Here is a 54,913-nt window from a genome sequence, read left to right as displayed (position 1 = left end):
AACACCTCCAGCCTCGACAAGGAGCGTCTTCCCCAACGACCCGTCGGACCGGCGTGGCCCGAGTGTACTGAAGTGCTCGGTGTTGCGGGTGTTACTTCACAGCGTGTTGTGTGTCTCTGCGATTACGGAATCGCTGAATTCCGGCCACGCCGCCCGCGCCCAGTCCCCGAAATTCTCGTCGGTCAGCGCGATCGTCGCCACCTGGATTTCGGGGTCGACCCAGAGGAAGGTGCCAGATTGGCCGAAGTGCCCGTAGGTGCGGGCGGAATTGGCGCTGCCGGTCCAATGCGGGGTTTTGCCGTCGCGGATCTCGAATCCCAATCCCCAGTCGTTGGGGCGCTGGGAACCGAATCCGGGCAGGATCCCATCACGACCGGGGAATTGCACCGAGGTCGCCTCGTCGAGGGTTTGCCGGGAGACCAACCGCGGCTCCAGCAACTCGGCGGCGAATCGAACCAGGTCGTCGACGGACGCGTGACAGGCGTGGCCCGCCGACCCGTCGAGCACGGCACCGCCCATCCCGAGCGGTTCGAACACGGCCTCGCGCAGGTAGACCGGGAATTCGATGCCGGTATGCGCGGTGAGGAAATCGGCGAGCAGTTCGAAGCCCGCGCTGGAGTAGATGCGGCGGGCGCCCGGCTTGGCGATCACCTCGGGGGTGGCGAAGGCCACACCGGAGGTGTGCGCGAGCAGATGCCGCACGGTCGATCCGGCAGGCCCGGCGGGCTGGTCGAGCTCGACGGCTCCCTCCTCGACCGCGACCAGCGCGGCGTAGGCGACCAGCGGCTTGGTGACCGAGGCCAGCCGGAACACCCGGCCGGTGTCGCCGGTGGCCGAGACGCCCTGCGGGGTGACGACCGCGGCGGCGGCGTTGGCCACCGGCCAGTGCTGTAGCTGTTCGAACGAGCGCATATCGGCAGCGTACGAGACGCGGCTACGATCGTGGTCACCATGAGTCCCGCACCATCGATCCACGGTGACGTGGCGGCCGGTTTCGGCCCCGTCGCCGACGCGTTCCGCCGCAATTTCACCCAGCACGGCGAGATCGGCGCCGCCGTCGCCGTCTACGCCGGCGACCAGCCGCTGGTCGATCTGTGGGCGGGGCATCGGGATCGGCGCCGGGAGGTCGCGTGGGAGCGCGACACGATCGTGCCGGTGTTCTCCTCGTCGAAGGGCATGTCGGCGTTCACGATCGCCACCGCGGTCTCGCGTGGTCTGCTCGACTACGAACAGCCGGTGGCCGGGTACTGGCCGGAATTCGCCGCGCACGGCAAGGACCGGATCACCGTGCGCCAGCTGATCGACCATCAAGCCGGGCTGTCCGGGCTCGACCGGATCGTGAAGCTGGGCGAACTGGCCGATCGCGACACTCTGGCCGCCCTGCTCGCCGCCCAGAAACCGGCATGGCGGCCCGGCACCCGGCACGGCTATCACGCGCTGACGCTCGGGCTGTATCAGAGTGAGCTGCTGCGCCGGGTCGATCCGGCGGGCCGCGGTCTCGGCCGGTTCTTCGCCGAGGAGATCGCGAAGCCGGTGGACGCCGACCTGTTCATCGGGCTGCCCGCGTCGGAGCCGATGGACCGGATCGCCGAGCTGTCGGCGACGAAGGGTCTCGACATCGCGCGCTACGAGCTCGCCGACATCCCGGTGCGGATCGGTGCCGAGGTGTACGCCAAGCGTGGCCTCTCCTATGCGGCCCTGACCAATCCGCGGCCCGGCGCACCGGCCCGCGCCACCCGTCGGGAGTTCCTCGAGGTGGAGTGGCCCGGTATGAACGGCGTCGGCAATGCCCGCGCGCTGGCCAGGGTGTACGGCGCGGCGGCGGGCCGCACAGGCGCGCTGCCGATCAGCGACGCGGTGCTCGACGCACTCGCCGCGGCCGAGACCGCCGACGACGTGCCCGCCGAGGACCTGGTGCTGCACACCAAGAGCCGCTACCACCTGGGATTCCGCAAGTCACGCGGCAGTTTCCGCTTCGGATCGGACAAACGCGCCTACGGCACTACAGGATTGGGCGGTTCCTTCGGTTTCGCGGATCCGGCGACCGGACTCGGTTTCGGCTACAGCATGAACCGCCTCGGCATGGCCATCCTCGACGATGTCCGCAGCCGGAAGCTGCGCGAGGCGGTGTTGCGCTGCGCGCGTTGACATGCGCCGGAGGCGGCACTTCTGCGCACGCACCCGTGCGGCACTCGACGCCCGCCCACACGTTGGGCCGTCGATCGGCGTTGCGCCAGTTTCGGTCGATGCGTCCGAGCATCATCGCGACGCACGACAGCGCGCACCGGAGGAGACTCCCGGTGCGCGCGGTCGATGATCGGCGAGCTCAGTGCCCGGCTACCCCGCTGATCTCGTTCGGCGCCGAAGCCAGGGTCGCGGTGGCCGTGACCTTCCCCTCGGTCAGATCGACCCGGTGCACCTGCTTGGCGCCGGGGTCGGTGACGTAGGCGAAACCGTCGCGGACGAACAGCGCGGGCCGCGGATCCTGCCAATCGAGCGGTTCCTCCCAGCTGTTCGCCAGCACGGGAATGGTCGAGGTGACGGCGCCCGCCACCGGATCGATCACATGGATCTTGCCGTCGGTGCCGAGCACCAGCGCCTCACCCGCGGGCCCGCGGCCCAGTGAACGGAAGGTGTAGCTGGTGCCGAGGTCGACGAAACGGAGGGTGCCGTCGGCGGTGTTCACCAGCGAGACGCGCTGCGGCCGTTCGAGTTCGGCATCCTTGTCGACCTTGTAGTCGCCGAGCACGATCGGCGAGGCCGCGCTGCCGGACATGTTGCCGATCCGGCCGTAGGCGTCAGGGCTTTGCACCTTGGTGAACGTGCCGTCGCGGTAGATCAGGGCGCCGGTCTGGCAGCCGATCACCACGGCCTCGTCCTGGGCGGTCGCCTCGCCGTGCACACCGGGGCAGTCCTCGTTGCGCGCGATCTCCGTGCGGTCGGCGTCGAGGGCGAGGGCGCCGACCCGCTTGTCCTCGGTGCCGAGGGTGACCACCAACTGGTCGTTCGCCAGCTCGATCGCCACCCCGTGGTGCGGCGCCGCCGCCTGGTAGGTCTCGGTCTTCGGCGCGCCGTCGGACAGGGCGTCGGACTCGAAGATGGTGACCTCACCGGTCCCGTCGGCGAACAGGATCGTCTTGCCCGCGTGCCGGACCACGTGGCCGGGCTTGTTCGCGGGGAAGTCGGTTCCGGTGAAGTCGCGGTCGAAGGCGTTGAAGACGCGGAAGCCGTCCGCGGTCGACACCATGACGTGATCGTCGTCGCCCGCCGGATTCAGCCGGTTGAAGCCGTCGAGCTTCACTTCGCCCTCCTGGGCGAGGGTCGCACCGTCGAGAACGTAGATCCCGCCGTCGTAGGTGAGGGCGATCGGGTCGATGCCCGGCCCGTGCTCGTGTCCGTGTTCGTCGGTGGCGGTGTCGGTGCCGCACGCGCTCAGCGCGACCACCGCCGCGACGGCCACCAGGGCGGCCTTGCGTGACCTCATCATGTCCTGCTCCGTTCTTCCTGCGTGTACTACGTTGTCGGCCAGGCCAACCCACCGACGATGGCCTCGGTGTTGGCGCGCGCCATCTCGAGATACGTCTCGGCTCCGCCACCGGGTGGCGACAGCGACTCGGTGTGGAGGTCGATCACCTGCACCTGCAGCCCGGTGTGCTCGGCGAGCACGCGCGCGAGCCGGTCCGGCTGCCCGGAATCGGCGAAGATCGCGCCGACCCCGGCGCTCCTGATCGCGGCGGCGAGCTGATCCAAGTCGGCGGCGCTGGGTGAGGCGAGGGTGGTGCCGCTGGGGATGACCGCGCCGATCACCCGGAACCCGAAACGCTGCGCGAGATAGCCGAACACGTGATGGTCGGTGACCAGCTGCCTGCGTTCCGGCGCGATCGCGGCGAACCGGTCGGTCATCCACCGGTCCAGTTGGTCGAGTTCGCCGAGGTAGCGGTCGGTGTTGGCGCGCACCGTCGCCGCGTCGACGCCGTCGACCCGCGCCAGCACCTCGGCGCTGATCACCTCGACCGCGCGCCGCACCCGTCGCGGGTCGGTCCAGAAATGCGGATCGGGCTGTCCGGCCGAGGCGTCGGCGGTGTAGACGATCGGGTCGACGTGTTCGCCGACCGCGAGTGCCGGAACACCCTGGGCCACCGCCGCGTCCACATTGCGGGCCACGCCTTCTTCGAGGCCGAGACCGTTGTGGACGAGCAGCGCGGCCTGTTCGATACCCGCCGCCTGCTTGGCGGAGATCGCGAAGGAGTGCGGATCGGTCCCCGCCTGCATGAGCACCGTCACGGGCACGGTGTCACCGACCACGGCCCTGGTCAGGTCGCCGAGGATATTGGTGGTCACCACGATCCCGGACCGATCGCTGCCCGCGGAGCACGCTGCCACCATCGGCACGAGGCAGGCGATCGCCAGCACGAGGGCGATCAGGGAGCGCTGCCGCGCTACGCGTATCGCAGGCCGGGCCGCGTCCCCGGTCGGCGCCGGGGCGGTGCCGGATGCCCGAGCGACGAGCGGGCCGCGCAGCGCCGCCGGCGCGCGCGATGTCAGCGGGCCATGTCGCCGGCGGTTCAGAGCGTCGAGTAGCGCGATGAGCGAGGCCGACGCGGGGAGTCCGGCCGCCGGATGCCGTCGGATCGTGTTCACCGGCCGGTCTCCACCAGGTGCGCCGGCGCGATGTCGACGGCGAACGTGCGTGCCGCGCGCAGGTTGTCGTTGTAGGCGATTTCGTGGATCATGCGTCCGCTCGTGTCGTTGACATAGGCGCGGGCGGGGTCGACCTGGATGGTCGCGGCACCGGCGGCATCGCGCGGGAGCAACTCCAGGCGTGCTTGCGCCGCACCGGTTTCCGGGCCGAGACCATGGAGCACCCCGTCGCCGGTGAGCACGAGCACCGCCGAACTCTCTCCCGCGGTATTGACCGCAACCGGATCGGCGATCGCGAGCCTGGACCAGGTCCGCTTCCTGATGTCGAGGGTCCAGACACCGTCGCGACCGGCGAGCGCGGTGAGTGTGGGGCTGCCCGGACGGTGGGTGAACGCGGTGGCCCGGTCGGCGCCGGGGGCCGGATAGGCGATCTTTTCGGCGGCGAATTCCCCGTCGCGCCGGGTCACCACGAGCGCGCCGTCGGCACAGCCGAAGACGAGACCGCGCCGGGTCACCGCCTGGCCGCGCGGCTGCGGACAGGGAGCCGGAAGCGGCTGTCCCGCGCTGTCGTCCCGCGGACGCACTTCCACCCGGCCCGCGTCGTCGGCGACGACGAGCCGCTCGCCGTAGGGCACGGCGATGCCGTCGACACGGCGCGCTCGCGGCACGCTGCCCTGGTCGAGGGCGGTGCGGTCGAAGACGAGGGTCTGCCCGGAGTCGAGCACGACCGCGGCGAGCGCGGGGTCGCTGTGGGCCGCGACCGCGTGCGCGTCGGCGTCGACGGTGCCGATCGTGCGGATCGGGGCGGCGTAGTAGTGCTTGTGGTCGCCGTGGTCGACGGTCCAGGCTCCGCTGTCGACGATCGTCAGCCTGCCACCGCCGCTCACATACCCGTACCGGCCGTCGCCTGCCAGGCGCACGCCGGCCATGTCCGAGGGCCGCGCGTGGTCCGCGCGCAGCCCGTCGACGGTGGTGACCTGTTCGCTGAGCAGATCCACCACCAGTACCGCGCCGTCGGCGTCGGCCACGACCAATCGGGTCTGCGCCTCCTGCTGCTCCTCGGCACCGGCCACGTAGCCGTGCGGCGTCTCCTCGGCCGCCGGCGTCGTCTCCCCGGAACCACATCCGACCAGCGGTACCGCCGCGAGCGCCGCCACCGACGCGGCGCCGAGCTTGCGCGCGCCGAACCGGTCACGCAGCGCGGCGGCCAGCGCCGAGAGGAAGAACGTGCCGACGGCGACGGCGGCGATGGTCGCGCCCGCCGCGGTGCCCGCGTGCCAGGAGATCAGCAGGCCGATCGCGGTCGACACGGCACCGAGCAGCGCCGCGAGCACCATCACCACCGGAATCCGGTCCGACCAGTACATCGCCGCGGCCGGCGGCGCGATGAGCAGCCCGAACACCAGCAGCGTCCCGACGACATGGAACGACGCCACGATCGCCAGGGTGACCAGGCCGACGAGTGCCACCTGGGCGAGAGTTGGTCGCAGCCCGAGGGTGTGCGCCTTGCGTGGGTCGAAGGTCGAGGCGACGAACGCGCGGTGCCCGAGCACGGTGACCAGCAGCGCGATCACCAGTGCCACACCGAGATACATCAGGTCGCGGCCACGGACCGCGAGCACGTCGCCGAACAGGAATCCGGTCAGGTCGACGGCGAAGGACTGCGAGCGCGACACGATGATCACCCCCGCCGCGAGCATGCCGACGAACAGCAGCCCGATGGCGGTGTCGGGCGCGAAACGTTTGCTGCGCCCCAGCATCGAGACGCCGAAGGCCATGGCCGCACAGCTCACCGCGGCGCCGATGATCAGATTGCCGCCGAGCAGCGCCGCCACCGCGACCCCCGGCAGCATTCCGTGTGCCATCGCGTCGCCGAGAAAAGCCATGCCGCGCACCACAACCCAGGTTCCGGCCAGTGCGCAGACGCACGAAACGAGCAGACCACCCCATAGCGCCCGTTGCACGAATGCCACCTCGAACGGGGTAACCAGCCAATCCATGTTACGGAACGATATACTGAAAATGGTTATCGTTTCAACTGAAAACGGGTATCATTTCCATTGGAGTGGGATGCGACACACAGACGACGCGGCGATCACGATCGAGCGACTGACCGCGGGATACGGCTCGACCCCGGTGCTGTCGGAGGTGTCGGCGACGATTCCGCGCGGACGGATCACCGCACTCGTCGGACCCAACGGCTCGGGGAAATCGACCCTGCTCGGCGTGCTTGCCGGAACATTGCGAGCCCAATCAGGGACCGTGCACAGGACCACCGCGGGCAGACCCGCGTTCGTCGTGCAGCACACCGCGATTCCGGTCACGCTGCCGATCACGGTCGGCGAGACAGTGGCGATGGGACGGTGGGCGCATCGCGGTCCGTGGCGGCGGCTGACCCGCGCCGACCGCGCGATCACCCACGACTGCCTGTGCCGCCTCGACCTTGCCGACCTGGCGACGCGACGGCTCGACACCCTCTCCGGCGGCCAACGCCAGCGCACCCTGCTGGCCCAGGCCCTCGCCCAGGAATCGGATCTGCTCCTGCTCGACGAGCCGGCGACCGGATTGGACGCGGCCTCACAGTCCGCCATCGCCACGGTGCTGTCCGAGGCGGCCGCCGCGGGAGTCACGGTCGTGCAGGCCACGCACGATCCGGTCGAGGCCGCGCGGGCCGACCAGCGGCTGCGACTCGGCGACGGGCGGCTCGTCGCCGCCGATCAGACCGACACGGTGGGCAGCGACATCGCGCCCCGCCGGAATACGGCGAGAAGATCAGCTACGGCATGCCCGCCGTCATGCTCGACGGCAGAGCGTTCCTGAACTTCGCGGGCTGGAAGGCGCACGTGAGCGTGTACCCCGTCCCAGAGGGGGACGAGGCGTTCGAACGTGCCGTCGCACCGTATGTCTCCGGTCGCGGCACCTGAGATTCCCGCTCAGGGAACCGCTTCCGTACGACCTGATCACCCAGGTCGCGGTCCGGCTCGCCGAGCGGGAACGCGAGCGCTGACTACCAGTCGGCCTCGGTGTAGCGGATGATGCCGCGAATGTTCTTGCCGTCCAGCATGTCCTGATAGCCCTGGTTGATCTGCTCCAGCGAGTAGCTACGGGTGACCATGTCGTCGAGGTTGAGCTGGCCGGACTTGTACAGCGACAGCAGGTGCGGCGCGTCCTGGCGCGCGTTGCCGCCGCCGAAGATGCAACCCTTCACGGTCTTCTGCAGCATCGAGAGCAGGAAGCTGTTCATCTTCACCTCACCGGCGTCCATCCGGCCCATCGAGGTGACGACGAGGGTGCCCGCCTTGGCGGTGAGGATCAGGCCCTCTTCGACGTAGTCGCCGTGCATCTCACCCATGGTGAGAATGACCTTCTGCGCCATCCGGCCTTCGGTCGCGTCCATCAGCGGCATGATCGCGGCGGCCATGCTCTCGTAGGTGTGGGTGGCGCCGAACTTCTCCGCCTGCTCCCGCTTCCACGGGTTCGGGTCGATGGCCACGACCTTGGAGGCGCCCGAGAGCACCGCGCCCTGCAGCGCGCTCATGCCGACGCCGCCGATGCCCGCGATGACCACGGTCTCGCCGGGCTTGACCTCGGCCACGTGAGTGGAGGAGCCGAACCCGGTCGGCACGCCGCAGCCGACGAGACAGGCGACCTCGAACGGGATGGTGGGGTCGATCTTGACCACGGAGGTGTGATGCACCGTCATATACGGGGCGAAGGTGCCGAGCAAGCACATCGGGATGACGTTCTCGCCGCGCGCCTGAATGCGGTAGGTGCCGTCGGAGATCGCCTGCCCCATCAGCAGACCGGCGCCGAGATCGCACAGCGCCATGTGCCCGGCGACGCAGGCCGGACAGCGGCCACAGGCGGGAATGAACGACAGGATCACGTGGTCGCCCACGGCCAGGTCGCTCGGGCAGTTGGGGCCGAGCTTGGTGATGACGCCTGCGCCCTCGTGGCCGCCCATCACCGGGAACGCCGGCATCGGCGTGGCGCCGGTGACGATGTGATGGTCGGAGTGGCACATGCCCGCCGTTTCCATCCGGATCTGCACTTCACCGGCGACGGGATCGCCGACCTCGATCTCTTCGACCGACCACTGCTGGTCGGTACCCCACAGGATCGCGCCCTTCGTCTTCATGTCGCCTTCGACCTCTCGCCAAGCTGGTGCCTCGTTGTGACTGCACTCACCCTAACGAAGAATCGGCCAATTCTGAAACACGTTCTAGAAATATTGCCGGAAAAATCTATCCCCGCACGTCATGGACGTGGTGGACGAGGTCATGCAGGAAGTACCTCCCCAGCGAATCGACCGTGAAGAGCGATCCGTCGCTGCGCGCGCCACGCAGTCCACGCCGCTCGGCGCCGACCACGGCGAACGCCTCGGCGACTCGCTCAGCGGCCTCGGCGAGCTCGCCGGCCACCACGGCCGGGTCCTGTTCGCCGTAGCGGTCGGCGATCGCGGTCGCGTCCTGATCCCAGTTCTGGAAACGGGGCGGGGTCACTCCGTCACCGCCGAGCATCAGCGCCAACCGAGTGTCGAAGATTCGGCACACATCGCGCACATGGGCGGCGTATTCGAGCGGCGACCAGGTGGCCTCGTCGGGCCGCGTCCGTGCGTCGGGCCTGGCCAGCGCCGCACCGAGCCGGGTGGCACTGTCGACGGCGCGCTCGGGGATCTGCGCGTAGGTCACGGCCTCGGCGTCGAATCCGCATTCGGCGCAGGGCCGTTCGAGTACCCAGGTCCAGTTCTTCGTGTCGGGAGCGATCATGTCGCCCAGCCTAGGATGTCTGCATCTTATGAGCCATCAATATCCCGCCAATCCTCGGCGAGATCCGGGCATCACGCGATCAGGCGAGCGGCCTTCTCGAACAGTTCCAGCGTCACGGCATGCAGGAAGTCACCGACCTGCTTGGGCGCCTTCCCCGCGAAGGCGCGCGCGTGCGTGCCCTCGAGCACGATGCCGAGTTTGAAGCAGGCCAGCACCTCGTACCAGGTGATCGTGCCGAGGTCACGGTCGGAGAACCCGCCGTAGTGCGAGATCATCTCCGCCGGTTCGGGCAAACCGCAGACAGTACCGAGGGTGCCCATCAGCCCGGCGCCAACCGTGCCTGGCACCGGCCGGGTCGCCAGCTGCCAGCCGAGGTCGAGCAGCGGGTCGCCGATGGTGGACATCTCCCAGTCGACCATCGCCGCCACCTGCGGGCTGTCGTACTCGAACATCATGTTGGCCAGGTGGCAGTCGCCGTGCATGATGCCGGGGGTCCAGTCGGTGGGCCGGTTGCGCTCCAGCCAGTCGCCGACCCGCTCGACATCGGGGATCCGCGGGCCGGGATAGCCCGCGTTGGCGGTGTAGGACTCGAGTTCGCGCAGCCAGCGCGGCACCTGGCGCTCCAGGAACCCGTCCGGTTTGCCGTAGTCCGCGAGCCCGAGCGCCTGGTAGTCGAGCGCGCCGAGGCGCGCGATGGCCTCGACCGCGGACAGCCCCATCCGCCGCCGGACCTCCGGGTCGCCCGCGTGCAGCGCGGGCAGTTCGGTCTGCGGGTTGAAGCCGTGGATCGGCTCCATCAGATAGAACACCGCGCCGGTGACCGTCTCGTCGTCGCACGCGGCGATCACCTTCGGCGCCCGCACCTCGGTGCCGGCGAGCGCGCCGAGCAACCGGGATTCGCGCCGGATCACGTCGTTGCTCCTGGCGCGCAGATGCTTGGGGCCGCGCCGCAGGACGTACTCCTGTTCACCACGGGTGAAGCGCAGCATGATGTTCTGCGTACCGCCGCCGATCGGGGTGACCGTGCCGACGGCTCCGCCGGGCAGGCCGCACTCGTCCATCCACCGCCCGATCGCCGCGAAATCCGCGATCGTCGGGTCGACCTCGACCGGTTGCGAAACAGACATGACGATCATTGTGCCCGAGGCGGGACGTCCGCGGGCCCGGCGTAGGGTTTCTGCCAGGATGCGCACGCTGTTGATCGACAACTACGACTCGTTCACCTACAACCTCTATCAGCTGATCAGCGAGGTCAACGGGAACGAGCCGACCGTCGTGCGCAACGACGAGGTGCGCGGCCTCGCCGAACTCGCGCTCGACCGCTTCGACAATGTGGTGGTCTCGCCGGGGCCGGGCCGCCCGGATCGCGCGCGGGACATGGGTGTCTCCACGGCGGTGATCGCCGAGACTGAGCTACCGCTGCTCGGGGTGTGCCTCGGGCATCAGGGCATCGTGATCGGGGCGGGCGGCACGGTGGGCCGGGCACCGCTGGCCAGGCACGGTTACCTCGATCAGGTCGCCCACGACGACCGCGACCTGTTCGCCGGGCTGCCACAGGACTTCACCGTGGTCCGGTACCACTCGCTGGCCGCCGAAGCACCGCTGCCTGCCGAGCTGGAGATGACGGCGTCGACGGGCGACGGCGTGATCATGGGGGTCCGGCATCGCGGGCGACCGCAATGGGGTGTGCAGTTCCATCCCGAGTCGGTGTCGAGCGAATTCGGTGCGGCGCTGCTGCGCAACTTCGCCGATCTCACCAAGGCACGCACCCGTGACGGCGCGCCGATCGTGGTGCGCGGGCCGCGGGTGACCGCGCCCGATCCGCTCCCTCAGCGCCGATTCCGGCTGCGGCACCGGGTGATCGAGCGGGCCGTCGACACCGAGGCGATCTTCTTGCGCCGATACGCCGACGCCCCCGCCGCCTTCTGGCTCGACAGCGAGCATGTCGAGCCCGGCCTCGACCGGTTCTCCTTCCTCGGCGACGCGGCCGGTCCACACGCCGAGATCGTCGGCTATCGGGTGGGTGAGGGTGCTGTCACCGTGACGGACGCCGCGGGGGCCAGGACCGTCCCCGGCACTGTCCTGGACTATCTCGACCGCGAGCTCCGGCGGCGCCGCTGCGAAACCCCCTCGCTGCCCTTCGATTTCGCCGGCGGCTATGTGGGCTACCTCGGGTACGAGGTGAAGGCCGACTGCGGGGCGCGCGCGGCGCATCGCTCCCCCACCCCGGACGCGCAGTGGATCTTCGCCGACCGGCTGATCGTGGTCGACCACGAGGCGGGGCGCACCCATCTGCTGGCGCTGACCGAGCACGATATCGACGCGGCGGACCGCTGGCTCGCCGACACCGACGCCGCGCTCACCGACCTGCCCACCTGGGTGAACCCGGCCGATCTCGCTGTCGCCGCCGATCCGGACGCGGTGCCTGCGCACCTGGTGCGCGGCCGGGACCGGTACCTGGCCGATATCACGGTGTGCCAGGAGCGGTTGCACGCGGGCGAATCCTATGAGATCTGCCTGACCGACGCGGCCGCGGTCGCCGCGGCACCGGGTGACGGTCTGGCCGTGTACCGGCGGCTGCGCCGCTGCAATCCCGCGCCGTACGCCGCCTATCTGCGCTTCGACGGGCTCGATGTGGCCTGTTCCTCGCCCGAGCGGTTTCTCAAGATCGACCGGGACCGGGTGGTGGAGAGCAAACCGATCAAGGGCACGGCGCCGCGTGGCCGCACCGTCGCCGAGGACGAGCGGCTACGCCGGTCGCTGGCCGACGACCCGAAGACCCGCGCCGAGAATCTGATGATCGTCGATCTGCTGCGCAACGATCTGGGCCGGGTCTGCGAGGTCGGTACGGTGCACGTGCCCGAGCTCATGGCCACCGAAACCTATTCCACCCTGCACCAATTGGTGTCGACGGTGCGCGGCACCCTGCGCGCGGGCGCGGGCGCGATCGATTGCCTGCGCGCCTGCTTCCCCGGCGGTTCGATGACCGGCGCCCCGAAGCTGCGCACCATGGAAATCCTCGACGAGCTCGAGACCCAGGCCCGCGGGGTCTATTCGGGCACCATCGGCTTCCTCGGCCTGGGCGGCACCGCCGACCTCAATATCGTCATCCGCACCGCCGTCCGCTACGACGACGAATGGCGTGTCGGGGCAGGCGGCGCGATCGTCCTCGACTCCGATCCCGAGGACGAGTACACCGAGATGGTCCTCAAGGCCACGGCCACCTTCCGCGCGTTGACGCCGCGGCGCTGAGCACGCGGCGGCCCGATGTGGTCGCCGGTCCACGCCCGGTGACGGTGGCAGCTGGGCGCACCGCATACGACGCCTCCGGCGCGGTTGTTCCGCGCTACCGCCGCGATCGTTTCCGCGGTTCCGGTTCCGGCTCCGGCTCCGCACCCCCGCGACCGGTGATCTTGCCGAGCAACCCGACGCCGGGCAGCTTCGAGAGCGCACCGAAGAGGTCTTCGCCGAGGGAGATCATCGCCTCGAGCCGGGGCAGCAACCGGTCGTAGGTGGCGAAGACCGGGTCGGCCAGGGCCAGCGTGCGGTCGAGCCGGTCGATGGTGCTGTTGAGCCGGTCGATGGCGATCGACAGGTTTTCCACCAGGTCCGGGAGCTGGGCGGCCAGCTGCGCCGAGGCTGGTGGCAGGCGCACGGCCGCGTCGAAGGCGTAGCCCGCCGTCTGCTGCGCGGCATCGATCGCCTGCCCGGCCGCGGTCTGCGCGGCCCCGACCGCCGCCTGCGCCGCGGACAGCAGCTCGGAACCTGGCACCTTCCGCGCCTCCGGCACCGGCTCCTGCGCACGTCCCCGTTTCCTCGGGTTGGTCATGACACCACTGTGCCGCACAAATCCCCCGAACGCAGGGAGACACCACCAGCCCCGCACGAAAGACCCCGAGGAGGGTCCGTCAGCCGGCGGCGGTCGCGGCCGTTCCGTCGACCAGGCACCGGAGCACAAGCAACGAAGGAGCGAGCAACAACGCCCGATCGGCGAGACCCCGGCGCGCCGACAAACACCGCAGCCGCACCACCCAACCCGGCCCCGCACGACCCGACCTCGAGGAGGGTCACGCCGCGCAGCGGCGGTCGCGGCCCGTCCCGTCGATCAGGCGCCGTTTCGCAAGCGACAAAGGAGCAAGAAACGGCGCCTGATCGACGGGACCAAGGGGGCCGCGACTCGAGCGCGCCAGCGCTCCAAAAACACTGTCGGTAGGCCGTGGCATCATGCGAGGACCATGGAACTCCGTAAAGGCGCGCACGCGCCGGTGCCGACATCGCTTCTCGCCGTGGTTTTTTCATGGCGTTCCGCACATACCGTGGATGCGCATGCGCTGCTGGTCACGGAGTCGGGGCTGGTGCGTGACGATCGGGATTTCGTGTTCTTCAACGCGCCGCGGCACGCGTCGCAGGCGGTAACGGTGGATCAGGAGCCCGCGCCCGGCACGGCGCGGTTGAGTATCTCGCTGCCGCGGACCGAGGCCGAGGTGGCGCGGATCGTGGTGAGCGCGTCGGTGGACGACGCGAGCTTTGCCGAACTGTCGGAGCTCACCTTGACGGTGCACGCGGCGGACGGCCCGGTGGCTCGCTATGCGCTCGAGGGCATCGAGAGCGTGCAGGCGATGATGTTCGGCGAGTTCTACCGCAGGGACGAGCAGTGGCGGTTCCGGGCGATCGGCCAGGGCTGGGCGGGTGGTTTGCCGGGCTTGGCCGCGGAGTTCGGTGTCACGGTGGACGAGCCGGCGCGGGCCGGTGTGCGGGGGTACCCGCCCGTCGACTCCGGGCCGCTTGCCCCGTCACTTCGACCACATGCGCCGGTGAGCGGCACCGTGTCGCACACCGGCTCGCCCGTGGTCGGGCAGCGCGGGTCCGGTGGGGATTCGCCCGCCGCCGCGGGGCCAGGGGCGGCTGCGGAGCCGGGCGCTTCGCCGCGACTGCCGAATGCTGTCGACCGGTACCCCTTGCTCGAAGACGAGCCGGAATCCCAGCATCCGCGTACGCCTGCGCACGCGTCCCAGCGCCGGCACTCCCCGCGATCAGGTCGGTTGTCCGGCGATCCGCACGACCCCACCACCAGGCAGGTCCATTCCGGTGTCCGCCCACCAGCCCTCACCCGTCGTGTCATCGAGGTGCCGCCTCCGCCACCGGCGGATCAGGACACCCCGGACTGGCACCCCGATCCCGAGGACCCGGCCCGCCTGCGCTGGTGGGACGGCCAGGAGTGGACAACGAGCAGCAGGCCGAGGTACGACGATCAGCGCCCACGCTGCCCCCGCTGCGGTAGCCCGGTGCGGCGCAAACTGTTCGGCGGACACCGCCGCTGCAAGAGCTGCGCCGCCGAGACCGCCGAGTTCCTCGACCACTGGCACAACCGGGCGCTGCGCACTCTGCACGGTCCCGGTACCAGGTCCGCGGAGTGGGACGAGCTGTGGACGGCCCTGCGGTTCCAGCGCATCGAGGCAGCGCGCGGCCGCGCGGTCCTTGGTGCGGCCGGGCTGGCTCACGTGGAGCGCATGGTCGCGTTCGCCTTCGCCGACGGCGAGGTGCTCGCCGACGAGCTCGACGCGTTCGAGCACGTCGTCGGCGAACTCGGCCTCGGCGGCGGCGTGGTAGACGATCTGCGCCGCCGGATGCACCGCGGACGCACCCTGTCCCGGCTTCGGGCGGGTGAACTGCCGGTGCTCGACACGCCTGGGCTGCACCTGGATCCGGAGGAACGAGTGCACCTCGATCTGCCCGCGGTGCACGTGAAGATGCTGACGCGTGGCCCGCGCACGTCCGAGGGCAGGCTGATCGGTAGCTCGAAGAAGCTGCGTTTCGTCGGCGACGGCACCGGTATCGAGCTGCCGTGGAACCGGGTGGTGTCAGTGCATCCCGAGCATGGCACGGTCGTGCTCGCGGCGACCTCGGCGCGCGGCGGTGCCACCTTCGCCGTCACCGATCCGGACTATGTGGCCGCGGCGCTGGAAGGCGCGCTACGGGTGGCGAAGCGGCTGGTCCTCGCGCCGGGCCAGCGCGACAGCCGCAGCATTCCGCAGGATGTCAAGGCCCAGGTGTGGCAGCGCGACGGTGGCGCGTGCGTCGAGTGCGGTGACGGCCACTACCTGGAGTTCGACCACATCATCCCGCTCAGCCGCGGTGGCGCGACGAGCGTGGCGAATCTGCAGATCCTGTGCCGGGCCTGCAACCGCGCCAAGGGCGCCAGGATCTAGCCGAGGATCGCGTTCATGATGGTGCCACCGCTGGTGGCGACCACGCCGCCGATCATCGCGCCCGCGATCATCTTGGGCGACTCCATCGCGCTGCCGTTCCACTTCTCCCAGGCGAACTTTCCACCGGCCACGGTGATGGCGAGCACGCCGGACAGGATCATGAACCAGGTCAGGTACTGCACCATCTGCTGGATCTTGTCCGCCAGCGGCGGCGCCTCCGGCGTGGGGTTGCTGACCTGCGCATAGGTCGTGACGGTGTCGGCCATCGACGTCAGAATGATGCTCATAGCCTGCTCCCCTTTTCGCGTGATGCGAACTGTGTTCCAGCACTGCCGTATTCGAACGAGTCCAGGATACGGGCGAGAACCCCCAGCACACCAACAAAACCGATCGGTCCGCTCCGGGTGGGCTGCTGCGGCACCCGATTCGACCGGATAACATCTCTGCAGAGCAGTTCGTCGCCGTTCCCCCGAGTACCGAGTGAGAGCAAACATGATTCTGGCCGCCGTCACCGATACCCTGGCGCAGCTCGGCAATCCGACCCCCGAAGCTCCCCCGATGTCGGACAAGATCCTGCAGTTGGTGCGCTACTTCACCTGGTTCATCCTGCTTTCCGGTGTGACGGCAATCACATACGCGGGCGGCAAGTTCGCCTGGGAGAAGTGGACCGGCGGCGGCCTGGAGTCGCCCAAGATGATCGCGGGCGCGATGATCGGCGGCGCCGTCGCCACCAGCGCGGGCACCATCATGAACGCGATGCTCTAGCTTCCTTTCCGCTCGTACCGGCCCGGCGTTCCGGGCCGGTACGACCGGCGAGGAATCGACCCGGGTCCGGTTGCGGGACAACAGAACCCGGGTCCGCGCGAGGCACGTGCTATCGAGTGTCGGCGCATGGCATCTACCTCCTTGCTCAGCGATGGGCCGGATCGGCTAGGTGTAGAGCCGGTCCAGGAAGGCGAACAGGTTCTCGCGGACCCGCCGCGCCTTCTCTTCCGGGGTCAGGTCCTCGCGGTACCGGCTGCCAAGCGCGGGCCGCTTCTTGTTCCTGGCATACAGCGAACACGCCAGGTCGGTGCACATATAGCTGCCGACCGTGTTGCCACGCCGCCCCGATTCGCCCGCCTTGTTGGCGGTCATCAGCACGACGCCGCCACCGGTGTGGGCGGTCAGGCAGATCGCGCACATCTGAGTCTTGCCCGAACCGCCGGTCTCGTGCCGCAGCGCGACGCTCACCAGCTCGCCGTCCCGCGGCACCGTGACATAGCAGCGCCCCGGATACGACGGATCAGTCCAGCCCAGGAAGTCCAGGTCGCCCCATGGGCGTTCGGTGAGGTCACGCGGCACGGACAGCCGCTTGGCTTCCCCCTTCGAGCAGTTGACGAACGACGACCTGATGTCGCGTTCGGTGACAGGGTCCATGATCGGGGTCCTTTCGATGGTCGGTGCACAAACGGTAGACACGCTAACGATGCCGCCCGAGCACTGACAACCGAGTTTCGCGCCCGATGCATCGGCGCTGTCACCGGCCGCCATCGGTATGCGCACCGACCGCGGCCAGCGTTCGATCAGACGGTCTAGGTGGACCACCCGACCGTGCGCCCGGCGTGGCGCACCATCAGGTCCAATACGGTCAGGTCGATGTCCTCGACCCGCCGGAACGCGATGCTCGCGGCACCGACCTTGGTCCGGCCCAACTCGGGACCGTAGGTCTGCGACAGGTAACGCCCGTCCTCGACGGCGTTGACGTACAGACTCAGGTGGTTCCGCTGCCGGGCCAGCCCGACCAGGAACCAGGCGACACTCTTGCCTCGCGGCCGGGGTTGCTCGATATCGCCGTAGCCGATGATCGCCTGCTCGGTGCCGCCCCAGAACACGCCGCGCCACAGCACCCGCGACGCGCCGGGCATGGCCGCGCTGATCACGGCGTCGACCGCGGCGAGCGCGCCGTCCTCGTCGTGCGCGGCGAGATAGTCGTCGACCGATTCCGCGGTCGGCGCCATCGAGGAATCACCGGTCATCGTGCCACCTTCCGTCGAGCGTCACGGTCTCGAGGTCGATGCCACGCTATCGGCCGAGGATCCCCGCGGCGCGGGCGGCGCGCAGCCAGTCGGGGAACTCGCCGAGCAGGCGGCGGTAGAGTTCGGCGTCGTCGACCCGATCGATGTCGTCGAGGGCGAAGAAGCCCGCGTTGTCGACGATACGGCCGTCGAGTTCGTCCAAGGTGCGCAGGACACCGAAATTGGCGGTGCCGAGGCCGATGAACTGCCAGAACGCGGGCAGCCGTGACGCTTCCCGCATCAGGGCGGCGATCTCGCGCTTCTTGGCGAAGCCGCCGTCGGTGAAGAACAGCACCAGGGTCGGTTCGGTGGCGGCGGCGATGGTGTCGATGACCGCGCGCATCACCGGGAGTTCGTCGTTGCGGCCGCCGATGGCGTCGTAGTCGATGCCGTCGTGGGTGCCGGTCAGATGCAGATAGGTCTGGGCCCACCGGTCGCCGTCGGCGACGGTGATATCGGGCAGCTTCGCGAACCGCAGCGCGTACAGGTAGGCCTCGAGCGTGCCGTCGTCGTCGAGCTGGGTGGCGACCGGGATCATCCGCTCCACCACCCGGTGCACGGTGCCACCGCGATACAGCTTCTGCATGCTGCCGGTCTTGTCGATCACCAGCACCACCCTGGCCCGCGCACCGAACGCGCTGCGGTCGATGAGTACCTTGGCGACCTCTCGTTTACGCAGATCCAGCGTCTGCCGCTTCTCGAAGGAGAGCGCGAGTTCGCCCGGCACGGTCCGCACCTGTTCGACGGCGGCGTGCGGCTCGTCGTCGATACTCACCCCGTGGTCGGTGACCAGCTCGGCGAACCCACCCGCATAGCCTTGCCCGACCGCGCGCACCTTCCACTGCTCGCCACGCCGGTACAGCTCCAGCGCGATCACCACCGATTCCTCGCCGAGTCCGTCGATCACGTACTCGTACATCAGGTTTCCGTCGCCGTCGGTCAGGGTCGCCACCGGCGCCGTCGCCGCGCCGAACCGGTCGCCCGCTGTCGCGGCGGTGAGCACCGCGCGGATCTGCGCCACTCCGGCGGGCACCTCGGCGAGCGATATCGCGAGCGTCGAGCCGTCGAGCCGGACTCCTGGCGCCGCGGGCTGATTGAAGAACACGAAGTCGGCATCCGAGCGCACCTTCCCCGCCTCGGTCACCAGCAGTGCCGACAGATCCGCCGTCACCCCGCCGCGCACGGCGAGCACTACGCGCGGGTGTGCCACCACCGCGTTCTGCCCCTTCACCAGCGTTCCCGTCACCATCACTCCTCGTCCGTTCGCTCTTGCCCGACACCCTAAACGGCACGATCGCCACCGGCACCACGATCGGCGACCGGATCCGCCGCGCTACCCGCAGCGGATGATCCGCCGGTCAGCGTCCGGTGGCGCCGTCGATGAGTTCACGGAGGATATCGGCGTGGCCTGCGTGCCTTCCGGTTTCCTCGATCATGTGGGTGAGTGCCCAGCGCACGCTCGGAGTGGGCCGACCGGCCTTCGGCCGGGGCACCGGGTCGGCGAGGTCGGCGCAGGTGTCGAGGACCGTATCGGCTTCGGCGACAACCTCGCGGTAGCGGGCGACGATCTCTTCGACGCTGTCGGTCGGAGGCGGCGTGAAGGTCGCCTGCCAGTCGGTGACGGTGTGCCCGAGGAACATCGCGCCCTCGACGTGGGTCAGGTGGTGCAGCAACCCGAGCAGCGTGGTGCCCGATGGCACGGCCGAGGTGCGCACCTGAGGTTCCGGCGCACCGTCGACCTTCGCGGCGATGGAGTCGCGCAGATAGTCGAGAAACCCACGCAGGGTCTCGACTTCGGTTCCCCCGGTCCGCGGGGGTGGGGTATCGCGGCGACGAGCATTCGGCATCGAGGTCTCCTTCGGACGGCACCGAACGCGACTCTATGCCCGCCCACCGACACCGCACCGACCTCGCCCGCGGAAGTCGCAGGTCAACGTGGGAAGGTGGGGCGGGTGGGGCTCGAACCCACGACCAGCGGATTATGAGTCCGCGGCTCTAACCGACTGAGCTACCGCCCCTGACCGCGGGAGTCCGCGGGCGTGTCGCATGGTACCCGCTCGGGTGCGATCCCGACCACTCGGGAACTCCGTCGGCAGGGCACCGCCTGCAGCGCCCTGCCGACGGGAGATCAGCGCTCGTCGACCCGCTCGCGTGCCCGCACACGCTCGCGATCACGCCGTTCGATATCCGAGCCCGGGTTGCTGGCGACCTTGATCACGCCGCCGACCAACACGAGAACCGCCACAATCACCGCGATGACAATCAGCCCCTGCACGAAAAGAACTTATCGCGTATTCCCTTGGCGTGCACAACAAGTTACAATGACGCGCCGATCGTCAATCTGATACACGTTGATACAGAAAGATTTTCGACCAGGCGTCGCGTTGGCGTCCGAGACGTTCCGCGGAAAAATCTGCGCGGCAAGTGCTTTCAGATCGACATCCTCGATATGCAAGCTCCGCCACACCGCTACTAGTCCCCACCACCGCCACCACAGCCGCCCCCACCGCCACAGCTGCTACCGCTGCCAGCACCACAGCCGCTGCTACCTCCCCCATCGGACGAATCGCTCCCGCGATCATGCGATCCCGGGGCCTGGTCGTACACCACGTAGCCCCCCGAACCGGCCGCCCAGCCCGCGTCCGTCCCGCCGTGGCTTCGGCGCCGGGCACTCGAGCGGTTGGCCAGGGAGACCGCGAGCACGACCAGCCCCACGATGGCGAGCACCGCCAGGACCACGACCAGTATCAGCAGCATCAACGCCATGTCTGCAGGCTAGCCGCCCGCGCGGACCGGGGCGATGTCCAGCGCGGGCGCTTACAGTGAGTTCGTGGTGCTCTCGTTCTCCCGGCGCGGTACGCGGGTCGACCTCGACGTGGTCGACCGGGTCGTCGCCGACCTGCGTTTCCCGGAAGCGGTCTACAAGACCTGTCCCTGGCAGCCGCGTGAGCTGGTCGAAACCGGTCTGCGCCAATGGCTACGCTGCTGCGGCGCGGCCATGCGCGACGACCAGGTGATCGGCATGCCATCGCACGCGGTCGACGAGGCCTGGCACGGCTTCATTCTCTGCACCCAGCGCTACGCGAGCTTCTGCACCGCGGCGTACAGCCGTTTCCTGCACCACTATCCGGACGGTGCGGGCGATACCACCGCGGCGCACGGCACCATGCTCGACCAGCTCGGCCGCACCGTGGTCGCCTGGTCCCTGGTCGCGGGCCCGGACGAGGCGTGCGTGCTGTGGGACCTGGATCGCCGGGTCGGGGTCGAGCGCCCCTGGGGTGTGGACGCCCGGCACGTCGCCACCGTCGAGGAGCGACTGCGCCGGACGTGACCCGTCCTCAGACCAGCTTCATCCGCCGCGCCGCGAACCGCACCGCGCCGGGGGCGATCCGGTTGGCCCGGTACTGCAGCCAGGATTCCGGGGTCACCGGCACGATGTCACGCCGTTCGCGCACCGCCGTGACGATCTTGGCCGCGACCCGGTCGGGGGTGTAGCCGCGCCGCTCGTAGAGCATGTCGAACTTGCGCTGCGTCGCCGCTTCCTCCTCGGCCGAGATGCCCGAGAACCGGGTGGTGGCGACGATATTGGTGTGCACGATGCCCGGGCACACGGTCGAGACCGAGATTCCGCGCTCGGCCAGCTCGGCCCGCAGGCAGTCGGAGAACATGAACACCGCCGCCTTGCTGGTGGCGTAGGCGGCCATATCGCGCTGCGGGCTGTAGGCGGCCATACTCGACAGATTCACGATGTGCCCGCCGAGACCACGTTCGGCCATCGCGGCGCCGAAGGCGCGGCAGCCGAACACCACGCCGTCGAGGTTGATCCGCAGCACCCGGTCGAACTCCTCGGACGTGGTGTCGAGGAAGGCGCCCGCCTGGCCGACTCCTGCGTTGTTGATCAGGATGTCGGGCACACCGTGGGTGGCCAGCACCGTGTCCGCGTGCGCGCGCACCGCCTCCTCACTGGACACGTCCAGCGAATACGGATGCGCCACACCACCTTCGGCGGCCACCAGTTCGGCGGTCTCCTTGGCGGCGTTCTCGTTCACATCCGAGACCACCAGCTCGGCACCGAGCCGGGCGAAGGCCAGCGCCGTCTCCCGGCCGATGCCGCTGCCCGCCCCGGTGACGACCACCAGGTTGTCGTCGAATTCGCGCCGGATGCGGCCCACCTCGGCCCTGGCCAGGCCGCGCGGGACAGCATCGCCTGCGAGCGCGTCGATGAGTTCGGTGGTGGCGGTGGCCAGCAGTTCCGGATGTGAGAACGGCATCCAGTGCCCGGCGGGCACGTCCCGGCGCCACAGCCGGTCGGTCCACTTGCCGGAGTCGTCGTAGCCGGCGGGCCGCACCGCCACATCGCGACCGGCGACGATGAGCTGCACCGGCACGGTGGTGCGGCGCTCGCGCGGCGCGAGCATGCGCTGCACGATATTGGCCCGGTAGATGAGCAGGCCGTCGACCATGTCTCGGCGGAAGGTGGGGCCGAGGCGCACATTGCCGGGCGCGGTGTCGTTCATCAACGCCACCGCCCGCTGCCACACCTTCTCGGTGCCGATCGCGGTGAAGGTGGCGCGCGGTAGCACCGGGGTCATGAAGAACGCGGTGTACGCCGAGGACAGCGCCTGGGTGATCGGCTGCCAGATATTGCGTGGCGTCGGCCGGGCTAGCCGGTTGCGCACCCAGGCCGCGAGGTGGTCCAGATTCGGGCCGGACACCGAGGTGAACGAGGCGACCCGCGCGGCGGCCTGCGGCTCGCACACGGCCTCCCACACCTGCACCGAGCCCCAGTCGTGGGCGAGCACGTGCACCGGACGATCGGGGCTCACCGCGTCGACGACGGCGTAGAAATCGCGCGCGAGTTCGTCGAGGCGGAAGTCGGCGGTGTGCTGGGTGCGGGTGGACTCGCCGTGCCCGCGGGTGTCGTAGGCGACCACGTGGAAGCGCTGTGCCAGCAACGGAATCACCTTGTCCCACAGGTGATGGGTGTCGGGCCAGCCGTGTACCAGCACCACGGTGTCGGCGGCCGCGTCGCCGTATTCGAACACGGCGAGGTCGAAATCGCCGTTGCGGACGGTGCGCCGGTTCGCGGGCGTCGGGGTGTCGGCGGTCATCTTTCGGACTCCTTGTCCTGGAATCGGACTCACAGGTCGAGCACCAATCGCTCACCATGCGAACGGGATACGCAGGCGAGCAGCGCTCCAGCGGCGTGCTCGTCGGCGGACAGTGTGTTCTCCCGATGGTCGGGCTCGCCCGCGAGCACCCGCACCACACAGGTGCGGCAGAACCCCTGCCTGCACGAGTACGGCTGATCGGGGCGGGCCGCGAGGACGGTGTCGAGGACGCTGCGATCGGCGGGCACCTCGAGCACGGTGCCGGAGGAGGCCAGCTCGATCTCGAAGGCGGTGCCGTCGACGATCGGCGGCGGGGAGAACCGCTCGAAATGCAGTTCCACTTCGGGCATCACGCGCACCGCGGCCACGATCGCCGAGGTCATCGGCGTAGGGCCGCACGCGTACACGGCGGTGCCTGCGCCGACGCCCGGCAGCAGGGCCGCCGCGTCGGGTAGGCCGTGCTCGTCGTCGGTGCGCACGAGCACATTCTCGCCGAAGCTCGCCAGCTCGGCCAGGAACGGGATGGTGTCACGGGATCGTCCGGTGTAGACCATCGTCCACGGCACGCCGAGGCGGTGCGCGAGCCGGGCCATCGGCAGGATCGGGGTGATGCCGATGCCACCGGCCACGAAGTGCAGGCGCCGCGCGGGCGATCCGTGGCCGGGTACCGCGAACGGGAAGGCATTGCGCGGACCGCGAACCACGAACTCGGTGCCGACCGGCAGTGCGTCGTGCACTTCCACCGACCCGCCGCCACCGTCGGGAATGCGGCGCACCGCGATTCGGTAGGCGCGCGGGTCGGCGGGGTCACCGCACAGCGAGTACTGCCGCAACCGGCCCGACGGCAGCTCCAGGTCCAGGTGCGCGCCTGCCCGCCAGGAGGGCAGCTCCGAGCCGTCCGGCGCTTCCAGCCGCAAGCTCACCACGTCCTGATCGTGCGCGACGATCCGGCGTTCGGTCACCACCACCGGGAATCGGCGATCGTCGACGCGTGGACGCAGGTCACGTCGGTTGATCAGGGCGCTCCAGCGCAGCCGGGCGTTCGCGATCACGTCGAGCGCCCTGGTGCCCGGATCCCGCTCGTGCTTGCCGTACAGGTCGCCGGGCAGCGCGCGCGGCACCTCACGCACGGTCACGAGGCCGCCGCGCGCGCGGCGGGCGACTGCGCGAGGTAGGCGACGGCCTGGGCGGTGGAGCCGACGTTCTCCGGGCTGTACCCGGGCTGGAACGTGGACAACGCACTGACCAGCAGCGACGGAATGCCCGGCAGCGCACCCCGCCACATCGCGCCGAGCACCTTCGCGATCACCCGCGGATAGCCGTCGTCGGGCAGCCGTGGGTCCTGGTGCACCAGGAACTTCATTCCGCGCACCACCAGGGAGATGAAGATCGGGAAGACCAGCATCATCGAGGCACAGCGCCGCACGTAGCCGACGCCGAAGTACTCGGCGACGTCATGGGCGACATTGCGGTGCTCGACCTCCTCGGCCCCGTGCCAGCGGAACAGGTCGGCCATGCGCGGGTCGGCACCGAACTTCTCCAGATCGGCGTTGATCACCCAGTCGCCGAGCCAGGCGAAGAAGTGTTCGAGGCAGGCGATGAAGGCCAGGCGCTCGACCAGCATCTGCCGTCCGGCCCGATCGTCGCCGCCGCGGGGGCCGAGGGTCTTGCGGAACAGGTACTCCATCTGCCGCACGTAGGGGCTCGCGTCGATACCGTTGGCGGTGAGCACATCGTGCAGCACCTTCTCATGGGTTTCGGCGTGCATGGATTCCTGACCGATGAAGCCGAGCATGTCCTCGCGCAGCTTCTCGTCCCGCACATAGGCGAGGGCCTCGCGGTAGGTCACGATGAACATCCGCTCCCCCTCCGGCAGCAGCATGTTCAGCGCACTGATCAGATGTGCCGCGTAGGGTTCGGCGGGCATCCAGTGCAGGTCGACACCCGACCAGTCGAAGGTGACATTGCGGGCCTGCAGCGCGACCTTGCCCGGATCCACCTCCGGTCGCCGCGCAGTCCGGCGAAGCAACTTCATCGGTACTCCTCGTCCTCCCGCACACCGCTCGTCCGAGCGCCCCGGCGCACCGCTGCGCCGATGATGCGGTAGGCCCAATCATACACATACGTAGTATTCGAAGTAACACTTAATTCAGTCCGATTCGGCGCACGATCACGCCACCAGCAGGCCCGCACCGGGCACCAGCACGATCATCGGGTCACCCGAACCGGCTATCCTCCGGCAACAGCTGTTTCCTCCGCCACGGTCAGGGTAGTCGGCCCACAGGAGCACCCATCGAGACCGGGGAGGTGTGTGGCGATGCCGCAGCAAGCATGGAGCGACAAGCGCGAACGGCAGTACGAACACATCAAGGAGTCCCAGCGCGAGCGCGGGGTCGGCGAGGACAGGGCCGAGGAGATCGCCGCCCGCACGGTCAACAAGTCACGCGCGCAATCCGGTGAGGCCGAGCGCTCGAGCAAGCTGTCCCGCACCGATACCTCGCCGCAGCGGCGCGGCGGGCAGCGCGCACACCGCAAGAGCCCGCGCGGCATGACCCGCGACCAGCTCTACGAGGAGGCTCGCCGCCGCAATATCGAGGGCCGTTCGACGATGAACAAACAGCAATTGGCCCACGCCCTCGGCCGCGACTGACCGCGCCCGAAGGATCACCGGTCCCACGGCGGGAACGCCCGGGTGACCGGCCGCGCTGGACTCACCAGCCCGGATCGGTGTCCATCGGCACATTGATCCAGCTCGGCCGCGCCGGATCCAGCTCCAGATGCTGAGTGCGCAGACCACTCTCGTTCAGCAACGGCCGCAACGGGATTCCGCTGGGGAAGTTGCTCGCGAAGATGTCGACGCGCAACCGGTGGCCCGGCAGCAGGACACCGTCGGTGGCCCTGATGCCGATGTCGATGGTGGTCGGCTCGCCCGGTACGACCGGCTGCCGGGTATCCAGGGTCAGGAACGGGTACGGGTCGGTGTAGTCGCCATTGGCCGAGCGCATCGACCGGCTGTCGTCGACCGCGCGCAGCGAAGCCATCAGCTGACCCTGGGTCCAGACCGTCGACCGGCCGTCGGGTGCCACATCGTTGACCGTGACGGTCCAGTAGCCGTCGGTCGCGTCGAGCACGGTGTTGAGGTGCGCGGCGATGGAGCCGGAGATCCGGGTCGGCTCGGTCACCGGCGCCGAGGTGAAGGTGAGCGCGGCGCCCTCGCTGATCCTGGCGTCCTCCACACAGATGTCGGGCAGCGGAACGAGTCCGGCCGTGCCCTGCGCGGCGTCGCGGGAACAGATCGTGGCCAGACTCGGGTCGACCGAGACCCGCTGCGCGGCACCGGGACTGCCGACCAGGCTGCCGTCGTAGCGCGCGCCCGGCGCGGTACCGGAGGACGCGCCGTCCAGGTACAGCCGGCGATGCTGCATGCCGGGCCGCGGGAACGCCACGTCGGTGGTCCACTGCTCGCTACCCTGCTGCCACAACGTCACCGGCTCGTACCGGTCGATGCCGTTGTCGATCCCCTTGAGCCACTTGTCGAACCAAGCACGCTGCAACGCGTCCAGCGGCGCGGGCCCGCCGGGCTGCCCGTTCCCGGAGCTCACGGTCACGTGGTAGACGTCACCCATGACCAGCTTCTTCTGCTCGGCGGGCACCTCGACGGCGTTGTAGATACGCGGGGTCGAGTAGGTGAAGATGTCGTGCCAGCCGCCGTAGAGGAAGGTCGGCACCCGCACCTGGTCGGGCTGTCCCACCCAGGCGGTGCGCAGCGCGCTCTCGTCGTCGAGGATCGAGGCCATCTCCGGCGGGATCTGGTCCACAGTGGGAGTAGTCAAGGCGGCGATGAGCACGTTGAAGAAGGTGAACGGGTCGCGCACCCGGTCGGCCAGCCAGGTCCAGTCGAACCGGCCGGTGAGGATGGAGACCATGTCCGGCAGCAGCTTCGCGCCGTCGACGGCGAGCAGCCAGGCCGGGATGAAGCCGATGCCGAGCGCGCCACCCGGCGCGGCGACATCACGGATGAGGTCGCTGCCCGGCACGATCGGGAAGATCGCCTTCAGCGCCTCGGGCTGCCGCTGCGCGGTGTGCAACTGGTTGATCCCGGAGTACGAGATGCCGCTCATCCCGATCTTGCCGTTCGACCAGGCCTGCTGCGCGGCCCAGTCGACCACCTCGACACCGTCGAGCTGTTCCCGTTCGCCGAACACCTGCCAGGTGCCCTGCGAGAATCCGGTGCCGCGGACGTCGACGACCACCTGGGTGTAGCCACCGCGGATCAGGTTGCGGTCGACACCGAAGGTGCGGGCCGCGCCGCCCGGCAGCGCGTTCATCATGTCGCTGAGGGTGCTGTATCCGAACGGGGTGAAGTCCAGATTCTGCAGCACCGGCAGCAGCAGCTCGGACAATCCGGGCACCGCGAGCGCCGAGTCGGCGATATTGGAGACCAGCTTGGTGTAGGGCGTCATGTTGACGATCGTCGGTGTCGGCTCGGCGATCGGCCGACCGTCGGCACCCGCCGGGTGATAGACGTTGGCTTTCAATACCGTTCCGTCACTCATGGTGATCGGCACGTCCCATTCGATGAAGACGTTCGGGTACTGCTGCGGCCCGTTGTGGGTGTCGACGAACTGCGCGTCCAGTCCGCTGCCTGCCGGCAACGCCTGGCCCACCGGCGCCGACACCATCGCTCCCGCGACCACGACGACACTCGCGACCAGCGCGGCCAGCCGCCCTCGATGTTTGATCATGCTTCGGTCTCAGCCCTCCACCATCGGGAACCACGACGTTCCCATACCGGGAAGTAACGTAGCCTGCGTCACGTCCGATCGCAAGAACATGTTCCTGGCGATCCCCACGCGCGCACCGGCGCCCGCACGGCACCTGACAGAATCGACGACGTGAACGCGCCCGAACTCGATGCCGACGGACGCAGGTACCGCGGTGCCGCACCGGGCCAGCGCCAGCGGGAACGCCGCACCCGGCTGATCGAGGCGGGAACCGAGGCCTTCGGCACCGACGGATACCGCAACACGACCGTCACCACGCTGTGCGCGGCCGCAGGCGTCGGCAAGCGGTATTTCTACGAATCCTTCACCGACAGCGAGGATCTGCTGCTGGAGGTGTATCGCGAGGTCACCGCGCGGATGCTGGAGGCGATCCACCTCGGCAGCGGCGCGCTCGACGCGGACATCGACACCAGGGTGCGCGGCGCGTTGACCGCGTACTTCCAGCTCATCCGCGACGACCCGAGGGTGCCGCGGATCGCCTTCTTCGAGATCCTCGGCGTGAGCCCCACCGTCGATCGCGCGTACCAGGAGGTCCTCGACGCCCTGGTCGACATCTGCACCGTGCTGCTCACCCCGTACCTGGATCTCGGCGACCATCCGGCCGTGAACACCAGGATGGTGATCCTCGGATTGGTCGGCGCGATCCTGATCATCGCCCAGAAATGGGTGCTCGACGACTACCGCCAGCCCGTCGGCGACGTCGTCGACAGCGGATTCCTCGTCGTCAACGCCGTCCTCGCTCAGCTCGCGGCCGCGAAATAGGTTCCGGCACCGTGGTGTTCACAGATCCGCGAGGAACGCGGTGACACGCTGGGCGATCCGGTCGGGGAACTCGCCGTTGATCGCGTGCGATGCCTCCGGCCAGATCTCCACCTGCGCACCGGGAATCAGCCGGGCGCTCGCCGCCGCCTTCGCCGGATCGTGGACGATGCTGCGGCCTGCGAACACGGCGAGTACGGGGACGGTGAGGCCACGCAACTGGTCCTCGGTCGGACGTGGCAGCAGTGGCTGTGCGCCCCGGTACTCCTTCATGCCCGCGGCGATCAGCCTGCCCTCCGGCACCGTGGCGTCCACCGTAGCGCCGCCGGAGATCCAGCTCAGCAGCTTGTCGCGCAGCTTGCCGGGCATACAAGGCAGCGCGCTGCCGAGCGAGACCACGATCATCTTCGGGCTCAGCGGTGCGAAGGTATTCGCCGGGTCGAGCAGCGTGATCGAGGCGATCCGGTCCGGCCGGTGCAGCGCGGTCTGCACTGCCAGGTTGGCGCCGATGCTCACACCGAGCAGATGCGCGCGCCGGAGACCGAGTCCGGCAAGCGTTTCCGAGATCCAGGTGGCCTGATCGGCACCGTCGGTGAGCTCGCGGTACTGGGCGCTCGCCCCCGGTTCGCCGACGCTGTCGACCGACCAGACGCTGTGCCTGGCCATCAGGCTCGGCAGGTTCGACGCCCACATCGGCGTGCTGGCCTGCCGCCCCGCCAGCAACACGATCGGGGTGGTGCCGCCCGGCCCGAAGCGATACGCGCGGACCGGGCCGAACGGGGTCGAGACCGCCGCGATCGCGTCGGGTCGCGGCAGCACGGCCAGGCCGGCACGGTAGGCGGTGGCGAAGCGTTCGAAAGCACGCCGATCGGGGAAGTAGCCGATCTTGCTCGCCGGGCGACCGATCAGGGGTGCCAGGAACAGCGCGTCCTCGGTCATGCCGCCGAGCGTAGTCCGCTGACCTGAGCGGACGGTGTGAACGCTCAGCGACCGCGCGGCACACTGCCGCACCGGCCACGAGACGAAGGGCACGCGATGCCGTACCTGTTGACCACGGCCGCTCGGCGCGCGACGCTGAGGTATGACAACTCACGAGGACCAGCAACTCGACGAGGTCATCGAGCGGCTCACCGTGCGCTACCCGACAATCGCCCCCGCCGAGATCGCCGACACCGTCCGGCGCGCCTACGACCAGTTCGCGAAGGTACACGTCCGGGACTTCGTGCCCCTGCTCGTGGAACACCATGTGCGCGAGGAACTCGGCGCACCGACAGGCGGTATCCCACCCATCCCAGGATGAGCGGACGCCCTCGGCGCTAGCGTGGGGTGCAGCCAACGCCGACCCGAGGAGATCCGCATGCCCCAGACCGTCCGCGCCGTCATCGCCCGTGCCGAGGACGCGCCGGTGGAGACCGTCGACATCGTGCTTCCCGAGCCGGGCCCGCACGATGTGATCGTCGAGGTCAAGGCCTGCGGGGTGTGTCACACCGACCTGCACTACCGCGAGGGCGGGATCAACGACCAGTTTCCGTTCCTGCTCGGGCACGAGGCGGCGGGCGTGGTGGAGACGGTCGGCGCGGCGGTCACCCATGTCGCGGTGGGCGATGTGGTGGTGCTGAACTGGCGCGCGGTATGCGGTGAATGCCGTGCCTGCCGACGTGGCCGCCCGTGGTACTGCTTCGACACCCACAACGCCTCGGCCCCGATGACGCTCACCGACGGCACCCCGCTCACGCCCGCCCTCGGTATCGGCGCGTTCGCGGAGAAGACCCTGGTGCACGAGAAGCAGTGCACCGTCATCGATCCCGACACCGATCCGGCCGTGGCCGGGTTGCTCGGCTGCGGAGTGATGGCCGGGATCGGCGCCGCCGTGAACACCGGCGCGGTGACCCGCGGTGACAGCGTGGCGGTGATCGGCTGTGGCGGAGTCGGCGACGCGGCCGTGGCCGGTGCCCGCCTCGCCGGGGCAGGCACGATCATCGCCGTCGACCGCGATCCGCGAAAGCTGGAGTGGGCGAAGGAATTCGGCGCGACGCACACCATCGACGCGGGCACCGAGGAAGTGGTGGAGCGGATCAAGGAGCTCACCGGCGGCTGGGGCGCCGATGTGGTGATCGACGCGGTCGGCCGACCGGAGACCTGGAAGCAGGCGTTCTACGGCCGCGACCTGGCAGGCACCGTGGTGCTGGTCGGCGTCCCCACCCCGGAGATGACCCTGGACATGCCGCTGATCGACCTCTTCTCGCACGGTGGCGCGCTGAAATCGTCCTGGTACGGCGACTGCCTGCCGGAACGTGACTTCCCGATGCTGATCGACCTGTACCGGCAGGGCAGGCTGCCGCTGGAGAAGTTCGTCACCGAGCGGATCGGCCTCGACGATGTCGAGCAAGCGTTCACCGCGATGGGCGAGGGCCGGGTGCTGCGTTCGGTGGTGGTCCGGTGAGCGCCCGCATCGACCGGGTCGTCACCTCTGGCACGTTCAGCCTCGACGGCGGCACCTGGGACGTCGACAACAATGTGTGGCTGATCGGCGACGACGCGGAGGTGCTCGTCGTCGACGCGGCCCACGATGCCGACGCCATCGCCGCGGCGGTCGGCACCAGGCGGGTCACCGCGATCCTGTGCACGCACGGTCACAACGACCACGTCACCGCGGCGCCCGCGCTCGCCGAACGGCTCGACGCGCCGATCCTGCTCCACCCCGGCGACGACCCGCTGTGGCGGATGACCCACCCCGACACCGCGTACCGGTCGCTGGCCGACACCACCCGGATCACGGTGGCCGGCACCGATATCGACATCCTGCACACTCCCGGTCACTCCCCCGGTTCGGTCTCGCTGTACCTGCCCGAACTGGCGGCCCTGTGCACCGGCGACACCCTGTTCGCCGGTGGCCCCGGCGCCACCGGCCGCTCCTTCTCCGATTTCGGCACCATCATCGATTCCATCCGCGACCGGCTGCTCACCCTGCCCGAGGAGACCACGGTGCACACCGGCCACGGCGACACCACCACCATCGGCGCCGAGCGGCCCGCCCTCGCCGACTGGATCGCCCGCGGGCACTGATCCGCGCTCCGGGGTCTCGGGTGGCGCGGTGTAAGCGCGCGGCCACACCGGCCCAGGGCAGGCGGCTTTCAGTCGTCGCAGCAGTCGCACGACGGCGCGGACGCCGCTCCGATCGGCGGGGTGGCGCAGCAGGTGTCGCCGCGCCAGGCGTTGCGGCCTTCCTTCACGGCGATGACGGCGATCACCAGCGCGGCGATCGGGTCGGCCCACGACCAGCCGAGCAGAGCGTTGAGCAGGAGGCCGACCAGCAGGACCGCGGACAGGTACGTGCACAGCAGGGTTTGCTTGGAGTCGGCGACGGCCGAGGCGGAGCCGAGCTCGCGGCCCGCCTTGCGCTGCGCGGCCGACAGGAACGGCATGACCACCAGGCTCGCCGCGGCCAGCGCGATGCCGATCGGCGAATGCGCCGCCTCGCCGGCCCCGAACAGCGCGCGCACGGCATCGACCGTCACGTAGCAGGCCAGCGCGAAGAAGGAGAACGCGATGATCCGCAGTGCGACCTTCTCCCGTGCCGCCGGATCGCGACCGGCGAACTGCCAGGCCACCGCCGCCGCGGAGGACACCTCGATCACCGAGTCCAGCCCGAACCCGATCAGCGCCGCCGAGGACACCCTGGTGCCCTCGGCCAGCGCGATGATCGCCTCCAGCACGTTGTAGGTGATCGTCGCGGCGACCAGCCAGCGGATCCGCCGGGCCAGCATCGCCCGCCTGCCCGGATCGGAAAGCAGCTGGGGCATCCCGAGATCGGCCATCAGCAGCACTCCTCGGCGGCAGCCGCGGGGCAGCAGGCCGGATCGACGGCGAGCACCAGCCCCACCAGATCGTCGAGTGCCCGCCCGATCCGGGGATCCGCCAGCTCGTAGCGGTTGCGCCTGCCCTCCGGCATCGCGACCACCAGTCCGCAGCCACGCAGGCAGGCCAGGTGATTGGACAGGATCTGCCGCGAGACACCGATCTTGTCCGCCAGCTCCGACGGGTAACCGGGCCCGGCCCGCAGACTCAGCAGGATCTGTGTCCTGGTGGAGTCCGACAGGGCGTACCCGAACCGGGACAGTGCGTCGCGCTGCATCACCGTGTCCATGACCAAATGGTACATGGATATCTGTATTCAGGAAATTCTGTACTTCTCGGAGCGTAAACATTCCGTAAGCCGGTTCGGCGACAGTGAGTGCACAGCAGCCAACTGGCCACCGGAACGGATCGGCCACCACGGAAGGAAGCACCAATGCGCAAGTTCAAGCTCCAGGTCCAGACCACCATCGACGGCTTCATGGCGGGCCCGAACGGCGAGATGGACTGGATGACATTCGCGTGGAGCGACGATCTGTCCGCGCATGTCGGCGCGCTGACCGATCCGGTGGACACCATCGTGCTCGGCCGCAAACTGGCCGAGGGCTTCATCCCGCACTGGGCCGCGCAGCCGGAGCACGAGACCCAGGAGTCGATCGACTTCATGAACAAGACACCGCGCGTGGTGATCTCGCGCACGCTCACCGAATCACCGTGGGACAACGCCGTGGTCGCCACCGACGCGGCCGCGACCATCCGCGACCTGAAGGCGCGCGAGGGCGGCGACATCATCGCCTACGGCGGCAGCGAGCTGGTCAGCGGCCTGATCGCCGACGGCCTGTTCGACGAGCTGAACCTGTTCGTCAACCCGACCGCCATCGGCGCGGGCCTGCCGGTGTTCGCCGCGACCGGCACCAACCAGCCCTACACGCTCGAGTCGGCGACCCGCTTCGGCTGTGGCGTCGTCGGACTGCGATACGTGCCTGTCGCGTCCTGAGGGTTCGTGGCGCTCGTCGAGCATCCCGGGGATATCGCCGCCCGGCAGGACGATCGGTTGCGGATGGTCGTCAGGCTTGACCCGTCCGGTCAGGCCGGTGCGGCGACCATCCCGGCGATCAACTCCCTGGCATTGTCGACCGGAATCGCGCGCCCCGCGGCGTGTGCGGTGGTGAACGCGTCCGCACCGAGCGCTGCCCGCACCGTCGCTGTGGCACGGTCGATATCCGGGCGCTCGGCGGGCAACAATGGCATTCCGGTCGCCGCGCGCAATGCCTCCGCCGCGCCGAGCAGCCGTGCGGCGGTATCGAATTCGCCGAGAGCCGCGGTGGCCGCCGCGGCACCGCCGAGGGCGAAGGCGGCATCGCGCGGGGCATCGATACGCCGAGAACCGTCGAATGCGCGCAAGTGCTCGGCCAGCCCCGCCGCGGGTTCACCGCGCAGCTCGAGCAGATACCCCAGCTCCACCTGCAACATCGGCACGAACAGCAGCGTCTCGGTGGTGTCGGCGAATCCCGCGAGCAGGGCGCGCACACGTCGCTCCGCCTCGCCGTGGTCACCGTCCCTGCGGGCGGTGAAGGACAGCACGATCTCGGCGAAGAGCCGCCCCTCCCCGTCGCCCTGTTCGGCCGCGAGTGCCATGGCCTGCTCGGCGAAGTCTCGGGCCTCGCCGAATTCGTTGTGCTGCATGGCGATCCAGCCGAGCCAGCACAGGTGCGCGGCGACCTGCCCCCACAGGTCCAGCTCCCTGGCCAGGACCAGCGATTCGCGATGGATCTCGGCCGCGCCTGCCAGGTCGCCGGTGAGTTCGGCCAGGCCACCGAGCCATTCGGCGGCTTGCAGCCTGCCCCAGCGTTCCCCGAGCTCGCCGAACATCCGCGCGGCCGTCGTCGCGTGCTGGGTCAGCGCCGCGACATCGGCTCGGCTGTGCGCCGATTTCGCCAGCGCCGCATGGATGATCGCCACGCTCCACCGGTCGCCGACCCGCTCGCACTCGGCGAGCAGGGCGCGCACCGAGGTCTCCAGGTCCTGATCGGCACCCGCCTCCAGCGCCGCCATCAGCCCGATGACCTCGGCACGCGCCCGCTTGGCCGGATCGTCGAGCAGCGCAAGCCCCGCCGATACCTCGGCGCGCCGGGCACTCACCTCCGTGAAATCGCCCTGCCGGAAGGCGGTGACCAGGCGCCAGGCCGCCACCGGCGCGCGCAGGCGCGGATCGCCCCCCAGCGCCAGCGCGGCCTCGAAGCTGCGGCGCGCCGGGCCGAGCCTGCCGCGCAACAGCCAATACCAGGCCAGCGCGTCGGTGCAGCGCAGGGCGGCGTCGGCGTCCCCGGCGCGCAGGTAGCCATCCAGCGCGGCACGCAGATTCGCGTCCTCGCTGTCGAGAGTCGTCAGCCAGCGCTGCTGGTCGGCACCGAAGAGTTCCGGCGCGGCCGTCTCGGCGAGCCCGAGATAATAGGCGTGCGCGGCGTGGCGCACCTGCGCTTCCTCGCCCGCCTCGGCCAGCCGGTCCAGACCGAACGCGGCAACGGACTCGAGCAGCAGGTAGCGGCGCCCCCGCTGCCGCACCAGGGACCGGTCGACCAGCCGCGCGACCGTATCGGCGACCACGGCAGGCTCGATCGTCGGTGCGCCGTCGGACACCGTTGTGGCGCACACGGATTCGGCGGCAGCCAGGGTGCAGCCACCGGCGTGCACCGCCAGCCTGCGCAACACCGCGCACTCGTCCTCGTCGAGCAGCCCCCAGCTCCAATCGATCATCGCCGCCAGCGTCTGCTGCCGGGGCGGCGCGCCACGGTGCCCGGTGGCCAGCAGCCGGAACCGGTCGTCGAGCCGGGCCACCATGTCGCGCACCCCGAGCGCGCGGACCCTGGTCGCGGCGAGTTCGAGCGCGAGCGGAATGCCGTCGAGCCGACGGCACAGGGTCGCGACCGCCTCGGCATTACCCTCGTCGAGGACGAAATCACCCGCACCGGCCTGCGCGCGGGCGACGAAGAGCCGCACCGCGTTCGACGCGGCGATCACCGCCACCTCGCTGCCCGCGGGCGCCACCGTGAGCGGCTCGATCGCGACGACCTCTTCCCCCGTCAGCCGCAGCTGTTCCTGACTTGTGGCCAGGACGCGCAGGCCGGGCGCTGCCCCGAGCAGCAGCTCGGCCAGCTCGGCGACGGCATCGATGACGTGTTCGCAGTTGTCGAGCACCAGCAGCATGTCCTGCTCGGCGAGCGTGTCCGCCAGCGCCGCCGCCGCACCAGCACCCGGACGCACCCCGATGACCTGGGCGACCGCGTCGGCGACCCGATCCACATCGGTGGTCGCCGCGGCCAGCGGGGCGAGTTCGACCAGCCAGACTCCGTGCCGGTAGCGATCGGTGAGGCCGGCCGCGGTGGCGGTGGCGAGCCGGGTCTTGCCCACGCCGCCCGGTCCGATCAGCGATACCAGCCTGGACCTGTCGACGGCGGCGGTGAGGGCGGCCAGATCGGCGGCGCGGCCGATCAATTCGGTGCGCTGAGCACGGATATTGGTGGTCCGCCTGCGCACCACCGGCGCCGGGCGCGACACCACGAGTCCGGGGTCCTGGCCGAGGATCGCGCGGTGCAGGTCGACCAGTTCCGGGCTCGGGTCGAGACCGAGTTCGTCGGCGAGCTGCCTGCGCAGGTCCTCGTAGCTGTCGAGCGCCTCGGCCTGGCGGCCCGCGCCGTACAACGCGCGCAGCTGCGCCGCCCGCAGCCGTTCCCGCAGCGGATGCGCGGCGACGAACGGCGCGAGATCACTGACCACCGGCCCGTATTCGCCCTCGGCGAGCCGCGCTTCGGCGAGTTCCTCCACCGCGACCAGTCGCAGTTCTTCCAGCTGCGCGATGCCGGAGCGGGCGAACTCCGCGTCGCGGAAGTCGGCGAAGGCCTGGCCGCGCCACAGTCCGAGCGCCTCGGTGAGGCTCGCGATCCTGGCACCGGGATCGGTCCGGGTCCGCGCCTCGGCCAGCAGCGCACGGAACCGCAGCGCGTCGACCTCGGTGGTCGCCAACCGGTAGCCGGGCGGCGGGGAGACCACGAGATCGCGGCCGCCCGGCTCGGCGTCCTCGAACGCGCGGCGCAGCTGCGACGCCTTGGCCGCGAGGGTGCCCGCCGGGTTGCCGGGCGGGTCATCGGCCCAGATGTCGTCGACGAGCCGGTCCGCCGATACCGGCTGACCGGCCGCGAGCAACAGATCCGCCAGCAGCGCGCGCACCTTGGTGCCCGGCACCCCGACGACGGCGCCGGCGTCGGTCCACACCGTCAACGGACCGAGCACACCGAAACGCATAACCGCAGCCTAGGCGGTTTCCGGTGCCAACGGCATCCGACCGTAAACAAACCGGAAGGCCCGGCGCGCACTGTGGTCACAACGTCATCGACACCACAGGGAGAACCACCATGAAGCTCACCGCTCTCGCCATCGCCGCAGGCATCGCCGCCACCACCGTACTGTCCGCCTGCGGCGCGGGACGACCCGCCGATACCGCGCAGCCCGGCGCGTACGCCGAGGTCAACGGCCTGCGCATGTACTACGAGCGCCATGGCGCCGCCAACGGCCAGCCGCCGCTGGTGCTGCTGCACGGCGCGCTGTCGGGCATCGGCACCGACTTCGGCGAGCTGATCCCCGACCTGGCGCAGACCCGCGAGGTGATCGCCGTCGAGCAGCAGGCGCACGGACGCACCGCCGATATCGACCGTCCACTGCGCACCTCGCAGATGGCCGACGACACCGTCGCCCTGCTCGGGCAGCTCGGCATCGACCGGTTCGACATCCTCGGCTACAGCATGGGCGCCGGTGTCGCCCTCGACATCACGCTGCGGCACCCCGAGCTGGTACGCAAGCAGATCCTGCTGTCCGGCGGACTCGGCGCCGAGGCCATGCACCCCGGACTGCTGGACGGCCTGGCCCAGCTGAAGCCGGAGGACCTGCACGGCTCACCCTTCCACGCCGACTACCTGGCCAACGCGCCACGTCCCGAGGACTTCCCGCAACTGGTGGCCAGGGTGATCGAGCACGACCAGAACGCGATGCCCTCGGTGTCGCCCGAGGCCGCGGGCGCCGTCACCACGCCGACGCTGACCATCATCGGCGACTCCGACATCGTCCGGCCCGAGCACTCGGTCGAGATGTTCCGGCTGTTCGGTGGCGGCATCATGGGCGATACCCCGGCCGGCCTGCCGAACTCGCAGTTGGCGATCCTGCCCGGCACCTCACACATCAGCGCGCCGCACCGGCCCGAGCTGCTGCTGCCGATGATCCCCGCGTTCCTCGACGCGCCCGTCAAGGATGCCTGATGACCGGCTCGCTGCGGGTGGCGCTGATTCTCGGCTCCACCCGCACCGGCCGCTTCGGGCCGCTGGTCGCCGACTGGTTCGCCGCCCGCTGCGACCGCCGCCCCGACCTGCGGGTCGACCGCATCGACCTGGCCACCGCCGCGCTGCCCGAGCAGCTCCCCGACCTCGACGAACCCACCCCGGAACCCGTGCGCGAGCTGGGTTCGCGGCTCGCGAAAGCGGACGCGTTCGTCGTGGTCACTCCCGAATACAACCGCAGCTTCCCGGCACCGGTGAAGAACGCCGTCGACTGGTTCGATGTGGAATGGGCCGCCAAACCGGTGTCGGTGGTCACCTACTGCCGCGACGCCGAGGGCGGCCATGGCGCCGCCCAGTTACGTCAGGTGTTCGGTGAACTCAATGCCGTCCCGATCCGCCGCACCGTCACCATCACCAAGGCCTGGCAGCGCTTCACCATCGACGGCACCTGGCCCCGTCGCGACCCTGAACTCCACGAATCGGTCGAAGCGACGCTCGACCAGCTCGTCTGGTGGGCCGCGGCCCTCCGAACAGCCAGGGCCGCTGCGCCGTTCGTTCCGTGAGCAGACCGCGCGCCGGTTCGCCCGGCGCGCGGTCTGCGTGCTAGTCGCCGGAGAGCGATGCCGACATCGAGGACGAACCGGTGAGCAGCCCCGGAATCAGGCACTCCCAGAGCAGATCGGCGCCGGGCATCGGACTGCAGCTCGCCTGGGGTAGCGCGACGGGGGTCTGCGCAGCACCGGCTGTCGGCGCGAATCCGACCACCGCGGCGGCTACCGCGACGCCGAACAAGACTCGTTTCTGAAGCATGCTTCGTTCTCTTTCCTGGCGGGAGGATGGCGACGCACCGATCGTATTTTCCGCCTGGTGCACCGCCAACCCCCTGATTCCATGGCCACTACCTCAATTCGCCTCGGTGTAATAATGCTGCGGCCCCGGCACGCACGGGCTGCGCAGAGCCGAGAAGGTGGCCAGGTCGCAGATGCCGCTGGTCAGGAGCTGGAACGGGGTGACGCCGAGCAGGACGAGGAAGCCGATGAGGTCGCCCTGCTGGGCGAGGTAGATCGCCGAGCGCATCGCGGCCGATCCGGAATCCACCACCGAAGAGCCTGCGTCGTAGTCGGTGGCGGTCGGGACGGGGTCGGCGGCGGCCGGGGCGATGGTGAGCAAGCCGAGTCCGGCCACGGTGGCCGCGGTGAGACGGAAGGTGTAACGCATCGTTGCGCTCCTGGTTTCGAGAGGGTCGGGGTCAGCGGGGTGGGACGCTCAGGTCGCGGTTCATGGTCGGGATCTCGATGCTGATCGGCATCCGCAATTCGGCCAGGTAGATCAGCGCCGCCTTGCGGAGGAATTCGTCGAGCAGCCAGTAGGCGTCGGCCACCGGCGGTACCGCGCCGAGCACCCCCTCACGCACGGCGATGAACGGGCCCCAGCTGAATCGCAGCAGCGGATCCCACACGGGTTCACGCGGAATCAGCAGACCGTCGGCCATGGCGTCGCCGAGCAGGAAGCGGGTGAAGGAGCCGAGCACCGGCTTGGTGAGCAGCGCGAGATCGATATTGGCGCCGAGGCTCAGCAGCCGGTCGGCCAGCTTGGCGCCCTCCGGCGTCGGGGCCAGGATCGGGTCGAGGACCTGCGCGGCCTGCGCGTTGGCCGCGGGCCACGAGTTCGGGATGTATTCGTCGCGCACGCCGAGCATGTGCGCGGCGACCTGCCAGGAGTGCAGGAACGCCGCCGATTCGTTGCCGGGGATCGGCACTCCCCAGTTGGTGAGGTGCTTGTTGACGGTGGTCGGCAGGCTGTGCCAGGTGACCATGATGTCGTTCTGGCTGATCGGCTTGTCTTCCTCGGCCGCGCGCACCCAATGCGGCGACTGCGGCAGCAGATGCCGCACCGCCGCATGCACCAACCTCGTCTTCACGCAGGTGACGACCATCTCCCCGTCTGGGGCATAGGCATTCGAGCTGCCGATGTCGTAGCCGAGTTTGGCGGTCTTGGAAATGCGGTCCTCGAGATCGTGACCGCCCTTGGAGTAGTAGACCGCCCGCGCCTCCTTGGGAATGACGGTGCTCATCATGCCGCTGGCGAATCCGTAGAGCACGCCGAGATAGAGCCCGCGCTTCTTGTTGAACTCGATCGCCGTGTTCAGTTTCGCTGGATCGGCCCAGTGCGGCATCCGGCGGGCGTACTCCATGAAATCGCGCAGTTCCGTTGGCAATCCGTCAGGCAGGGCCTGTCCGTTGCGCGTCCAGGTCCGCAGCAGTTCGTTGACCCGCGGCACCTGGCCGCTGTCGATCAGGCCCGCGACCAGATCGTCGGCCTCCGGGTCCCACACCGTCATCGGGTCGGCGCCGGAACCGGATCCGGCGACCGACTCGGCCGGTGACCAGGTCCACGGCTGCGCCCGGACCGGCGCGGTGAGACCGAGGGCGCCGAGCGCCCCCAGGATTCCGCCCGCCTTCAACGCCCCACGTCTGTTCAGTCCATCCATTGCGTCACTCCTGAGTACCGGGAAGGTCCGCGCGCACACGGAGACGACCCAAGGCGCCCGACCATGAATCGGCGGAATGCATAGTAACTTAACAAGAGTGACACTGAGCCAGCACACAATTCGCCGAAGTGCCGCAGAAGCGCCTCGATCAACCCCGCGGCCGGTTCCATACAGGAGATTATCCTGTCCGAACAGAATATGACCTGCAGCCTTGCAGCATCGAGCCGCGACGGCCATGTTCTCGCGCGCATCCAGCCACTCGCGCGACCGTGCCTGGCAATGCCCAATAGGTCGACGAAATGACAAGTAACTTATTGATCGACTGTGTCCGATGGTGAACGACGAACCGCACGACTGGCCCTTGCACGGGGGGTGTCCGCCCAGCCTGGGCGCCGGTGATGTGGCGCACGGATTCGCGCCCGCCGGACAGCGTCGCGCTACCCTCGTCGGCATGTCGAGCAGCCACACCTCCCACGCGAACAGGCGTGGTCGGCTGCGATGGCTGCTCGTCGCGTTCGCGATCGTCGTCGCGGCGCTACTCGCCCAGGGCTCCGCGTGTCATGACGCGGTCGCCGCGCGACACGGCGATACCGTCTGCACCACAGCGGCGCCGACCGCCCAACCCAGTGGGTTCACCACCTCCCTGGACGAGTTCGCCTGGCCCGCATCGGATGCCGACCCCGCCATCGACATGCTCGGATTGTGTGTGGCTCTGCTGTTCGCGGTACTCGCCGTCGCCGCGCTGCTCGGCCTTCCCACCGTGAACGCGATCGTGCCTCGTACCGCAGGCCGGGCGCGTGTCGCGGCCCCACCACGCCTGCCGACGGCACCCTCTCTCGCCATGCTCTGCGTGCTGCGGACATAGGCCGAACCCAGCTCCGCCGCACCCCTCACTCCCGGCGCGTCGAGCGCCGCGGCTCCCTGCGCAGGTGTCGTTGCCCTGCGCTCGAACGACGAAAGGCGCGACGCGATGTTCGCGACGATGACACTCAGCAGGAAATTCGCCATAGCGGTGGTGGTCGGCACGGTCGCCACGGTGCTCACCCTGATCGTGGTCAACCGGTCGACGACGGCGGAACCGGCACCGCCGAGGGCGGCCCAGGTGGTCCGCCCCGACAGCCACCGGCTCTCGGTGGCCCCCGACGGCAAGGTCACCCTGGTGGAGTTCCTCGATTTCGAATGCGAGGCCTGCGGCGCCGCCTTCCCCGCCGTGGAGCGGTTGCGCGCCGAATACAGCGACCGGGTCACCTTCGTGGCCAGGTACTTCCCGATCCCGAGCCACCGCAATGCCGAGGCCGCGGCCCGCGCGGTGGAAGCGGCTGGGCGCCAGGGCAAGTGGGAACCCATGTACCGGATGATGTTCCAGACCCAGGCCGAGTGGGGCGACCAGCGCGTCTCCCATGTCGAGACCTTCCGCGGCTTCGCCCGCGACCTCGGCCTCGACATGCCCGCCTTCGAAGCGGCCTGGACCGACCCCGCCACCGCCGCCCGCGTCGGCGCCGACCGCGCCGACGGCCTCGCGCTCGGCGTCCGCGGCACACCCACGTTCTTCATCGGCGACACGGCGTTCGACGGCCCGCCCAGCTACGCCGCGCTGAAGTCCGCCCTCGACGCGGCGCTGGCGGAGTAGGCCACGTCAGAGCACCTTCTCCGCGCCGCGAAGGGTGGCGGCGAGCCGTTCCAGCAGCGGCGCGGTGGCGGCATGGGAGAAGCGGAAGATCGGCGACCACGGCGCGACCTGCCCCGCCGCCACCGCGGGCAGGCTGCGCCACACCGGCCGACCGGCGAGGGCATCGGGTTGCAGGCCGGAAGCCCGATCGTCGAGCAGGATCAGATCCGCCGGATACCGGTCGGCCATCTCCCAGCTCAGCGACTGGAAGTAGCCACCGGGATCCACCTGGTCCGGGACGACGAGGTCGACCCCGAGCTCGGTGAAATAGCTCAGATCGGCCGCGGCGCGCGGATCGGAGACGTAGCAGAGTTCGGGCGACGCCGACACGGCGAGCACCCGCAATCCGGGGCGTGCCGCCACCGCGTCCCGCACCGCCTGCGACGCGACCGCGAAGCGCTGTTGCGCGGCCGCGGCCGCCGGGGATGCCGGGTCGGCACCCAACGCCTCGGCCAGGATCCGGTAGCGATCGATGATGTCGGGAAGACGCCGACCCGCCACCTCGATGGCGAGCACATTCGGATTCGCCGCCTCGATCTTGCTCAGGCTTTCGTCGGGCACATACCAGAGGCGGCCGGGCACATACGAATCCGTGACGAGCAGGTCGGGCTCGAGCAGCGCGTACTTCTCGATGTCGAACTCGCCCCACGCGTCACCGACCACCGTCACCGACTTCGGGTCGAGCTCACCGAGCAGATCCGGCGACCCCGCCTCCCCGAAGATACCCACCACCCGATCCCGCACCCCGTAATCGGCCAGCGCCCCCGCCGACCCCGTGAACGCCACCACCCGCCGCGGCGCCTTCCCCAGCCGCAGCGTGTCGCCACGCCCATCCGCGAACTCCCAGTTCCCGGCGCTGCCACCGTCCTCGGCGTCCACACCACACGCCACCAGGCCTGCACTCACACCCACTGCCCCCGCCACCGCGAAGAATCGGCGGCGGCTCAGCGCTCTGTCCGGTCGATCCGGGTTCGCGTTCACGATCCTCCTCCACGCATGGCAATCGGCTCGCAAACACTAGAACACAATTAATTAGGCAAGGCAAACCTTATTCATTGCTCGCCAGGAAGCCCGCCAGCTGCTCGGCGAAACCCGGGGCCGCAGGCACGAAATGACCAGCCCCCACCGCGACCACCCTGCGCGCCCCCAACTCCTCGGCGAGCCGATCACAGATCCGTTCGAGCGCACCGGCATGCCCACCAGAAGCCACCAGCGCGGGCACCCCCGCCGCCCGTATCGCCGCCAGATCCGGCCGCGCCTGCCCCGGCAGCCGGGCACCCACCGTGCGCCGCAACACCTCCATCGGCAACCGCCCCGACGCCGGCGCACCGGCGATGCCGAGAAACTCCCGCAGCATCGCCGGATCAGCCTCCGCACCACGGGTGAGCACCTCGTCCCCCAGCTTCTCCAGCCGCGCCACCTCGGCATCCCCCGGCGCGAGAAAGTAGAGCGGCGGCTCGATCACCGTCACCGACCGCACACACCCCGGCCGCTCCGCGATCGCGAGCAACGCCCCCAACACTCCATACGAATGGGCAACCACATGCGGCCGCCACTGCGCGAACACCCGCCCCAGATCCCCCGCATCGACCGCGAAATCCTGCCGCCCACCCACCATCGCCGGACTGTCGCCGAACCCCCGCCGATACACCGACAACAACGTCCACCGCCCCGCCAACCCCACCAACCCCGCCCACGTCGCCCCAGGCCCCGCCCCACCATGCACCAACGCCACCGCAGGACCGGTTCCGCGCTCGACAATCGAAAGAGGTTGCACGCGTACCAGTCTCCGCCATCCCGTTCACTCTGCACAGGGCACCGGGAATGACTGGATTGATGGAAGGCCAAGTCCGATTGCATCGTGCTGTGCGGACGTCGGCGCTCGACCATCGATCGAAGTACCCTGCCCAGCTCCCCTGACCCATATGCGCACGAAGGGACCGAAACGGGCTATAGATACACTTACGTGTCGGATATGTCAAACAATCGAATGTAGGATGCCGTGTACTCGGTTGTAAGGTTCGAGAGGTGAGAATCCGACGTTGAGGCCGCGGTGGCGCTCGAGGCGCTGGCGTGGAATTCGCGGGGCGCCGACAAGGATCTCACCGACATTGCCTCGCTTTTCGAGGTCGTCCAACCAGCATCGCAACTCGCTGACCAAATGGCAGCTCGACCGGAAGCCGCTGAGGGGTGTCCGGCTCGACACCGCCCGCGCGTTGAGCCGACTGTGCTCCGCTCTCGACCGCGGGAACATCGCTCGCTCGGTTATCGTGAACCAACGAGCTGCGCCCCCGCGTCAGCAATCCGTGTGGATGAAGACGCGGAGTGTATCGGCGCCCCCATCGTGGATGACGACGTATCGCCTCGGATCCCGGTAGCCCTCTACCGAGTGCTCGTTTCCGACGTCAGTCGTCAGCGGATCGCTCATTCCCGTTGCGTCCCAGTACGACTTCCACGACGAAGGCACGCCGGGAGCGAACTCCGCGAAGCCAGATCGCTCTTTGAACTCGCCAACCGAGCTGGACGGAAGATCGGCCACCGCCACGGAGGTCGACTCCCTGAATCGGGTCTCATGTCCCTGTGCCGCAACCTTCCGTGCCGCATCGCGGTCAAAGCACCGCAGTGTTTGCGGAATCAGCGGGGCGGACAACAATGCCGTGCAAGAAGATGTCGACGATGGTCCCCAGGCTATCGCCCAGTTCGCCCGGCTCGCTGCGATGGCGAGCCCACCTGTAGAGCGCGCCCAGGTAGACGTCCCGCAGCATGTCGCCCACTAGGGTGGCGTCGACATCAGCGTCGATTTGGTTGCGCTCCTGACCCATCCGCAGGATGCGGGCAAAGACCTCCGCGGTGTGCGGAGCTTCGGTGAGGGGCTTGCCGGCCTTGACCCACGCGCTCAACATGGTCTCGCTGAGCTCGCGCTCCTCCTCATTCACCTGCGCCAGCGTTGCGAAGCACAGGTGCAGCACGGAGGCGACATCGGTGCTCCCGATGCTCAGGGGTAGCTCGAGCCGCTTGCTCACCGCGCGGCGGCGGAGTTCGGCCCATTCGGTGATGAGGTCATCCTTGCGCTGGAAATAGTTGAAGAACGTTCCGCGCGCGACGTCGGCACGTTCGGTGATGTCGTCGATCGTGGTCCCCTCGTACCCCTTCTCTGCGAAGAGCGCGACGGCCGACGAGTAGATCTGATTGCGAACTCTTTGCTTGTTCCGCTCCCGACGCCCCTTGGACGCGGCGTGCGGTTGATCGCTGGGCACGGCGCTCCTCCTTTGCCTGCTCATGCCAGGGTGGCATAGCAAATGAACTCGTGACAATTAATGAACCATAGTACATAACTCCAAGGGAATGCGTTCACGTAGTGGGCGTAGCACCACGTGAGCCAGCGAGCAGGTGGTGGCCGGAACACTTCGGGTGCGGCATCGAAACAACAAGCACGGCAGCACCATCCGGCCTACACCTTACGATCTTGACCCACAGCACGGACGGAGTCGCTGTCGCGGCAGCACGCCTAGCGCAACCTCGCACCTCAAGTTAAACTTACTCTGCAGTACAGATTTGGACTGCAGGGTGGATTGCTGCCAGGGGCAGCGTGTTCGACCCCTCGGGTAGAGGGGCAGGGAGGGAAACTGATGTACACCGAGCGGGGAACGGCATCGACGGCGATAGCTGTGATCGGGATGGGGTGCCGATACCCGGGAGCAACCGGGATCGACGAGTTCTGGAGTCTGCTGATCAATGGGGAGGACGCGATCACGGACGTTCCTAGCGATCGCTTCGATATCGCGGCAGTCTTCGATCCCACGCCGGGCACACTGGGCAAGACGGTGTCGCGGTACGGCGGATTCGTCGACGATGTGTTCGGCTTCGACGCCGCGTTCTTCAACATGGCCCCGGTTGAGGCGAGGGGAATGGACCCTCAACAACGCATGCTGCTGCAGGTCGCATGGGAAGCCCTGGAGAACGCGGGAATTCGTCCATCGACGCTTGCCGGCAGTCGCAGCGGCGTGTTCGTGGGCCAGGCCACAGCCGAATACGGTGAGCAGTACGCCGAATCCATGGATATTCGAGAGTCCGCGGGCAGCCGGGTCCGTGGCGTGACCTCGGGTCGACTCTCCTATGCGCTGGACCTGCGGGGTCCAAGTCTCACGGTAGACACCGCGTGCTCTTCGTCATTGGTGGCGGTGCATCTAGCCAGGCAAAGCCTGCTCTCCGGCGAGAGCGATCTGGCGATCGCCGCAGGGGTGAATCTCGTGCTGACGCCGACCGACGCAATCACGTACTCGCGGGGAGACATGCTGTCACCCTCGGGTCGTTGCCAATTCGGTGACGCGGGTGCGGACGGATTCGTGCGCAGCGACGGTGTTGGCGTGGTCGTACTCAAGCGGCTGTCGGATGCGCAGCGCGATCGGGACCCGGTCCTGGCGGTCGTGCTGGGCAGCTCGGTGAGCAATGACGGCCAAGGCAGTGGACTGCTGCTGCAACCTGCAGTCAGCGGCCAAGTGTCCATGGTTCAGCAGGCTTGCGAAGCAGCAGGCGTGGTCCCGGCCGATCTTGACTATGTCGAGGCGCATGGCACCGGCACCACCGTGGGTGACGGTGTCGAACTGCGGGCACTGGGTGCGGCCATCGCCGATGGCCGCAGGGGTGACCAGCCTTTGTGGGTGGGATCGGTGAAGTCGAATATCGGGCATACGGAATCCTCCGCAGGCATAGCCGGATTCATCAAGGCGACCTTGATCGCCAGGCACGGGACCATGCCCGCCTCGCTGCACGTGCGTTCGCCGCACCCCCTGTTGGCCGATCTCCCGATCGAGATCGTCACGCGTACAAGCGCGCTGCCTCGGCGGTCAGGGCGGGCGCTTCTCGGGGTGAGTTGGACTGACACCTCGAAGTCACGAAGACGACTTCCTCGGACAGTTCGTCCCCTGCTATTCCCTACTGGTGGGAGGCCCGCCGATTCGGCGTGTGGAAGAGCTTCTCGCTCTGATCCGCGCCGGCGTAGTCACAGTCGCCGGACCGGGGGCGGAGGTCGTCGACGATGGTTCGGCCGTAATCGTGCGGTCACCTGCGGTTCCCGGCTCGATCGTGGTGGATCGAGTGATCGACGCGCGGATTCCGAAGTTCGATCCCGTCCAGGACGGATCTGGGCTGTACCGCCAGTTGTTTGCCGATGGCTTGGTGCGGCGATTCCGTCACGACGGGGCATCCGGCGCGGTGGAGACCGGCGCATGCGAGGTGGATCCTCGCACCAATGCGGCCATCGGAGCCGATGGATCCGTGACGCCGGGACTGTTCATTCTAGGAATTCCGACCGAACGACAACGGTGGTTCACCCAGATCGGCGCACGCCGCGTGCGCACGAACGGCACCTTCGGGCGCGATGCCGAGCGGGTAGCGCGTGCGGTAGCCAACTCCCTTACCAATCAAAGAATGGTGATCAAATGACAGAGAGGACGTTTGGCGTGAATCTTCCTTTACACGGCGATCTGGTGAGCCTGGTTCCGATGGAATCGGAACATATTCATCCCTTGTGGGAAGCGACCGCCGGTGGACACGAGTCGTATCGATTCACGCTCGTACCAATGGATCTGGACGGCATGACCGCCTATGTCGAGAGCGCGTTGAAAGAGCGTGATGCGGGATCGGGACTGCCCTTCGTTATCTTGAACCACGACGGTAGGGTCGTGGGATCGACCCGGTTCCGCTGTATTGAGCGTTGGCCTGCTACCTCGGTGCGTCCATCGGTTACGGTCGCTGAGATCGGCGGTACCTGGCTATCGGTTGAGACACAGCGGACCGGAGTAAATGCCGAAGCCAAGCTGCTGCTACTGGATTACGCCTTCGGACCCATGGACGCTTTTCGCGTATCGCTCATGACAGATGATCGAAATGAGCGGAGTCGCAAAGCAATCGAGCGCATCGGGGCTACCTTCGACGGGGTGCTGCGCGGCCACATGCCTGCTTTCGACGGAGCGGTCAGGGACTCTGCCATCTACTCTATCTTGCGGAGCGAATGGCCCGAACTGCGCACATCGTTGCAGCAGCGAATCTGGAAGGCGAACCATGCTCCGAATGAGTAACCTCGACACCCTGATGCTTTACCGCGACAGGCGCGGTGCGCAGCGGCAGATCGTATACGTCGGGCTGTATGAGCCGCACCCGTCCAAGTCGATCGACGAGGTTGTTGAGTTGCTGGTCGATCGATTGACGACCCTCAGCGGCGAGATCCCGATTCTCACGCGGCGGCCGGTGACTCCTCTTTCCGGTGTCGGGCATGCCTATTGGCAGGACGTGACCGACTGGAGTCCCGTAGTCGGTGTCGGACGGGGCCGGGTGCCGGCTCCCGGCGGCTGGACCGAACTGTGTGACTATGTAGCCGGGCTACACACGCAGGAAATCCCGCTGACCGGGCCGTTGTGGCGGCTTGACGTTGTCACAGGTCTGGACAATATCGATGGAATTCCGCCGGGTGGATTCGCGGTCGTATTCCGTGTTCATCATGCTGCTGTAGACGGCGGGTTCGGGCTCGAGATTCTGAAGCGACTGCATGACGGTGCACGGCCCGAGCGGGGCCTGATGGGCTCCCCCACACCACGCTCGGATTCGGAGCACGGACGGGCACGAGAGGATTTCCGCTCCTTGATTCGAGAGTTGCGCACGATGGGTCGCGGGCTCGCTGGGGCTCTCAAGATTCTGGCGGGCGGTGGAATGTCCGGTACAACGGTCGAATGTACCGCAATGAATTCGTCGGTCACCCACGAAAGAGCAGTGCGGGTTTGCCGCTTTTCCTATCAAGATATTCGTGCTGTGCGTCGCGCCGTCCCGGGTGCCACTGTCAATGATGTCTTCCTGGCGGTCGTCGGTGCGGGAATGGATGGTTACCTTTCCGGACGAACGAATGAGCATACCGATATCCGGGCGCTGACAACATGCATGCCGGTCTCGATCGCCCAGGGTTGTACCGCCGACCCGCTGGATGGTATGTCGAGTGCGAATCAGTTCGCGATTCGATTTGTCTCTCTCGGCGAGCCCGACAGCCGACCACTCGACCGCTTGGCAAGTATCCGGAACTGGACTGTGGAAGCGAAATCCACTGTCAAATTTGGAAGCGGCGACGGACACGACCTGCTTCCCGGGCCGCTGGAATGGAACTATCGGCTCAACGCGTGGGCGGCGGCCCGGGTCGGCCATGTGCTCGGTGGGCATACCGTGACCACGAATGTACCCGGACCGCGCGACAAAATTTCCCTGGACGGATGCGAATGTGTCCGGCTGTTCGGTTTCGCGCCCATATATGACGGCGTCGGGGTCGTACATACTATGTCGAGTTATGGCGATGACGTCTCGCTCGCGATCCTCGCAGACCCGACGATCATCGATATCGAGGAATACGCCGTTTCGATTCAACAAGCCTTCTCCGATCTCGCGGATGCGACTGCAGACGTGGGCGCGGGACAGGCCGGCCGCCAATGACTACGGAAGCAGGAACTGCGATCGGCGCGCCGAGTATCTCCCAATCACCGAGACGGTGGCTGGGGCTTGCGGCTCTGTCGGTGAGTGTACTGGTCGTGGGTTTCGATGCGACCATCCTCAATGTCGCGCTGACCACGTTGTCCACCGAGTTGGACGCTTCGACCAGTCAATTGCAATGGATCATCGACGCATACCTGCTGGTCTTCGCCGCCATGCTCCTACCAGCGGGTCTGGCTGGTGACCGTTTCGGGCGCGCACGAACCCTGGTGGCCGGCCTGCTGATTTTCGGCGTGGCCTCGCTCGTCGGCGCGTGGTCGGACACGTCGACGGAGGTTATCGCGGCCCGTGCCCTCATGGGTGTCGGTGCCGCTGTGATCCTGCCCGCGACTATGTCCTTGATTCCGACGTTGTTCGCCCGGGAGGAACGAACGCGAGCGATCGGAATCTGGTCGGCTGTCTTCGCAGCCGGAATACCGTTAGGTCCTATCCTCGGCGGATGGCTATTGCGGCACTTCTGGTGGGGCTCGGTGTTCGTGGTGAACCTCCCCATTCTGATCATCGCGGTGATCGCATCGGTGGTGTTCCTTCCGGAGTCTCGCGACGAATCGGTGCCCCGGATCGACTTCCCCGGTGTCATCCTGGTCGTGGTCGGCTTGTCCGCGCTGGCGTACGGGATCATCGAAGCGCCAACCGAAGGTTTGGCCGCGGCGAATGTCATTGCCGCCCTGGTGGCCGGGATTGTGCTGCTGGGCGCCTTCGTCGTCTGGCAGCACCGGGCGAGCAGTCCCATGATCGATGTCGCACTGCTGCGTTGCCGTTCGTTCGTGGTGGCGATCGTTGTGACAACGCTCGCCAGCGCCGTCATGTACGGCGTCCTGTTCCTCGTGCCGCAGTATTTGGAATCGGGCATGGGCAACGACGCCTTCGGGACCGGTGTTCGGATCTGGCCCTTGGCATTCGGTGTGCTGTGCGCGGCGGCGGTGACCGAACGGCTCGCTCTCCGCTTGGGGTACGCGAAAGTGATCGCCGCCGGGATGGCGATCCTTGCCACGGGCTGCGCGATTGGGGCGATGACCTCGGTAACTGACCGGTATTGGTACATGGCGGTTTGGCTTGCCGTCGTCGGGTTGGGACTTGGCCTGTCCCTGATTCCCGGACTGGACGTCGCGCTCAAGGAGCTATCTGACGACGAGGCCGGGCGGGGAAGCGGATTGGTCATGGCCTTCCGGCAGATAGGCGCGGCGCTCGGCGTCGCCGTGCTGGGCAGCGTGATGTCCACCCAGTATCGACGTCACCTTGTGGTCGAAGCCTTGCCGCAGGATGCGGCCGATGCGGCACAACGGTCGTTTGAGGGAGCGGCGGTTGTTGCGCAACGGATGACGGCGTTGGGGTTGGACGGCGAGCACCTGCTCGGCAGCGCATTGCACGCGTATCTGCGTGGCATGTCGCACGCCTTGGTGGTTTGCGGATTCATCGCCATTCTCGGATCACTGACCAGTCTGATCTTCCTGACGAGAAGTTCAGAGGCCGACGTCGATCCGGTTGCCCCCGAGTAATCCCCACCACGCCTCACAAGAATCGAGGAACCGCCATGCGCGCGACCATCATTCACGCCCCTGGCGATATTCGGTTGGAGACCGTGCCCGACCCGACCATCGTCGCCTCGACCGATGCGATCATCCGGACTGTCGCCACCTGCGTGTGTGGTTCCGACCTCTGGGACTATCGCGGGGTCAATCCGGTCGTCTCCCCGCATCCGATCGGTCACGAATATGTCGGTGTGGTAGAGGAAGTCGGGCGCGACGTCAGCTCGGTCACGCCGGGAGAATTCGTCATCGGCTCCTTCTACGCGACCGACAACACCTGCCAGCACTGCTGTAGCGGCTATCAGTCAGCCTGCGTGCGCCGTGAATTTGTGAACGGTTGCCAAGCCGACTACATTCGCATCCCTTTCGCAGACGGCACCCTGGTCTCCACCTCCGACCTGCCCGACGACAGTCTGATCCCCGACCTGCTGGCCCTGTCGGACGTGATGGGCACCGGCTGGTACGCGGCGGTAGCCGCCGACGTCAGACCGGGCTCCACAGTGGTAGTGGTGGGCGATGGCGCGGTCGGTCTGTCCGGGGTGCTCGCAGCTCGTGAACTCGGCGCGGAGCGGATCATCGCGATGAGCCGCCACGACACTCGGCAGCAGCTGGCAACCGACTTCGGCGCCACCGATATCGTGACCGAACGTGGCGGCGATGGCATCGCGGCTGCCATCGAACTGACCGGCGGCATCGGGGCCGACTGCGTACTCGAATGCGTCGGAACGCAGGAGGCGATGCGGCAGGCCCTGAAGTCCGCCCGGCCGGGTGGCAACGTCGGGTTCGTTGGCGTCCCGCATGGCGTTACGATCGCATGCGAGGAGCTGTTCTTCTCGCATGTCGGTCTGCGCGGTGGTCCCGCCCCGGTGCGCCGCTTTCTGCCTGACCTCATCGATCGCGTTCTTACTGGCCGCATTGAACCAGGCAAGGTTTTCGACCTCGAGTTGCCATTCGACCAAGTCGCTGAAGGGTACAAGGCGATGGACGAACGCCGTGCCATCAAAGCCCTCCTGCGGACCTAACAGTTGGATCGGAGGAAGTCCTCGACGGACTCACCGGCGTACTGTGCGGGAGGTTCTGTTTTGTCACGAGGTCGCCCTAGTGGCGACCGAGGCTCGGCACATGCGCGTCAAAGACCAACGTGGGAATGGCCTGATGCGCTGCGCCGGCGCGCGGATACTCACTACGCGGAGCGTCCGCGCGCCTATCGTGTACCGCCCGCAGGTCGAGACTTGGCTACTGTGCCAAATAGGACTACTTGTGTGCGGCCGACAAATCGGTGATACCGAAGGCATACGCGCAACTGGCGAGAATCGAGGTCGACGTCGTGGGACGTGCGGTCGAGACAGAGATTTCCGGCCATGACCGTGCATATCGTGCCCCGCTTTCGGGCAGATCCAAGTTGGGCACGGCACGCTGCCGCACAGGCAGGCCACGACACTCAGATCGCGTAGTCCCCGGCTATGACCAGGCGTTTTTCAGTTGCCCATGTTCTGCGTGTCCTGCCGAGGAATCGAACCTGCGACGGGCCCGGCGGGCAACGGTGCGTGCCCCCGTCATCGAACAACCGCACCTTGGACAGCTCCACGGTCCACGACCTCGCCCCACGTGGGTGTACGTTTCGCTGCAAAGTCCGAATACCTCGACGAAGGGGCGCGAGCTCGATGAAGCACGAATACGAAGCTACCTTCCTGGCGGTGGACGTCGTAGCGATCAGAGCGAAGCTCGAGGCGCTCAGCGCGACGCAGCAGTTCCCTCGGACCCTGTTGACCCGCAAGATCTTCGACGGCGAGATGGTGCCCGAAGGAGCCTGGGTCCGCCTCCGAGACGAAGGCACCCGAACGACGTTGACACTCAAACGCGTCACCGATTCGACCGCCATCGACGGCACCACCGAGGTCGAGACCACAGTCGGCGACCCCGAATCGATGGCCGAAATTCTCACCGAGATCGGGCTCACACAGACCCGGTACCAGGAGAACTACCGCGACGAGTGGAGCCTCGGCGACGTCGTCTTCGATCTCGACACCTGGCCGGACCTGCCCACCTTTCTAGTGGAGTGATTCCAAAGTTGTTGGACTGTATGCGGTCTGGTTGAATCTGTGCGTGCGAGCTGCCCCTCTGGTGTTGCGTGATGGTGACCGAGAGATCCTGCAGGCCTGGATCCGGTCGACGACGATGAAGTCCGGACTCGTTCTACGAGCCCGGATCATCACCCTGGCCGCCGATGGTGTGGCCCATGCCGAGATCGCTCGCAGGTTCGATATCTCGCGTCAGACCGTGATCAACTGGCGGTCCCGCTACCTCGCGCACGGGATCGAGGGGCTCCACGACGAGCACCGGTCAGGACGGCCACGAACCTTGGACCGGGACAAGTTGATCACCACAACATTGACCCCGCCACCACGCAAATACGGTGTCACCCACTGGAGTTCGCGGCTTCTTGCTGATCATCTCGGTATCGCGCACGGGACTGTGTCGAAGGTGTGGAGCGAGTACGGAGTCCAGCCGTGGCGAGCCGAGACGTTAAAGTTCTCGACCGATCCCGAATTGGCGGGCAAGGTCACCGACATCGTCGGGCTCTACATGAACCCACCCGAGAACGCGATCGGGACTGCTGCATGAGTAGGTGACATCTGATCTGTGGTGCCAGCAGGCACTGCTGGAAGGATGTACCCGTGCCCAAGCCCTACCCCAAAGAGTTCCGCGACGACGTCGTGCGCGTTGCCCGCAATCGAGAGCCCGGCCAGCAGCTCAAGCAGATCGCCGCCGATTTCGGGATCAGCGAGTCGTGTCTGGCCAACTGGATCAAGCAGGCCGATGTCGAGGACGGCAGCAAACCCGGAACCACTGCGACCGAGAACGTCGAGCTACGCGAAGCACGGAAACGGATCCGGTTGCTCGAGCAGGAGAACGAGGTGCTTCGCCGGGCTGCGGCGTACTTGTCGCAGGCGAACCTGCCGGGAAAATGATCTACCCGCTCGTCCGCGAGCTGGCCGCGGACGGGATTCCCGTCGCGGTGACGTGCCGGGTCCTGGGCATCGCGCGCCAACCGTACTACCGGTGGCTCGCCGACCCGATCACCACTACTGACCTCGAGCAGGCGTATCGGGCCAACGCCTTGTTCGATGCCCACCGCGACGACCCCGAGTTCGGGTACCGGTTCCTCGCCGACGAGGCCGCTGACGCAGGCCAGTCGATGGCGGCGCGGACCGCGTGGCGGCTCTGCTCGGCCAACAGATGGTGGAGCAGTTTCGGCAAGAAACGCGGCACCAAGGACCGTCGATCGGGGCCGCCGGTCCATGACGACCTCGTCGAACGGGAATTCGTCGCCGAGTCACCGAACAGGTTGTGGCTCACCGATATTTCCGAACATCACACCGGTGAAGGGAAGCTGTATCTTTGCGCGGTCAAGGACGTGTTCTCGAACCGGATCGTGGGCTACTCGATCGATTCGAGGATGAAAGCCGGCCTCGCCGTTGATGCACTGGTCTCGGCGGTGGCTCGACGTCGCACCGTTGGCGACGAGGTCGCTGGTTGCGTGGTTCACAGCGACCGCGGGTCGCAGGGCGGATTCAACTGGTCGTCGCAACACCTTGACCGTGGAGGTGTTGCGCAGTGGCGACGAAGGACTGGGTCGCGAAGACGAGCGAGGTTCCCGAAGGGGCTCGACGGCAGTGGCGCGCGGATCGGGCGTTGCGGCCCCCGATGCGCTCGCCTGGTCGGCCTGAGCCCTCGCGGGCGGTGCAGCGGCAGTTCTGGCGTCTGATCGCGACGGGCATCACCTCGGCCGAAGCAGCGTTGAAGGTGGGCGTATCCGTGCCGGTTGGGACCCGCTGGTTCCGCCACGCTGGCGGCATGCCGCCGATCTCTCTGGCCGAGCCCACCGGGCGTTACCTGTCCTTCGAGGAGCGTGAGGAAATCGCGCTGCTGCGCGCCAAGCAGGTCGGCGTGCGTGAGATCGCGCGCAGGATCGGCCGCGACCCGGGGACGATTTCCCGCGAACTGCGGCGCAACGCGGCCACGCGCAGCGGGAAGCAGGAATACCGGGCGTTGGTGGCGCAGTAGAAGGCTCAGCAGGCGGCGAAGCGTCCGAAGACAGCGAGGCTCGCGACGAATGACAGGCTGCGTGAGTACGTCCAGGAGCGCCTCGCCGGGAATATCCGCCGGCCCGACGGCAGC

54 protein-coding genes, 1 tRNA gene and 2 pseudogenes are annotated in these 54,913 nt (G+C 68.3%); 28 read left to right on the top strand and 29 right to left on the bottom strand.

The window, feature by feature from the left end; all coding sequences use genetic code 11:
* Positions 1 to 96: 96 nt before the first annotated feature.
* Positions 97 to 912: a serine hydrolase domain-containing protein gene (locus ACFOW8_RS19125; RefSeq protein ID WP_378552187.1), complete on the bottom strand. Its 816-nt coding sequence runs from the start codon at positions 910 to 912 to the stop codon at positions 97 to 99.
* A 39-nt stretch (positions 913 to 951) separates the two neighbouring features.
* On the opposite strand from ACFOW8_RS19125, the gene ACFOW8_RS19120 reads away from it, so the two are divergent.
* Complete coding sequence (locus tag ACFOW8_RS19120) at positions 952 to 2,148, top strand: serine hydrolase domain-containing protein (protein WP_378552186.1); 1,197 nt, start codon at positions 952 to 954, stop codon at positions 2,146 to 2,148.
* 178 nt (positions 2,149 to 2,326) lie between these two features.
* On the opposite strand, the gene aztD is transcribed toward ACFOW8_RS19120, so the two are convergent.
* The 3 genes from aztD to aztB form a co-directional block, all read right to left on the bottom strand.
* On the bottom strand, positions 2,327 to 3,487 hold the full coding sequence (gene aztD, locus ACFOW8_RS19115; protein WP_378552184.1) for a zinc metallochaperone AztD: 1,161 nt from the start codon (positions 3,485 to 3,487) through the stop codon (positions 2,327 to 2,329).
* A gap of 26 nt (positions 3,488 to 3,513) precedes the next feature.
* Entirely contained in the window at positions 3,514 to 4,386 is an 873-nt protein-coding gene (aztC, locus tag ACFOW8_RS19110; RefSeq protein ID WP_378552310.1) for a zinc ABC transporter substrate-binding protein AztC, read from the bottom strand.
* A gap of 251 nt (positions 4,387 to 4,637) precedes the next feature.
* A complete protein-coding gene (gene aztB / locus ACFOW8_RS19105; protein WP_378552183.1) occupies positions 4,638 to 6,641 on the bottom strand; it encodes a zinc ABC transporter permease AztB in 2,004 nt (667 codons plus the stop codon).
* Positions 6,642 to 6,711: 70 nt separating this feature from the next.
* Between aztB and aztA the strand changes: the two genes are divergently transcribed.
* On the top strand, positions 6,712 to 7,461 hold the full coding sequence (aztA, locus tag ACFOW8_RS19100; RefSeq protein WP_378552182.1) for a zinc ABC transporter ATP-binding protein AztA: 750 nt from the start codon (positions 6,712 to 6,714) through the stop codon (positions 7,459 to 7,461).
* The gene (locus ACFOW8_RS19095) at positions 7,437 to 7,565 is read left to right on the top strand and encodes a hypothetical protein (protein ID WP_378552181.1); all 129 of its coding nucleotides are present in this window, start codon (positions 7,437 to 7,439) and stop codon (positions 7,563 to 7,565) included. The genes aztA and ACFOW8_RS19095 overlap by 25 nt, the downstream gene beginning before the upstream one ends.
* A gap of 83 nt (positions 7,566 to 7,648) precedes the next feature.
* Here the strand turns inward: ACFOW8_RS19095 and ACFOW8_RS19090 are convergent, their stop codons facing one another.
* From ACFOW8_RS19090 to ACFOW8_RS19080, 3 genes are all read right to left on the bottom strand, one after another.
* On the bottom strand, positions 7,649 to 8,779 hold the full coding sequence (locus tag ACFOW8_RS19090; protein WP_378552180.1) for an NDMA-dependent alcohol dehydrogenase: 1,131 nt from the start codon (positions 8,777 to 8,779) through the stop codon (positions 7,649 to 7,651).
* A gap of 106 nt (positions 8,780 to 8,885) precedes the next feature.
* Positions 8,886 to 9,410 (bottom strand): DinB family protein, encoded by a 525-nt coding sequence (locus ACFOW8_RS19085; protein WP_378552178.1) that lies wholly within the window; start codon positions 9,408 to 9,410, stop codon positions 8,886 to 8,888.
* A gap of 71 nt (positions 9,411 to 9,481) precedes the next feature.
* Complete coding sequence (locus ACFOW8_RS19080) at positions 9,482 to 10,537, bottom strand: phosphotransferase family protein (protein WP_378552176.1); 1,056 nt, start codon at positions 10,535 to 10,537, stop codon at positions 9,482 to 9,484.
* 58 nt (positions 10,538 to 10,595) lie between these two features.
* Here ACFOW8_RS19080 and pabB point away from each other — a divergent pair, with 58 nt between their 5' ends.
* On the top strand, positions 10,596 to 12,662 hold the full coding sequence (gene pabB / locus ACFOW8_RS19075) for an aminodeoxychorismate synthase component I (RefSeq protein WP_378552175.1): 2,067 nt from the start codon (positions 10,596 to 10,598) through the stop codon (positions 12,660 to 12,662).
* A gap of 94 nt (positions 12,663 to 12,756) precedes the next feature.
* On the opposite strand, the gene ACFOW8_RS19070 is transcribed toward pabB, so the two are convergent.
* Positions 12,757 to 13,239: a hypothetical protein gene (locus ACFOW8_RS19070; protein ID WP_378552174.1), complete on the bottom strand. Its 483-nt coding sequence runs from the start codon at positions 13,237 to 13,239 to the stop codon at positions 12,757 to 12,759.
* A 406-nt stretch (positions 13,240 to 13,645) separates the two neighbouring features.
* Here ACFOW8_RS19070 and ACFOW8_RS19065 point away from each other — a divergent pair, with 406 nt between their 5' ends.
* Positions 13,646 to 15,619, top strand: a complete 1,974-nt coding sequence (locus ACFOW8_RS19065; protein ID WP_378552172.1) for a TerD family protein — start codon at positions 13,646 to 13,648, stop codon at positions 15,617 to 15,619.
* On the opposite strand, the gene ACFOW8_RS19060 is transcribed toward ACFOW8_RS19065, so the two are convergent.
* The gene (locus ACFOW8_RS19060; RefSeq protein WP_378552170.1) at positions 15,616 to 15,906 is read right to left on the bottom strand and encodes a hypothetical protein; all 291 of its coding nucleotides are present in this window, start codon (positions 15,904 to 15,906) and stop codon (positions 15,616 to 15,618) included. The genes ACFOW8_RS19065 and ACFOW8_RS19060 overlap by 4 nt on opposite strands.
* Positions 15,907 to 16,111: 205 nt before the next feature.
* Here ACFOW8_RS19060 and ACFOW8_RS19055 point away from each other — a divergent pair, with 205 nt between their 5' ends.
* The gene (locus ACFOW8_RS19055) at positions 16,112 to 16,384 is read left to right on the top strand and encodes a hypothetical protein (protein ID WP_378552169.1); all 273 of its coding nucleotides are present in this window, start codon (positions 16,112 to 16,114) and stop codon (positions 16,382 to 16,384) included.
* Between the two features lie 165 nt (positions 16,385 to 16,549).
* Here ACFOW8_RS19055 and ACFOW8_RS19050 read toward each other — a convergent pair whose 3' ends face one another.
* The 6 genes from ACFOW8_RS19050 to ACFOW8_RS19025 all read right to left on the bottom strand — a co-directional run bounded on the left by ACFOW8_RS19050 (position 16,550) and on the right by ACFOW8_RS19025 (position 19,951).
* A complete protein-coding gene (locus tag ACFOW8_RS19050; protein WP_378552167.1) occupies positions 16,550 to 17,038 on the bottom strand; it encodes an FBP domain-containing protein in 489 nt (162 codons plus the stop codon).
* 155 nt (positions 17,039 to 17,193) lie between these two features.
* The gene (locus ACFOW8_RS19045) at positions 17,194 to 17,637 is read right to left on the bottom strand and encodes a hypothetical protein (protein ID WP_378552166.1); all 444 of its coding nucleotides are present in this window, start codon (positions 17,635 to 17,637) and stop codon (positions 17,194 to 17,196) included.
* A 46-nt stretch (positions 17,638 to 17,683) separates the two neighbouring features.
* A complete protein-coding gene (locus tag ACFOW8_RS19040; protein WP_378552164.1) occupies positions 17,684 to 18,925 on the bottom strand; it encodes a VWA domain-containing protein in 1,242 nt (413 codons plus the stop codon).
* Positions 18,926 to 19,034: 109 nt separating this feature from the next.
* Positions 19,035 to 19,523 carry a DinB family protein gene (locus tag ACFOW8_RS19035; protein WP_378552162.1) on the bottom strand — a complete coding sequence of 163 codons (489 nt, stop codon included), beginning with the start codon at positions 19,521 to 19,523 and terminating at the stop codon, positions 19,035 to 19,037.
* A gap of 97 nt (positions 19,524 to 19,620) precedes the next feature.
* Positions 19,621 to 19,694: transfer RNA gene (locus tag ACFOW8_RS19030), tRNA-Ile, on the bottom strand.
* Positions 19,695 to 19,804: 110 nt separating this feature from the next.
* Entirely contained in the window at positions 19,805 to 19,951 is a 147-nt protein-coding gene (locus ACFOW8_RS19025; RefSeq protein ID WP_378552160.1) for a hypothetical protein, read from the bottom strand.
* A 558-nt stretch (positions 19,952 to 20,509) separates the two neighbouring features.
* Here ACFOW8_RS19025 and ACFOW8_RS19020 point away from each other — a divergent pair.
* On the top strand, positions 20,510 to 21,007 hold the full coding sequence (locus tag ACFOW8_RS19020; protein ID WP_378552308.1) for a hypothetical protein: 498 nt from the start codon (positions 20,510 to 20,512) through the stop codon (positions 21,005 to 21,007).
* Between the two features lie 7 nt (positions 21,008 to 21,014).
* On the opposite strand, the gene ACFOW8_RS19015 is transcribed toward ACFOW8_RS19020, so the two are convergent.
* The 3 genes from ACFOW8_RS19015 to ACFOW8_RS19005 are packed head-to-tail and all read right to left on the bottom strand — an operon-like array spanning position 21,015 to position 24,822.
* Positions 21,015 to 22,787, bottom strand: a complete 1,773-nt coding sequence (locus ACFOW8_RS19015) for an SDR family oxidoreductase (protein ID WP_378552159.1) — start codon at positions 22,785 to 22,787, stop codon at positions 21,015 to 21,017.
* 29 nt (positions 22,788 to 22,816) lie between these two features.
* Positions 22,817 to 23,923, bottom strand: a complete 1,107-nt coding sequence (locus ACFOW8_RS19010) for a PDR/VanB family oxidoreductase (RefSeq protein WP_378552158.1) — start codon at positions 23,921 to 23,923, stop codon at positions 22,817 to 22,819.
* Positions 23,920 to 24,822: a metal-dependent hydrolase gene (locus tag ACFOW8_RS19005; protein ID WP_378552157.1), complete on the bottom strand. Its 903-nt coding sequence runs from the start codon at positions 24,820 to 24,822 to the stop codon at positions 23,920 to 23,922. Before ACFOW8_RS19005 ends, ACFOW8_RS19010 begins: the two co-directional genes overlap by 4 nt.
* A 282-nt stretch (positions 24,823 to 25,104) precedes the next feature.
* On the opposite strand from ACFOW8_RS19005, the gene ACFOW8_RS19000 reads away from it, so the two are divergent.
* On the top strand, positions 25,105 to 25,437 hold the full coding sequence (locus ACFOW8_RS19000) for a plasmid stabilization protein (protein ID WP_378552154.1): 333 nt from the start codon (positions 25,105 to 25,107) through the stop codon (positions 25,435 to 25,437).
* A gap of 61 nt (positions 25,438 to 25,498) precedes the next feature.
* On the opposite strand, the gene ACFOW8_RS18995 is transcribed toward ACFOW8_RS19000, so the two are convergent.
* On the bottom strand, positions 25,499 to 27,532 hold the full coding sequence (locus ACFOW8_RS18995; RefSeq protein ID WP_378552153.1) for a CocE/NonD family hydrolase: 2,034 nt from the start codon (positions 27,530 to 27,532) through the stop codon (positions 25,499 to 25,501).
* A gap of 150 nt (positions 27,533 to 27,682) precedes the next feature.
* Between ACFOW8_RS18995 and ACFOW8_RS18990 the strand changes: the two genes are divergently transcribed.
* The gene (locus ACFOW8_RS18990) at positions 27,683 to 28,333 is read left to right on the top strand and encodes a TetR/AcrR family transcriptional regulator (protein ID WP_378552152.1); all 651 of its coding nucleotides are present in this window, start codon (positions 27,683 to 27,685) and stop codon (positions 28,331 to 28,333) included.
* 18 nt (positions 28,334 to 28,351) lie between these two features.
* Here the strand turns inward: ACFOW8_RS18990 and ACFOW8_RS18985 are convergent, their stop codons facing one another.
* A complete protein-coding gene (locus tag ACFOW8_RS18985) occupies positions 28,352 to 29,269 on the bottom strand; it encodes an alpha/beta fold hydrolase (protein ID WP_378552151.1) in 918 nt (305 codons plus the stop codon).
* A gap of 142 nt (positions 29,270 to 29,411) precedes the next feature.
* On the opposite strand from ACFOW8_RS18985, the gene ACFOW8_RS18980 reads away from it, so the two are divergent.
* From ACFOW8_RS18980 to ACFOW8_RS18970, 3 genes are read left to right on the top strand one after another with little or no spacing between them, the layout of a single operon-like run.
* Positions 29,412 to 29,630 (top strand): three-helix bundle dimerization domain-containing protein, encoded by a 219-nt coding sequence (locus tag ACFOW8_RS18980; RefSeq protein ID WP_378552150.1) that lies wholly within the window; start codon positions 29,412 to 29,414, stop codon positions 29,628 to 29,630.
* 57 nt (positions 29,631 to 29,687) lie between these two features.
* Complete coding sequence (locus ACFOW8_RS18975) at positions 29,688 to 30,773, top strand: S-(hydroxymethyl)mycothiol dehydrogenase (protein ID WP_378552149.1); 1,086 nt, start codon at positions 29,688 to 29,690, stop codon at positions 30,771 to 30,773.
* Positions 30,770 to 31,396, top strand: a complete 627-nt coding sequence (locus ACFOW8_RS18970; protein WP_378552147.1) for an MBL fold metallo-hydrolase — start codon at positions 30,770 to 30,772, stop codon at positions 31,394 to 31,396. The genes ACFOW8_RS18975 and ACFOW8_RS18970 overlap by 4 nt, the downstream gene beginning before the upstream one ends.
* Before the next feature lie 68 nt (positions 31,397 to 31,464).
* Here ACFOW8_RS18970 and ACFOW8_RS18965 read toward each other — a convergent pair whose 3' ends face one another.
* On the bottom strand, positions 31,465 to 32,148 hold the full coding sequence (locus ACFOW8_RS18965) for a cation transporter (RefSeq protein WP_378552146.1): 684 nt from the start codon (positions 32,146 to 32,148) through the stop codon (positions 31,465 to 31,467).
* Positions 32,148 to 32,477 (bottom strand): ArsR/SmtB family transcription factor, encoded by a 330-nt coding sequence (locus ACFOW8_RS18960; RefSeq protein WP_378552145.1) that lies wholly within the window; start codon positions 32,475 to 32,477, stop codon positions 32,148 to 32,150. Before ACFOW8_RS18960 ends, ACFOW8_RS18965 begins: the two co-directional genes overlap by 1 nt.
* Before the next feature lie 144 nt (positions 32,478 to 32,621).
* Between ACFOW8_RS18960 and ACFOW8_RS18955 the strand changes: the two genes are divergently transcribed.
* A complete protein-coding gene (locus tag ACFOW8_RS18955; RefSeq protein WP_378552144.1) occupies positions 32,622 to 33,182 on the top strand; it encodes a dihydrofolate reductase family protein in 561 nt (186 codons plus the stop codon).
* An 89-nt stretch (positions 33,183 to 33,271) separates the two neighbouring features.
* Here the strand turns inward: ACFOW8_RS18955 and ACFOW8_RS18950 are convergent, their stop codons facing one another.
* Positions 33,272 to 36,487 (bottom strand): BTAD domain-containing putative transcriptional regulator, encoded by a 3,216-nt coding sequence (locus ACFOW8_RS18950; RefSeq protein WP_378552143.1) that lies wholly within the window; start codon positions 36,485 to 36,487, stop codon positions 33,272 to 33,274.
* 110 nt (positions 36,488 to 36,597) lie between these two features.
* On the opposite strand from ACFOW8_RS18950, the gene ACFOW8_RS18945 reads away from it, so the two are divergent.
* Together ACFOW8_RS18945 and ACFOW8_RS18940 are read left to right on the top strand one after the other, a co-directional pair.
* Complete coding sequence (locus ACFOW8_RS18945) at positions 36,598 to 37,494, top strand: alpha/beta fold hydrolase (RefSeq protein ID WP_378552142.1); 897 nt, start codon at positions 36,598 to 36,600, stop codon at positions 37,492 to 37,494.
* Positions 37,494 to 38,075 (top strand): NADPH-dependent FMN reductase, encoded by a 582-nt coding sequence (locus ACFOW8_RS18940; protein WP_378552141.1) that lies wholly within the window; start codon positions 37,494 to 37,496, stop codon positions 38,073 to 38,075. The genes ACFOW8_RS18945 and ACFOW8_RS18940 overlap by 1 nt, the downstream gene beginning before the upstream one ends.
* Positions 38,076 to 38,115: 40 nt before the next feature.
* On the opposite strand, the gene ACFOW8_RS18935 is transcribed toward ACFOW8_RS18940, so the two are convergent.
* The 3 genes from ACFOW8_RS18935 to ACFOW8_RS18925 all read right to left on the bottom strand — a co-directional run bounded on the left by ACFOW8_RS18935 (position 38,116) and on the right by ACFOW8_RS18925 (position 40,003).
* Entirely contained in the window at positions 38,116 to 38,322 is a 207-nt protein-coding gene (locus ACFOW8_RS18935; RefSeq protein ID WP_378552139.1) for a hypothetical protein, read from the bottom strand.
* A 93-nt stretch (positions 38,323 to 38,415) separates the two neighbouring features.
* Positions 38,416 to 38,730, bottom strand: coding sequence for a hypothetical protein (locus tag ACFOW8_RS18930; RefSeq protein ID WP_378552137.1), 315 nt, complete (start codon positions 38,728 to 38,730; stop codon positions 38,416 to 38,418).
* Positions 38,731 to 38,761: 31 nt separating this feature from the next.
* Complete coding sequence (locus ACFOW8_RS18925) at positions 38,762 to 40,003, bottom strand: oxygenase MpaB family protein (RefSeq protein WP_378552136.1); 1,242 nt, start codon at positions 40,001 to 40,003, stop codon at positions 38,762 to 38,764.
* 451 nt (positions 40,004 to 40,454) lie between these two features.
* Between ACFOW8_RS18925 and ACFOW8_RS18920 the strand changes: the two genes are divergently transcribed.
* Both ACFOW8_RS18920 and ACFOW8_RS18915 read left to right on the top strand, forming a co-directional pair.
* Positions 40,455 to 40,868, top strand: coding sequence for a hypothetical protein (locus ACFOW8_RS18920; RefSeq protein ID WP_378552135.1), 414 nt, complete (start codon positions 40,455 to 40,457; stop codon positions 40,866 to 40,868).
* Positions 40,869 to 40,985: 117 nt separating this feature from the next.
* Complete coding sequence (locus tag ACFOW8_RS18915) at positions 40,986 to 41,633, top strand: DsbA family protein (RefSeq protein ID WP_378552134.1); 648 nt, start codon at positions 40,986 to 40,988, stop codon at positions 41,631 to 41,633.
* Between the two features lie 6 nt (positions 41,634 to 41,639).
* Here the strand turns inward: ACFOW8_RS18915 and ACFOW8_RS18910 are convergent, their stop codons facing one another.
* The 3 genes from ACFOW8_RS18910 to ACFOW8_RS18900 form a co-directional block, all read right to left on the bottom strand.
* Positions 41,640 to 42,653: an ABC transporter substrate-binding protein gene (locus ACFOW8_RS18910; RefSeq protein WP_378552133.1), complete on the bottom strand. Its 1,014-nt coding sequence runs from the start codon at positions 42,651 to 42,653 to the stop codon at positions 41,640 to 41,642.
* A gap of 67 nt (positions 42,654 to 42,720) precedes the next feature.
* Positions 42,721 to 43,290 carry an alpha/beta hydrolase gene (locus ACFOW8_RS18905; protein ID WP_378552132.1) on the bottom strand — a complete coding sequence of 190 codons (570 nt, stop codon included), beginning with the start codon at positions 43,288 to 43,290 and terminating at the stop codon, positions 42,721 to 42,723.
* 991 nt (positions 43,291 to 44,281) lie between these two features.
* A complete protein-coding gene (locus ACFOW8_RS18900) occupies positions 44,282 to 44,929 on the bottom strand; it encodes a TetR/AcrR family transcriptional regulator (RefSeq protein WP_378552130.1) in 648 nt (215 codons plus the stop codon).
* A gap of 372 nt (positions 44,930 to 45,301) precedes the next feature.
* On the opposite strand from ACFOW8_RS18900, the pseudogene ACFOW8_RS18895 reads away from it, so the two are divergent.
* The 11 genes and pseudogenes from ACFOW8_RS18895 to ACFOW8_RS18845 all read left to right on the top strand — a co-directional run.
* Positions 45,302 to 46,387 (top strand): annotated as a pseudogene (locus ACFOW8_RS18895) (beta-ketoacyl [acyl carrier protein] synthase domain-containing protein); the annotation flags it as partial.
* A gap of 250 nt (positions 46,388 to 46,637) precedes the next feature.
* Positions 46,638 to 47,117: a hypothetical protein gene (locus ACFOW8_RS18890; RefSeq protein WP_378552317.1), complete on the top strand. Its 480-nt coding sequence runs from the start codon at positions 46,638 to 46,640 to the stop codon at positions 47,115 to 47,117.
* On the top strand, positions 47,114 to 47,752 hold the full coding sequence (locus tag ACFOW8_RS18885) for a GNAT family N-acetyltransferase (RefSeq protein WP_378552306.1): 639 nt from the start codon (positions 47,114 to 47,116) through the stop codon (positions 47,750 to 47,752). Before ACFOW8_RS18890 ends, ACFOW8_RS18885 begins: the two co-directional genes overlap by 4 nt.
* On the top strand, positions 47,745 to 49,145 hold the full coding sequence (locus ACFOW8_RS18880; RefSeq protein ID WP_378552129.1) for a wax ester/triacylglycerol synthase domain-containing protein: 1,401 nt from the start codon (positions 47,745 to 47,747) through the stop codon (positions 49,143 to 49,145). The genes ACFOW8_RS18885 and ACFOW8_RS18880 overlap by 8 nt, the downstream gene beginning before the upstream one ends.
* Positions 49,142 to 50,701, top strand: coding sequence for an MFS transporter (locus tag ACFOW8_RS18875; RefSeq protein ID WP_378552127.1), 1,560 nt, complete (start codon positions 49,142 to 49,144; stop codon positions 50,699 to 50,701). Before ACFOW8_RS18880 ends, ACFOW8_RS18875 begins: the two co-directional genes overlap by 4 nt.
* Positions 50,702 to 50,736: 35 nt before the next feature.
* Positions 50,737 to 51,753 (top strand): zinc-dependent alcohol dehydrogenase family protein, encoded by a 1,017-nt coding sequence (locus ACFOW8_RS18870; RefSeq protein WP_378552125.1) that lies wholly within the window; start codon positions 50,737 to 50,739, stop codon positions 51,751 to 51,753.
* A gap of 642 nt (positions 51,754 to 52,395) precedes the next feature.
* Positions 52,396 to 52,794, top strand: coding sequence for a CYTH domain-containing protein (locus ACFOW8_RS18865; RefSeq protein WP_378552123.1), 399 nt, complete (start codon positions 52,396 to 52,398; stop codon positions 52,792 to 52,794).
* A gap of 43 nt (positions 52,795 to 52,837) precedes the next feature.
* The gene (locus ACFOW8_RS18860; RefSeq protein WP_378552122.1) at positions 52,838 to 53,356 is read left to right on the top strand and encodes a helix-turn-helix domain-containing protein; all 519 of its coding nucleotides are present in this window, start codon (positions 52,838 to 52,840) and stop codon (positions 53,354 to 53,356) included.
* A gap of 53 nt (positions 53,357 to 53,409) precedes the next feature.
* Entirely contained in the window at positions 53,410 to 53,703 is a 294-nt protein-coding gene (locus ACFOW8_RS18855; protein ID WP_378552120.1) for a transposase, read from the top strand.
* Positions 53,700 to 54,500, top strand: a complete 801-nt coding sequence (locus ACFOW8_RS18850; RefSeq protein ID WP_378552118.1) for a DDE-type integrase/transposase/recombinase — start codon at positions 53,700 to 53,702, stop codon at positions 54,498 to 54,500. The genes ACFOW8_RS18855 and ACFOW8_RS18850 overlap by 4 nt, the downstream gene beginning before the upstream one ends.
* A pseudogene (locus tag ACFOW8_RS18845) lies at positions 54,440 to 54,913 on the top strand (helix-turn-helix domain-containing protein); the annotation flags it as partial. The gene ACFOW8_RS18850 and the pseudogene ACFOW8_RS18845, both read left to right, overlap by 61 nt.

Source organism: Nocardia rhizosphaerae (assembly GCF_042650365.1).
Classification (GTDB): Bacteria; Actinomycetota; Actinomycetes; order Mycobacteriales; family Mycobacteriaceae; genus Nocardia; species Nocardia rhizosphaerae.
Note: the sequence above shows the minus strand (reverse complement) of the source record. Positions and strands in the feature narration are given on the sequence as shown.

Excerpts from the sequence above, each read along its gene's own strand:
- ACFOW8_RS19035 (WP_378552162.1), bottom strand. The coding sequence starts at position 19,523 with ATGCCGAATGCTCGTCGCCGCGATACCCCACCCCCGCGGACCGGGGGA.
- ACFOW8_RS18975 (WP_378552149.1), top strand. The coding sequence starts at position 29,688 with ATGCCCCAGACCGTCCGCGCCGTCATCGCCCGTGCCGAGGACGCGCCG.
- ACFOW8_RS18995 (WP_378552153.1), bottom strand. The coding sequence starts at position 27,532 with ATGATCAAACATCGAGGGCGGCTGGCCGCGCTGGTCGCGAGTGTCGTC.
- ACFOW8_RS19090 (WP_378552180.1), bottom strand. The coding sequence starts at position 8,779 with ATGAAGACGAAGGGCGCGATCCTGTGGGGTACCGACCAGCAGTGGTCG.
- ACFOW8_RS19120 (WP_378552186.1), top strand. The coding sequence starts at position 952 with ATGAGTCCCGCACCATCGATCCACGGTGACGTGGCGGCCGGTTTCGGC.
- ACFOW8_RS19045 (WP_378552166.1), bottom strand. The coding sequence starts at position 17,637 with ATGACCGGTGATTCCTCGATGGCGCCGACCGCGGAATCGGTCGACGAC.
- ACFOW8_RS18870 (WP_378552125.1), top strand. The coding sequence starts at position 50,737 with ATGCGCGCGACCATCATTCACGCCCCTGGCGATATTCGGTTGGAGACC.
- ACFOW8_RS18985 (WP_378552151.1), bottom strand. The coding sequence starts at position 29,269 with ATGACCGAGGACGCGCTGTTCCTGGCACCCCTGATCGGTCGCCCGGCG.
- ACFOW8_RS19125 (WP_378552187.1), bottom strand. The coding sequence starts at position 912 with ATGCGCTCGTTCGAACAGCTACAGCACTGGCCGGTGGCCAACGCCGCC.
- aztB (WP_378552183.1), bottom strand. The coding sequence starts at position 6,641 with ATGGATTGGCTGGTTACCCCGTTCGAGGTGGCATTCGTGCAACGGGCG.
- ACFOW8_RS18915 (WP_378552134.1), top strand. The coding sequence starts at position 40,986 with ATGACACTCAGCAGGAAATTCGCCATAGCGGTGGTGGTCGGCACGGTC.
- ACFOW8_RS19000 (WP_378552154.1), top strand. The coding sequence starts at position 25,105 with ATGCCGCAGCAAGCATGGAGCGACAAGCGCGAACGGCAGTACGAACAC.
- ACFOW8_RS18925 (WP_378552136.1), bottom strand. The coding sequence starts at position 40,003 with ATGGATGGACTGAACAGACGTGGGGCGTTGAAGGCGGGCGGAATCCTG.
- ACFOW8_RS18965 (WP_378552146.1), bottom strand. The coding sequence starts at position 32,148 with ATGGCCGATCTCGGGATGCCCCAGCTGCTTTCCGATCCGGGCAGGCGG.
- ACFOW8_RS18935 (WP_378552139.1), bottom strand. The coding sequence starts at position 38,322 with ATGCTTCAGAAACGAGTCTTGTTCGGCGTCGCGGTAGCCGCCGCGGTG.
- ACFOW8_RS19080 (WP_378552176.1), bottom strand. The coding sequence starts at position 10,537 with ATGTCTGTTTCGCAACCGGTCGAGGTCGACCCGACGATCGCGGATTTC.
- pabB (WP_378552175.1), top strand. The coding sequence starts at position 10,596 with ATGCGCACGCTGTTGATCGACAACTACGACTCGTTCACCTACAACCTC.
- ACFOW8_RS19015 (WP_378552159.1), bottom strand. The coding sequence starts at position 22,787 with ATGACCGCCGACACCCCGACGCCCGCGAACCGGCGCACCGTCCGCAAC.
- ACFOW8_RS18920 (WP_378552135.1), top strand. The coding sequence starts at position 40,455 with ATGTCGAGCAGCCACACCTCCCACGCGAACAGGCGTGGTCGGCTGCGA.
- ACFOW8_RS18850 (WP_378552118.1), top strand. The coding sequence starts at position 53,700 with ATGATCTACCCGCTCGTCCGCGAGCTGGCCGCGGACGGGATTCCCGTC.
- ACFOW8_RS18955 (WP_378552144.1), top strand. The coding sequence starts at position 32,622 with ATGCGCAAGTTCAAGCTCCAGGTCCAGACCACCATCGACGGCTTCATG.
- ACFOW8_RS18940 (WP_378552141.1), top strand. The coding sequence starts at position 37,494 with ATGACCGGCTCGCTGCGGGTGGCGCTGATTCTCGGCTCCACCCGCACC.
- ACFOW8_RS19085 (WP_378552178.1), bottom strand. The coding sequence starts at position 9,410 with ATGATCGCTCCCGACACGAAGAACTGGACCTGGGTACTCGAACGGCCC.
- ACFOW8_RS19060 (WP_378552170.1), bottom strand. The coding sequence starts at position 15,906 with ATGAGCATCATTCTGACGTCGATGGCCGACACCGTCACGACCTATGCG.
- ACFOW8_RS18980 (WP_378552150.1), top strand. The coding sequence starts at position 29,412 with ATGACAACTCACGAGGACCAGCAACTCGACGAGGTCATCGAGCGGCTC.
- ACFOW8_RS19040 (WP_378552164.1), bottom strand. The coding sequence starts at position 18,925 with ATGGTGACGGGAACGCTGGTGAAGGGGCAGAACGCGGTGGTGGCACAC.
- ACFOW8_RS18885 (WP_378552306.1), top strand. The coding sequence starts at position 47,114 with ATGACAGAGAGGACGTTTGGCGTGAATCTTCCTTTACACGGCGATCTG.
- ACFOW8_RS18960 (WP_378552145.1), bottom strand. The coding sequence starts at position 32,477 with ATGGACACGGTGATGCAGCGCGACGCACTGTCCCGGTTCGGGTACGCC.
- ACFOW8_RS18945 (WP_378552142.1), top strand. The coding sequence starts at position 36,598 with ATGAAGCTCACCGCTCTCGCCATCGCCGCAGGCATCGCCGCCACCACC.
- ACFOW8_RS18865 (WP_378552123.1), top strand. The coding sequence starts at position 52,396 with ATGAAGCACGAATACGAAGCTACCTTCCTGGCGGTGGACGTCGTAGCG.
- aztD (WP_378552184.1), bottom strand. The coding sequence starts at position 3,487 with ATGATGAGGTCACGCAAGGCCGCCCTGGTGGCCGTCGCGGCGGTGGTC.
- ACFOW8_RS19070 (WP_378552174.1), bottom strand. The coding sequence starts at position 13,239 with ATGACCAACCCGAGGAAACGGGGACGTGCGCAGGAGCCGGTGCCGGAG.
- ACFOW8_RS19050 (WP_378552167.1), bottom strand. The coding sequence starts at position 17,038 with ATGGACCCTGTCACCGAACGCGACATCAGGTCGTCGTTCGTCAACTGC.
- ACFOW8_RS19065 (WP_378552172.1), top strand. The coding sequence starts at position 13,646 with ATGGAACTCCGTAAAGGCGCGCACGCGCCGGTGCCGACATCGCTTCTC.
- ACFOW8_RS19095 (WP_378552181.1), top strand. The coding sequence starts at position 7,437 with ATGCTCGACGGCAGAGCGTTCCTGAACTTCGCGGGCTGGAAGGCGCAC.
- ACFOW8_RS18880 (WP_378552129.1), top strand. The coding sequence starts at position 47,745 with ATGAGTAACCTCGACACCCTGATGCTTTACCGCGACAGGCGCGGTGCG.
- aztA (WP_378552182.1), top strand. The coding sequence starts at position 6,712 with ATGCGACACACAGACGACGCGGCGATCACGATCGAGCGACTGACCGCG.
- ACFOW8_RS18950 (WP_378552143.1), bottom strand. The coding sequence starts at position 36,487 with ATGCGTTTCGGTGTGCTCGGTCCGTTGACGGTGTGGACCGACGCCGGC.
- ACFOW8_RS18930 (WP_378552137.1), bottom strand. The coding sequence starts at position 38,730 with ATGCGTTACACCTTCCGTCTCACCGCGGCCACCGTGGCCGGACTCGGC.
- ACFOW8_RS19005 (WP_378552157.1), bottom strand. The coding sequence starts at position 24,822 with ATGAAGTTGCTTCGCCGGACTGCGCGGCGACCGGAGGTGGATCCGGGC.
- ACFOW8_RS18875 (WP_378552127.1), top strand. The coding sequence starts at position 49,142 with ATGACTACGGAAGCAGGAACTGCGATCGGCGCGCCGAGTATCTCCCAA.
- ACFOW8_RS18905 (WP_378552132.1), bottom strand. The coding sequence starts at position 43,290 with ATGGTGGGTGGGCGGCAGGATTTCGCGGTCGATGCGGGGGATCTGGGG.
- aztC (WP_378552310.1), bottom strand. The coding sequence starts at position 4,386 with ATGGTGGCAGCGTGCTCCGCGGGCAGCGATCGGTCCGGGATCGTGGTG.
- ACFOW8_RS19055 (WP_378552169.1), top strand. The coding sequence starts at position 16,112 with ATGATTCTGGCCGCCGTCACCGATACCCTGGCGCAGCTCGGCAATCCG.